Raw genomic sequence first — 57091 nt, 5'->3', positions numbered from 1 at the left:
GCCTCAAGCATGGGCGCCGGACCGGCACCCCCGAACATCAGCATCGAATTGATTTCGGGCGGCAACACCGCAAAGTTCGCCATGGCATCTTCCTGTCTGGTCCGTCGACTCCGCCTAGGTGGAGCCGAACAGTCTGAATGTTTCGTCAGAACCGTACAGTCAATCATCACAGCAAGTGAGGTTTTCTTCAGAAATTTTGGAAATCTCTTCGACCGCGGGTCCGATCTCCACATCGCGGGGCACTGGGTGTTCGTCAAGCGCTGCCAGATCCGATTGCTCACCGAGCACAAACCCGCCGGTCGACGATGCACGCGAACCTGCGCGCGACTCGTGGGGTGTGCCTGTCGTCCCGCCCAGGCACCCGACTAATCGAGCGACCAGGCACCCCAGCGCCACCGGCGGGAAATCCGCAGCGCCGACCCCGAACGCGCGCGGCATTCAGTCCGTCGCAATAGTTGCCCTCATGGTGAAGCTAACCGCAAGTGTTGCACCGGATTTCCGTGCGGTTAGGCTTCCTTGGTGGCTGATCATCCGTCGTCGTATCTGGTGCTGGCGTCCCAGCGCAGCGGCAGCACGCTGCTGGTGGAATCGCTGCGCGCCACCGGCGTGGCCGGCGAGCCCCAGGAGTTCTTTCAGTACCTGCCTACCACCAGCCAGTCCCCGCAGCCGCGCGAGTGGTTCGCCGGAGTAGAGGATGAGTCCATCCTCAAACTGCTGGATCCGCTGGACGAGGGCAAGCCGGACCTGGCGCCCGCCGAGATCTGGCGCGACTACATCCGCACCGTCGGCCGGACACCCAACGGGGTGTGGGGCGGCAAGCTGATGTGGAATCAGACGCCGCTGCTGCTGGACCGGGTGACCGGCCTCAAGGAACGGTCAGGTGAGGGGCTGCTGGCCGCGATCCGCGATGTGGTGGGCGAGGACCCGCTGCTGATCCACATCCACCGGCCGGATGTGGTGTCACAGGCCGTGTCGTTCTGGCGGGCAGTCCAGACGCGAGTGTGGCGCGGCAGGCCCGACCCGGTGCGCGATGCACGTGCCACCTACCACGCCGGTGCGATCGCTCACGTGGTCAAGATGCTGCAAGACCAGGAGACGGGGTGGCGGGCCTGGTTCGCCGAAGAGAACGTCGAACCGATCGAGGTTTCCTATCCCGTGCTGTGGCGCAACCTGACTGAGGTGGTCGGCGACATCCTCGAGCGCTTGGGCCTGGACCGGCGACTGGCACCTGAACCGGTGCTGCAGCGCCAAGCCGACCAGCGCTCTGACGAGTGGGTGGATCGCTACCGTGAGGACGCCGAAAGACAGGGTCTGCCAACATGATTCGAGCAAGACACGCGACAGGACAAGGCAAGGAGCGGCTGCTATGGTGCTAGCGCCTGACACGACCCACGTCGACGAACTCCGCCTGCTGGAAGCCGAAGCGGTACACATCATCCGGGAGGTCGTCGCCGAGCTGGAGCGGCCGGTGCTGCTGTTCTCGGCCGGCAAAGACTCGATCGTGCTGCTTCGCCTGGCGGAAAAGGCATTTCGGCCGCTGGCACTGCCTTTCCCGGTGATGCACGTCGACACCGGGCACAATTTTCCCGAGGTGATCGAGTTCCGGGACCGCCGCGTCACCGGCGAAGGACACAAGCTGATCGTCGCCTCGGTGCAGGAGTCGATCGACAAGGGCCGCGTGCCCGACCCTGGACCGAGCGCTTCCCGTAACCGCGCCCAGACCCGCACACTGCTCGACGCCCTCGAAGAAGGTGGTTTCGACGCGGCTTTCGGCGGGGCCCGTCGCGACGAGGAACGCGCGCGCGCCAAGGAACGGATCCTCAGCTTCCGCGACGAGTTCGGGCAGTGGGATCCCCGGGCGCAGCGCCCAGAGCCGTGGAGCCTGTACAACGGCCGGATCAAGAAGGGCGAACAAGTCCGGGTGTTCCCGCTGAGCAACTGGACCGAGCTCGACGTCTGGCGCTACATCGAGCTGGAAAACCTTGAGATACCATCGATTTACTACGCCCACGAACGTGAGGTATTCGAACGCGACGGCATCCTGTTAGCGGTGTCGGAGTACGCCAGTCCGCAAAACGGGGAGACCGCCGCGGTGGAGTGGGTCCGGTATCGCACCGTCGGCGACCTGACCATCACCGGGGCGGTGCGTTCCGAGGCCACCGACATCACCCGGGTCATCAGCGAGATCTCGGCGGCGACGGTGTCCGAGCGCGGGGAAACCCGTGCCGACGACCGGACGTCCGCCGCGGCCATGGAAGACCGCAAGCGAGAGGGTTACTTCTGATGACCGACGGAAGGACCGGAAGATGAGGGGCGCAGGTACCGGAAGATGACCACCACCGAAGAGGCCGGAAATGTGTCGTCCGGCAAGGGCTTGACGCGACAGCTGCTGCGCATCGCCACGGCGGGATCGGTGGACGACGGCAAGAGCACCCTGATCGGCCGGTTGCTGCACGACACCGACAGCCTGCCGCTGGACCACTTGGAGGCCGTCACCGACGAGGAGGGCATCGCCGACCTTGCGGCCCTGTCCGACGGGCTGCGCGCCGAACGCGAACAGGGCATCACCATCGACGTCGCCTACCGCTTCTTCTCCACCGAGAACCGCAGCTACATCCTCGCCGACACCCCCGGCCACGAGCGTTACACCCGCAACATGTTCACCGGCGCCTCCAATGCGCACGTGGCCATCCTGCTCGTCGATGCGCGCGCCGGTGTACTACGCCAGACCCGCAGGCACGCGCGGATCGCAAAACTGTTGGGAATCAATCACTTTGTGGCAGCGGTCAATAAGATCGACCTCATCGACTTCGATGAGGGCGGCTTCACCAAGGTGGAAGAGGAACTGGGCCACGTCGCCGCGCGACTGGGCGACGTCGACCTGACCGTGATCCCATTGGCCGCCAAGCTCGGGGACAACGTCGTGCACCGTTCCGACCGCACCCCCTGGTATGGCGGGCCGACACTACTGGAGTATCTGGAGAACGTGGAACTCGTCGCCCCGCAGGCGCAGGCCTCGTGGCTGCGACTGCCGGTGCAGTGGGTCTCGCGGCCCACCGCACAAGCGCGCCGCCGGTACACCGGGCGTCTCGCGGCGGGCACGCTGAGCGTCGGCGATCCGGTGATCTCGTTGCCGGCCGGTACCCGCTCCACGGTGACCGCGCTGGACACCCTCGACGCGCAACGAACGACAGCCGTTGCGCCGCTTTCTGTTTCCATCGAGCTCGCCGACGACATCGACGTGGGTCGCGGTGACGTGCTCATCAGCGGTGCCGACGACGCGGTTGCACCGGTGCTGGCCCGTGAACTCGACGCCATCGTGTGCTGGTTCATCGATTCCCCGTTGCGCGCGGGTGACCGGCTCGCCCTCAAGCAGACCACCAAGAGCGTGCGGGCGACCGTGCAGGAGTTGCACTCGCGGCTGGACCCGGAGACCCTGGACGAGCTGGACGGTCCAGTCGAGCTGGTGCTCAACGACATCGGTACCGTGACGCTGCGCACCAGCTCGGTGGTCATCGCCGACCCCTACGACGAGAACCGGGACAGCGGCGCCTTCATCCTCATCGACGAGTCCACCAACGACACCGTCGGCGCCGGAACCATCGTCGAGGCACGGGAAGTCAAGCCGGGCTCCCACCAGCGCACCGATATCCGTTGGCATCCGTCCGCTCTGGACCGCAAGCACCGCTGGAACGCCACCGGGCAGCCGGGCGCAACGATCTGGTTCACCGGCCTGCCGGCATCCGGCAAGTCCACGGTCGCGGTGGCGGTGGAGCGTGCGCTCGTCGAATCGGGCCGTGTCGCGTACCTGCTCGACGGCGACAACCTGCGCCACGGCCTCTCCGACGACCTCGGCTTCTCCCCCGGCGACCGCGCCGAAAACATCAGGCGGGTGGGACATTTGACGCGGCTGCTCGCCGACGCGGGTGTCGTGGCGCTGGCCTCCCTGGTGTCGCCGCTCAGGTCCGACCGCGAAACGGCGCGCGCCCTCAGCGCGGCCGCCAAACTCCCGTTCCTTGAAGTACACGTCGCCACCTCGCTGTCGGAATGCGAAAAGCGGGATCCCAAGGGGCTTTACGCGCGGGCCCGCAGTGGCGAGCTCAAAGGCCTGACCGGAGTCGACGCGCCGTACGAGCCGCCGGACAACCCGGACCTCGTGCTGGACACCACCAACGCCGACATCGACGAGCTGGCGGCGCAGGTCATCAACCTGCTCAACGAGGTGAGCCCCCGGCCACCGCGCTGAGCGGCATCAGCCGGCCGGCGCCCCGCCACTGCCCCCCGCCTATCCTCGCCGAGCAGACGCGAAATCGCACAACAGCCGTGGAAATCATGCGAGTTTGCGACTGCTCGCGGCGAAGGGTGAGGGGTTCGCGGCGAAGGGGTGAGGGGTTAGGCCAGGCGCTGGACGGCGGCGGCGATGCGCTCGTCGGTGGCGGTCAGCGCCACGCGGACGTGTTTCGCACCGCCGGGGCCATAGAACTCACCGGGTGCCACCAGGATGCCGCGTTCGGCCAGCCAACCGACGGTGTCCCGGCAGTCCTGACCACGGCTGGCCCACAGATACAGACCGGCCTCGGAATGGTCCACCGAAAAACCCGCGGCCCGTAACGCCGGCAGCAGGATCGCGCGCCGCCGCGCATACCGCTCCCGCTGCACCTTCTCGTGCTCGTCGTCGTCCAGGGCGGCCACCATGGCGGCCTGCACGGACGTCGGCACGATCATGCCGGCGTGCTTGCGTACGGCCAGCAGTTCGGCGACCACTTCGGCGTCACCGGCGACGAACCCGGCCCGATAGCCGGCCAGCGACGAACTCTTCGACAGCGAGTGCACCGCCAGCAGGCCGGTGTGGTCGCCGTCACACACGGAGGGATGCAGTACCGAAAGCGGCTTATTGGCAGGCTCCCAGGCCAACCCCAGATAGCACTCGTCGGAGGCCACCAGCACGCCCCGCTCCCGCGCCCAGCCCACCACCTTGCGCAGGTGGTCGATGCCCAGCACCCGGCCCGTCGGGTTGCTGGGCGAATTCAGGTACAGAAGCGCTGGGGACTGCGGACCCAGCTGCGTCAAAGAATCCGCCCGCTGCACGTGCGCCCCGGCCAGCCGCGCGCCCACGTCGTAGGTGGGATAGGCCAATTCCGGCACCACCACCACATCACCCGCCCCGATCCCGAGCAGGGACGGCAACCAGGCGATCAGCTCCTTGGTGCCGATGACCGGCAGGACCGCCGCTTCGGTCAGGCCGGTGACGTCGAATCGGCGGTTCAGAGCCGCCACCGCGGACTCCCGCAACCGCGCGGTCCCCGCGGTAGCCGGATAACCCGGCGCCGAACTCGCCGCGGCCAGCGCCTCGCGAATCAGCGGCGCGACCGGGTCCACCGGGGTGCCGACGGACAGGTCGACGATGCCGTCCGGATGCGCCGCCGCCGCGGCTTTTGCCGCGACCAGAGTGTCCCAGGGAAACTCCGGCAGCGACGCCGACACACGGCGTAGCTGTCGCGCGCTCAGTCGTCCTCGCCTTGCGGCGGCATGTCCTTGACCACCTGCGGGTCGTTCTCGGTCAGGCCGACCTTCGCCGCACCGCCCGGTGAGCCCAACTCGACGAAGAAGTCCGCGTTGATCTGGGTGTACTGGCTCCACTGGTCGGGCACGTCGTCTTCGTAGTAGATCGCTTCGACGGGACAGACGGGTTCACAGGCTCCGCAGTCGACGCATTCGTCGGGGTGGATATACAGCATCCGGGCACCCTCGTAAATACAGTCGACCGGGCACTCTTCGATGCACGCCTTGTCTTTGATGTCGATACAGGGCTGGGCGATCGTGTACGTCACGGACGTCTCCTCAACATGTCCTCATGTACGGGCTCGATGTGGGCTGCTGCTCTCGTCACCGCAGGGGACTCCCGGGTGAGCGTTCGGTTACTGATACTAAACGTCGCACATACAACTCCGGCAATTGGCACGCCTGTCATCAGCCCGGCCCCTATGAAACCGGTTGCATAGTACCGCCCGCCGCAACTAAGGTGCCGGGGTGGCGCTGCCCCACGCGATCCTGGTTTCGCTGTGCGAACAAGCCGGTTCGGGCTATGAATTGGCCCGCCGCTTCGACCGCTCGATCGGCTATTTCTGGAGCGCCACTCATCAGCAGATCTACCGGACGTTGCGCGCGATGCAGACCAAGGGCTGGGTGGGCGCGGCGACCGTGGCCCAGCAGGGGCGCCCCGACAAGAAGGTCTACACGGTCTCGGAAAGCGGACGCGAAGAGTTGGCGCGCTGGATCGCCGCGCCGCTGCGCTCGTCCCGCCCGGGCCGCGGAAGCGCACTGAGCGACAGCGGTACCCGCGAGCTCGCGGTCAAACTGCGGGGCGCCGTGTACGGCGACGTGGCCGCGTTGAGCGCCCAGGTCGGTGCGTTGCGTGCCGAGCGCGCGGAGTCCCTGAACACCTACCGCGCCGTGCAGCAGCGCGCCTTTCCGGACCCGTCCGTGCTACGCGGTGCCGCGTTGCACCAATACCTGGTGCTGCGTGGCGGTATTCGCGCCGAGGAGAGCACCATCGACTGGCTCGATGAGGTGGCTCGGGCGCTGCAGCAGAGGAAGCCCTGATGTCGTACCCGAACTTGTTGTCCCCGTTGGACCTTGGCTTCACCACGCTGCGCAACCGGGTAGTGATGGGTTCCATGCACACCGGGCTGGAGGACCGTGCCCGAGACATCGACCGGCTCGCCGAGTACTTCGCCGAACGGGCCCGCGGCGGCGTCGGACTCATCATCACCGGCGGCTACGCGCCCAACCGCACCGGATGGCTGCTGCCGTTCGCTTCGCAACTGGTCACCTCGACCGAAGCCCGGCGCCACCGCCGAATCACCGCCGCCGTGCACGACGAGGGGGCCAAGATTCTGCTGCAGATCCTGCACGCCGGACGTTACGCCTACCATCCGCTTTCGGTGAGCGCGTCATCAATCAAGGCGCCCATCAACCCCTTTCGCCCCCGGGCTCTGAGCGGCCGCGGCGTCGAATCGACCATCGCGGACTTCGTCCGGTGCGCGCGGCTGGCCGCCGACGCCGGATACGACGGCGTCGAGATCATGGGCAGCGAAGGCTATCTGGTCAATCAGTTCCTGGCACCGCGCACCAACAAGCGCACCGACTCGTGGGGCGGCACCCCGGCCAACCGGCGCCGTTTCCCGGTCCAGATCGTGCGACGCACCCGCGCCGCGGTCGGGCCCGACTTCATCATCTGCTATCGGATGTCGATGGCCGACTACGTCGAGGACGGCCAAAGCTGGGACGAAACCTTGGCCCTGGCAACCGAAGTGCAGGCCGCCGGAGCCACCCTCATCAACTCCGGCTTCGGCTGGCATGAGGCACGCATTCCTACCATCGTCACCTCGGTGCCCAACAGTGCCTTCGTCGACGTCAGCGGCGCCTTGGCCGAGCACGTCAGCATTCCGGTGGTGGCATCAAACCGGATCAACATGCCGCAGGCCGCCGAACAGATCTTGGCCGCGAGCCGGGTGCAGCTGATCTCGATGGCTCGGCCGTTGTTGAGCGACCCGGACTGGGTGCTCAAGGCGGCCTCTGACCGCGCGAACGAGATCAACACCTGCATCGCCTGTAATCAGGCCTGCCTGGACCACGCCTTCGCCAAGAAGAAGGTGTCCTGTCTGCTCAATCCGCGCGCCGGACACGAGACGAAGCTGGTGTTGTCGCCGACGCGCCGGGCCCGCACGGTTGCCGTGGTCGGAGCCGGCCCGGCCGGACTGGCGGCAGCGGTCAGCGCAGCGCAGCGGGGACACCAAGTCACGCTGTTCGAGGCCAACGAATTCATCGGCGGCCAGTTCGACCTGGCCCGCCGTATCCCGGGGAAAGAGGAATTCAACGAGACCATCCGGTACTTCACCACAATGCTGGACAAACACGGCGTCGACGTCCGGCTCGGCACCCGGGTCGGCGCCGGCGATCTGACCGGCTATGAACACATCGTGCTGGCCACCGGCGTGGTGCCGCGCCGGCCCGCCATCGCCGGTGCAGACCACCCGAAGGTGCTGACCTACGCCGAGGCGATCACCGGGATAAGGGACGTAGGCAGATCGGTGGCGGTCGTCGGCGCCGGGGGCATCGGGTTCGACGTCAGCGAGTTGCTGGTCACGGAGCAGTCACCCACCCTCAACGTGCAGCACTGGAAAGCGGAGTGGGGAGTGGCCGACCCCTACGAGGTCCGCCAGGCGCGCGGAGCCCTTACCACTCCCCTGGCCGCCTCGCCGGCACGCGAGGTCTACCTGTTGCAGCGCAGCGCGGGCCCGCAGGGCAGGCGGCTGGGCAAGACCAGCGGGTGGGTACACCGGGCCTCGCTCAAAGCCAAGGGCGTGCGCCAGCTCTCGGGGGTGAATTACGAGCGAATCACCGACGACGGCCTGCACATCAGCTTCGGCAAGCAGCGGCACAGTCCACGAGTCCTTGCGGTGGACAACGTCGTGCTGTGCGCCGGCCAGAAATCGGTGCGTGACCTCGAGGACGAGTTGCGGCAGATCGGGATCGGCGCGCACGTCATCGGCGGCGCGGCGCTCGCCGCCGAGCTGGATGCCAAACGCGCCATCAGACAGGGCACCGAACTGGCGGCCCGGCTTTGACCGGTGCCGGGCCGTCGATTTCGCCCACCGCGAAACAGTGGTTTACCACCCGCTGACCTGGGAATAGTTACGTCCGCACAGAGTAGTGCGATAACAATTTGCGTAGGAGCAAGTCCAGGGGGCCTGGTAGCCTTGACCGGAGACGGCAACCGCTGGGCAGATGTCGTCGCCGTTGAAGCTAGCGGTGCAATAGTTGGGGAAGGTATCCACAATATGAGGCTGTCGTTTATCGGAATGGGTGTCGCCGCCGGCGCTGTCGCCATGTCATTGGGTCTGGGAGCCGGAGTCGCCTCGGCAGATCCGTACGACGGGGTCGTCAACACGACCTGCAGCTACCCGCAGGTGATCGCCGCGCTCAACGCGACCAACCCGGGTGCCGCGGCGCAGCTCAACTCGTCGCCGATCGCTCTGAGCTACCTGCAGCGGTTCCTGGCTTCACCGCCGCCGGCGCGGGCGCAGATGGCCGCCCAGCTGCAGGCCATGCCAGGGGCTTCGCAGTACATCGGCGTCGTTGAGACCGTCGCCAACGTCTGCAACAACTACTGAGTTCCGGCCCGCGAGCGTAACGCCGCGGCGCCGCTCCAAACGGAGTAGCGCCGGCGTTGCGCTCGCGGTTTTATGCGGCTTCAGGCAGCCAGCGGCGCGTAGGTCGTGGTGCGCTGTCGCGCCGGCCGGCCGATACCCTCGGCAATGGCAACCAGGTCCGCGACCGATTTGGCCGACCCGTGTTCCGAGCCGGCCATCCGGGAAATCGTCTCCTCCATCAGCGTGCCACCCAAGTCGTTGGCGCCGCCGTTGAGCATCACCTGAGTGCGCTGCACGCCGAGCTTCACCCAACTGGTCTGAATGTGCGAGATGCGGCCGTGCAACATGATCCGAGCCAGAGCATGCACGGCGCGGTTGTCGCGGAGCGTGGGCCCCGGCCGTGCGGCGCCGGCCAGGTACAGCGGCGAATTCTGATGGACGAAGGGCAGCGGCACGAACTCGGTGAAGCCGCCGGTGCGGTCCTGGATCCCGCGCAGCACATTGAGGTGCCCGACCCAGTGCTTCGGGTTGTCGACGTGGCCGTACATCATCGTCGAGGATGACCGCAGACCGACCTCATGCGCGGTGGTCACGATCTCGACCCACAGCGACGTCGGCAACTTGCCCTTGGTGAGCACCCAGCGCACCTCGTCGTCCAATATCTCCGCGGCGGTGCCCGGTATGGTGTCCAATCCGGCTTCCCGCAACGCGGTCAACCATTCGCGGATGCTCAGCCCGCTCTTGGTGACGCCGTTGGCGATCTCCATCGGAGAAAACGCGTGCACGTGCATCGACGGCACCCGGGCCTTCACCGCGCGCACCAGATCGGCATAACCGGTGACCGGCAACTCGGGGTCGATCCCGCCCTGCATGCAGATCTCGGTGGCACCGGCAACATGGGCCTCCCAGGCGCGGTCGGCCACCTCCTGCGCCGACAGCGAGTAGGCGTCGGCGTCGCCCTTGCGCTGTGCAAAAGCGCAGAACCGGCAGCCGGTGTAGCAGATGTTGGTGAAGTTGATGTTGCGGTTCACCACATAGGTCACGTCGTCGCCGACCACCTCGCGGCGCAACGAATCAGCCAGTGCGACAACCGCTTCCAACGCGGGCCCGTCCGCCGTGGCCAGCGCCAGGTATTCGTCGTCGGTGCAGCCGCCGGGATCGTTCTCGGCTGACCGCAATGCCGCAAGCACATCTGTGTCGATACGTTCGGCGGGACGGGCTGCGAGCTCTTGGACGTGCGAGCGGATGGATTCCCAGTCGCCGAAGGCGCTCTCGAGGTCGCTGCGCGCCTCGCTGTTGCGACCTTCGGTGTCGATCGCGGCGTTCAGATCCACCCGGCCCGAGGACGCCAGCTCGTCGGGCTCCTGCCACGGGATACCCACCGGGTTGACGTCACGCGCGAACCCGGTGTCCGGATCGGCAAGTGCGACAACGTGTCCCCGCACCCTCGGATCGATCCAGGCCGCGCCGGCCAGCACGTACCTGGGCTGCGCGGTCAACCGCTGCACCAGGTCGAAGCCCGCCTCCGCGGTGACGGTGGCCAGGTCGGCCAACGCCGGCCAGGGTCGCTCCGGGTTGACGTGGTCGGGCGTCAGCGGCGAGACCCCGCCCCAGTCGTCGACACCTGCGGCGAGCAGCGCCAGACATTCGTCGCGGGACACCAGGTTGGGCGGCGCCTGGATGCGCATACCCGGACCCAGCACCAGCCGGGCCACCGCGACCGTCGCCAGGTAGTCCTCGATGCCGGCGTCGGGCACGGCGGCCATCGCCGTGTGTTCCTTGGCCCGGAAGTTCTGCACGATCACTTCTTGGATGTGGCCGAACTCTCTGTGCGACTTGCGAATCGCGTGCAGCGTATCGGCTCGCTCGATCAGCGTCTCCCCGATACCCACCAACAGCCCGGTGGTGAACGGAATGGACAGCCGGCCGGCGTCGGTCAAAGCCCGCAATCGCACCGCCGGGTCTTTGTCGGGACTCCCGTAGTGCGCCAGCCCTTTGGTTTCGAACAGCCGTCGCGACGTCGTCTCCAGCATCATGCCCATCGAAGGCGCCACCGGCTTGAGGCGGGACATCTCCGACCAGGTCATGACCCCGGGGTTCAGATGCGGCAGCAACCCGGTTTCTTCCAGCACCCGGATCGACATGGCCCGCACGTAGGACAGGGTGGAGTCGTAGCCGCGCTCCTCGAGCCATTCGCGGGCGTCGGCCCAGCGATCCTCGGGCCGATCACCGAGGGTGAATAGCGCTTCCTTGCAACCGAGTTCGGCACCGCGGCGTGCGACGTCCAGGATTTCGTCGGGCTCCAGGTACATGCCCATCCCCTGGGCGCGCAGCTTGCCCGGAACGGTGACGAACGTGCAGTAATGGCAGTTGTCCCGGCACAGGTGGGTGACCGGCAGGAAGACCTTGCGCGAGTAGCTGATCGGCAACCGGCCGTTCGGTCCGCGCCGACCGGCCGATTCCAAGCCCGCGTCCCGGACACGCGCCGCGCTGGCACACAGATCGGTCAGATCGTCACCGCGTGCCGACATCGCGACGGCGGCCTCATCGATGTTCAGGACCACCCCGTCCCGGGCCCGGCGCAGCACTCGACGCAGCGCCGAGCCACTGACTTTGGGTGGCACGACGGGATTGGGCAAAACCATCGGCTCCGGTAGCCCCGGTGTTACTGGCACGTTGGTGTAACTTCCCCGCTCTCTGATTTCATCCGCATTTCCCACTCCCTGAGAACGTTCCACGCCGTGAGAAACTGGGCAGCCCCGGTCCCACATCGCAACAGTAGCGGCAGACGGCGGCCCGCACGCGACTGACCGGCACGCCCGATCAGCGGCCTATTTGGTCAAGTACCGCAATTGCAGACGCCGATCGCGATACGATCCGAGTCTGTCCAACGAGTCGGAAGCGGACCGGATTTAGCCGCACCTGGTATCAAATAGGGGTGAATGGGATGTCGTTTCTGCATGCGGCGCCGGAGGCGCTGAAGGCGGCCGCATCCGACCTCGCCGGTATCGGCTCGGAGATCAGCTCAGCCAACGCCGCCGCCTCGCTGCCCACCACCGGGGTGGTCGCGGCCGCAGCCGATCAGGTATCCGCGCAGGTCGCAGCACTGTTCTCGGCGCATGCCCAGGGCTACCAGCAGCTCAGTGCCCAGGTCTCGGAGTTTCACGAGAAGTTCGTTCAATCGTTGGGCGGCAGCGCGGCTGCCTACGCCAACGCCGAGAGCGGCGCGGCACGGACTCTTCTCGACGCGGTCAACGCGCCGGCGGGGCAACTGCTGGGTCAGCCGCTGACCGGGCCGGGGGCATCCGGATTGGCCGCAGCCGCCACCAGGGTTGCAACGCAGGTGCAAAGCGCGTTCCAGGGCGTCGGTGTCGGCAACCTGCTGGGCGCCTTGGGGTTGACGCCGACCGGCGGAATTGGCAGTGCGGCCGCCACCAGCGCGCTCCTGGGCCCATTGGCCGCCCAGGCGGCACCGGCGGCGGTGATACCCGTGTCGTGGGCCACCGCCATCGAGAATTTCTACAACGTCGTCGAACCGTACGTGCAATACGGCTTCAACCTGGCCTCCTACTTCGCCGGTTGGGTGCCTTACGTCGGCATTCTGGCGCCGCAGATCAACATCTTCTATTACCTTTTCGAGCCGATGGTCCAAGCCGCCCTGTTCAACTCGCTGGACTGGTTGGCCGGAACGATCACTTTCAGTCAAGGCCTGAACAACTTCTGGTCCGCCACGTCGGCGTCGATCAACCAATTCCTGGTGAACGAGTACAACTGGTTCCGCAGCTTCCTCCCGCCGCTGCCGCCGTGGCCGCCACTGCCCTGACCGGCGCTCAACGGTTGGCGCGGAGTCGCCACAGCACCCACACCGGCGGTGCGACGCCCAGCACGATCAGCAGCAGCGCCGCGTACGCCATTACGCCGTGGCCACCCAGGACGATGTCTCCGCCGGGACCGCCCAGGCTGGCGACGGCCACCGTGAGCAGCCAGGTCCACAACGGCAAGGCGGCCACTCTGGACGAGGTGGTCCACCGGCTCGCGGCCCATACCAGGGCGGCGTTGACCGATCCGCTGATCAAGGCGCTGATCGGGAAGGGAATCGAGCCGATATAAGAGGGCAGAAGCAACGCCCCGCCCACCGCGGAGAGCACTCCGTCGACCGCCAGCAGCGCGAGAACGACAAAACGTATCGCCGGATCCGTGGCGCCGGTCTCCTCCCGCGAGACGGCGCGTGACTGGGTGTCGGTCAGGTTGGGACGCTGTCGATCTGTGAGAGGACCGAACCGATTACCCACTGCAGGTTGTCGAGTCGGTCCTGCCAGTGCTGGAGGTTGGGGTCCAGGTCGGGGTCCATGCGAATTCCTTCCTCTTCCTTTCGAGGCGGCCTGTCTGAAAAGACTAGTTGTCCGAACCGGTGATGCCCAGCCCGGCAAGCAGATCCGTTTCCCACCCGCGTTCGTCCCGATCTCCCGCCGAGCCCGCGACCAGAACGTAGTGCTCTTGCGAGAGGATCGGCAGTGCAAGGTTATTCGACAACGCGCAGGCACGCCCGGTCGCACCGACGGTGAGTTGCGTGGCATGCGCGGCAAGTGCGGCGACCTTGGCCGCGTGCGCGTCCGCGCCGGCCTCGATGACCGCGCTGATGTCGTCCTCAGGGTAGGTGAAGGGAATCTGTTCCGGTGGCAGTGTCCACTCGGGTCGCAGATCTTCGGCGGCCAGTCCGCGCACGCCTGCCAACATCGCATCCCGGGCCAGGACGGTCCAGTAGAACTTCGGCACCGGCCACGGGTCGCCCGAATAGTCCGCGGGGCGGCCGGCGGCGGCCACCGCCGCGGTAGTGACCTCGTGTGCGCGGATGTGATCCGGGTGGCCGTAACCGCCGTTGGGGTCGTAGGTCACCACCACGTGTGGGCGCAACTCCCGGATCAGGGCAACGAGGGCGCCGACGACCTCCCGTTCGTCGGCGTCGATGAATCGGCGCGTGCTTCGCGGCTCGGTGCCGGCCATGCCGGAGTCGCGCCAACGCCCTGCCCCGCCAAGGTAAATGGGGCCGCCGACGCCCAACGCGTTTAGGGCCCGGCTGAGTTCAGCGATGCGGTAGCCGCCGAGTTGATCCGCGTGATCGACGGCAAGTAGGGCCCAGCGGTCACCGACGACCTCCCCCTCCTCGCCCAGGGTGCAGGTGACGACGTGGACCTGCGCGCCGCGGGCGGTGTAGTGCGCGATCGTGGCGCCGTTGGCCAGGCTTTCGTCGTCGGGATGCGCATGCACGAACAGCAGCCGCGGCGTCTCAGGCATGGTCGAACCCTACCGCTGCCGGCTCGGCGGGAAAAAGCCGTCATCAGGCACTGATAGGAACGGCAACGGCTACTATCGACGAATGTCGCAGCAGATCCAGCGCGCCGGCGGAAGCCGTCGGCGTGGCGAAGTACTCGAGCGCGCGCTCTACTCGGCGACTCTGGCGGAGCTGGCATCGGTCGGATACGGCGGTCTGACCATGGAAGGCATTGCGGCGCGCGCGCATACCGGCAAGGCCGCGTTGTACCGGCGTTGGGCCAGCAAGCACGACCTGGTGCACGCCGCCATGACGCACAACCTGCCACCGCTGCCCGAGCCGCGCCCGGGCCGGTCGCCGCGCGAGAACCTGCTTGCGGTGTTCACGGCTCATCGCGATGTGCTGGCCGGAAAGACCGATTTCCCCGGCCTTGAGATCATCAGTCAGCTGATACACGAGCCCGAGCTACGGGCGATCTTCGTCCAAGCGGTGGTCTTTCCACGTATGCAGATCGTCGAGTCGATTCTGAAAACGGCGGTTCACGAAGGCGATATCGACCCGGCCAGGATCACCCCGATGACGGCTCGCATCGGACCGGCCCTGATCAACCAGCATTTCATGCTTACCGGCACACCGCCGAGCCGCCGGGAGCTGGCTCTCATCGTGGATACCGTCATACCCCCGAAAATAGCTGCAGTGCAGACCAATTGACGCCGGTTCGGCGCCGGGCTGCTCAGCGACCGGTGACCAGTCCGACTATATCCGCGCCGGCCATCAGGCTCTGACCGAAAATCCCCGGCAGGCCCCCGATTTGGCCACCGTTGAAGCTCTGAGCCGCGCTACCCAGCAACAGCCCTTCGGTGAAGTCTGCCGGCACCGACGCTCCGGTGAACAGGTTGAGCGTCTGTTCAGCGGTGCCGACCAACAGGTTTCCGACATTGAAGCTACGGTTCAACGCGCCGTTGAGCGCGCTGTCGGTCTGAAAAACCTGCTGCTCCCAGGCGACCTCGTTGGCCAGCAGCGCCTGGTTGAACGCCAACTCATTGGCCACCAGATTCGAATTGAAAGCGATCTGCGCCTGCTCGAGCTGCCGCAGGAAAGTGCCGGGTGAGCTCAGCAACGACTGTGCCGGTGCAGGAAGGAGACTCACCAGCGCCTGCCCGGGCGCACTGCCCAGCGCCAGGCCGGCGAGGTCGGCGCCCACCACCAGACTCTGGTCGAAAGCGCCCAGCGGGCCCCCGATTGCGCCGCTGTTGAAGGCCTGGGCCCCACTGCCCAACAGCAGACTTGACGTAAAGGTCGGCGGCACCTGCACGCCGACCAACGTGTTCAAAGCCTGCTCGCCGGTACCGACCAACAGGTTCATCGCGTTGAAGCCGCGGTTGACCGCACCGTTGAGAGCGCTGTCGGTGCCGAATACCGTTCGCTCCAACGCAATCTCGCTGTCAACCAACGCACGATTGAACGCCAACTCATTGGCCAGCAAATTCGAATTGAAGGCAATCTGGGCCTGCTCCAACTGCTGCATCGGAGATGACGCGGCGGCAGTAACCGCCTGCAGCGGCGACACATTGGCCGCTTCGGCGCCGGAGTAGGCGGCGGCCGCCGCGCGTATCGTGTGTACGAACTGATCGTGGAACCGTGCCGCTTGGGCATTGAGGCTCTGAAACGCTTGACCGTGTGCGCCGAACAGTCCTGCGATAGCGGCGGATACCTCGTCGGCGCCGGCCGGCAACACCGACGTCGTCGCCGCCGCGGCCGACGTGCCTGCAGCTCCGATCGCCGAGCCGATGCCGGCCAGATCCGTTGCCGCAGAAGCCAAGTAATCCGGCGCCAGCGCCAAATAAGACATGACCGTTCCCCCCAGTCCTACCACGACGGCCCGCCCCGGCCGATCGTGACGGTATTCAGATGACCGGATCGTAACCAAGCAACAGCGGCCGTGCCGTCGGTTTTTATAAATTGGATTAGATAAATTATGGGCGCCGCTCGGATGACTTCGGACCGACAAGCCGATCGGCCCGCCACCGCAGCGGTGACGGGCCAATCAGGGGATGTACTCGGCTCAGGAGCTAGCCACCGCCGCCCCCACCGCCGACCGTGCCGCCGATAGTGCCGCCGACAGTGCCGGTGCCGCTGAGCGCGGCGGTCAAAGTCGCGTTGAGCTGGGCAAGCAGGCTGGGCAGCCCGCCGGTGAGGGCTACCTGAACGGGAAAGCCCAGGTTGCTCAATACTGCGGCATCGAACAAGAACTTCTGCTCGAGGGCCCCCAACAGGCCGCCGGCGGTGACGCCGCCGAAGACATCGCCCGGGGCGCTGACCAGCAGGCTCCCGGTCAGATCTGCGGCGGGGGCGCCGAGTACGGCATTGATGACTCCCTGCGGCGTGCCTACCAACAGCAGGTTCAAACCGTTGAAGGCGTTGTTCACCGCACCGTTGAGGGCACCGCCGGTGCCGAACGTGGCGAGTTGCCAGGCCTGCTGGCTGGCGACCAGGTTGGCGTTGAAGGCCAACTGGCCGTCGACCATTGCCTGCAAGGCGGTTGGGGTCAGGCCCAGTTGCGTCAACAACGATGTGTCGAGCCCCGGCACACCACCCACCGCGGCGTTGAGCGCCAGCAACTGGTGCGCGACACCGGTCAGGCCACCGCCGGCCGGGAAGCCGCCGACAGCGAGCTCGGGTCTGAAGAGCAGGCTGCTGGTCAAGCCGGCCGACGCCGGTGCGCCGACAACCACATTGACCAACTGCTCCCCGGTACCCACCAGCAGGTTGGTGGCGTTGATGGCGTATCCGGCCGGACCTGTCAGTGCCGCAGGGCCCAGCAGTGCGCTGACCACTGCCCGCTCGTTGGCGACCAGAGCCTGGTTGAAGGCGATCTCATTGGCGACCAGCCCACTCAACAGACCGCTCTGCAGTTCTTCGAAGCCCGCCACCCCGACCGTCGGAAGCGCCGCCACCCCGTTGATCAGCGCGGTAAGCCCTGCGGTATCGCCGTTGAAGGCACCCGTCAGGGCGGCGCTGACCTGACCGCCGAGCGCCGGCAGGGCGACATCCAAATCGGCCAGCCCGGCGCTGAGGTTGCCGGCCAGGGTGGCACCGGCCTGCGTCAACGCCGCGAAGTTGGGGATCGCGAAGTTGGGGATCGCGAAGTTGGGGATCGTGAAGTTGGGGATCGCGAAGTTCGGCGACAACACCCCGTTCAACACGGTGCTGAGCTGAGCGCCCACGGCGGGGAACCCGCCGGTGATATTGGCAACCAGCGCAGGCAGATTCAGCCCGACTCCGCCGGTCAACCCGGACAGCGCGGCGTTGACGTTGGCTGCCAAGTTGGCGCCCAGGGCCGGGAAACTGGGCAGTCCCAGACTGCCGGACAGGGCACCGTTCAATGCGGTACCGAGCTGAGCACCCAGGCTGGGGAACCCGCCCGTGATATCGGCAACCAGCGCAGGCAGATTCGCGGTGAACCCGCCCGTCAAGGCAGGCAGGGTCACGTCGAATCCGCCGGGCAGCGTGGCCAGGGCCGCGTTGATCTCGGCTGCCAACGACCCGCCCGTCTGAGCCAGGCCGGTCAGGCTTGAACTCAAGCTGGTTGCCAGCATGCCGCCGGTCTGAGCCAACCCCGCGAGGCCGGCATTGACGTTGGCGGCTAAGGCATTTCCGGCCTGCAGGAAGCCGGACAGCTCAGGCAGCGCACCGCCGAGACTGCCTGACAGGGCACCGTTGAGCTGGGCACCCAGGCCGGTGAGTCCACCACTGATCGCGCCCGACAGCCCGGTCAGTCCGGCGTTGGCGTCCAGCGCGCTGTTGATGACCAGACTGGAGCTGAAGTTCGACGGAACCTGTGCTCCCAGAAGCAGATTGACGGCTTGCTGACCCCCGCCCACAAACGAGTTGGCGAAGTTGAATCCGGCGTCCGCAGCGTTGGACAGGGCGTTGCCGCTGCCGAAGACGGCCTGGCGCAGCGCGACCTCGGCGCCCACCAGGGACTGGTTGAACGCCAGCTCGGCATTGACCACGTTGGCCGTGAAGCCGGCCCACGCCTGACCGAGCCCCTCGATCGACAGTGCCGGGGCGGCCAACCCGTTGACCAATGCCTGCGCGACATTCGCCTCCGCCGCGGCATAGGCGCCGGCACCTGCGGTCACGGCCTGCACGAAGCGTTCGTAGGAAGCCGCTACCTGGGCGCTGACCTGCTGATAACCCGCCGCGTTCTCGGAGAACAGTGCGGCGATCTGCACCGACACTTCGTCGGCGGCCGCGGCCACCACGCCCGTGGTGGATGCCGCAGCGGCCGCATTGGCGGCGCCGAGCGCCGAACCGATACCGGACAAATTGGCGGCGAACCCCGACATTATTTGTGGCTCGACAAAGAGATATGACATGGACCGACCCCTCACCGCAATGATTGCTGGCTTACCCCGGCCCGATCAGGTGCCCTCTACCCCCGACCGAAGCGTATCGCGGGGGTTGACCGGAGCGTGCGATTTCTAAACGTAGATTTTCGTAACAATTTGTCGCGGGCTCAATTGGTGGGCCCGCACGACGCCGCGCGGAATGCGCCCGGTTTGGATTGCCGGCCGAAATGATCGGTCTAGCAACGATTTCAGGCTATTGCCCGGTCTTGAGCCACTGACCGGCGTCGCCGACGATGCCGACCGGCACGGCTCCGGTCAGGCTGACGTTCTGCACGCTGGGACCCGCCGCGACGATCGTGGTGTCCTGCAAAATGGGCAGCACCGTCGACATGTTCCACAGCCGGGGCTCCACCGCGGCGATCACGTCATTGATGTTCTTGGATCCGTTGAGGGCGGCGTCGATGTTGGACTGGACGCTGCGGTCGCAGATCCCGGTGAGGTTCGACGGCGCTTTCACCAGGGCGCCCGGTTCGGGCGGACGGCTGGGGCTGGTCGGGGGCGACGTCGTGTCCGGTGCTGCCTGTTGCGTGGCCGGGGTGGTTGTCGACGACGCTTTCGCCGGCGCGTTGGGAGCCGGTACCTCGGTCGCCTCCAAGGCCGGGCAACCGAACCGGGACGCCAACGACGTGGCCAGGTTCCCACCGGCCTGATGCCAGCCCACCAGGGCGTCCACTTGGTGGTTGTTCAACGCGTCCCGATACAACGTCACCGGGTCCAGCGCCAGCACGCTCGCGGCAATGCCGACATTGCGCAATTGGTCGGCGGCCGTGTTGGCCACGGCCACCGATGTCGGATCGTTGACGGCCACCCCGATCACCAATGAGAACTGTTTGCCGTCCTTGCTGATCCGGCCGCGGATGACTTCCGGCGGTCCGGTGCTCACCGGCGCCGTCGTCGAACTGGGCGCCGGCGAAACCGCGGCGCTGGTTTCGATCTGGAAGCCGGCCGCCTCGAACAGCCCCAGGGCCGCCGCCGTGCTCATGGCCGGCGGTGCGGTCGGCACATAGCCGGGGTCGCTGGGCGAACGGACCTGCGCCTGGGCCAGCGTGACGGTGTTGTCGCTGCCGGCGCCTACGGCTGCCAGCAGGTCGACGTCGACCAACCCCAGGATCGCGCGGCGCACCTGCGCGTCGGCCAGCTTGGGCTCGTTCGCCCGCAGCGTCAGCTGCATCACCCGCGGCGTCACAATACGGGCGGTCCGCACGTCCGGGATGGCCGACAGCTGAGCGAACGCGGCCGACCCGCCGTGCACCTGGGCCACCTGCGTGTCGCCATTGCGCACCGAGTCGGCCAATGCGGCCGGGGCCCCCGCCCGCCGGAACTGGATGAGCGCCGGCTTGGCGGGCGGTCCCCAGTAGCGGTCGTTGCGGGCGATCAGGATCTCGTCGCGCTGCGGGTCGATGTTCTCCACCCGGAACTGCCCGCCGGTAACCGGCAACGCGCGGGCCAGCCCCGAGGAGAACCCGCCCGGCACGTCTTTGACAATGTGCGCCGGCAGCAGGTTGCTGAACAACTCCCGCCACGCGGGGTAGGGCTGCGCAAAGGTGACGACGGCCTGCTTGCCGCCCTCGAGCGACTGGACCGAGGTGATCAGGTCGTATCCCGCCGGGTCCACCACGCCGGGCTGGCTGACCATCTGCCGCCACAGATACCAGAAGTCGTCAGCGGCGATCGGGGCGTTGTCGGTCCACCCCGCCTCCGGCCGGATCTTGTAGGTCACCGTGAACGGGTTTTCACTGGTGACATCGGCGGAAACCAACAGCGTCGGGTCCATCTCCCAGCGCGACCCGGTCGACGAAGTGGGGTCAGGCACCGGACGGAACGCACTGGGCAGCACCAGGGCGCTGATCGCCGCGTTCACCGGGGACAAGTCGGACAGCAGGTGCGGGTTGAACCCGGCGCCGATCGAGTCGATACCCATGATGATCTGGGTAGGGTGCTGCGGCGGCGGCGGAGTGTTGTGCGGGGTGTCGGTGCTCTGCGGTGCCGGCGGCGGGCTCACCGTGCAGCCCGAGAGCACCAGGCCGATCGCCGCCACCAGCACGCCGACCGCCACCAGGACGTGGCGGGCTCGGTGCAGCACGCCCATCAGGGTATCGAGGCGCACGTGGCCTACCCGCGAGCCTTGGCGCGGGAGCGGCTGCGGGCTCGCGACGTGGCGTCGAGTTCGACCTTGCGGACCCGCACGATCTCCGGGGTCACCTCGACGCATTCGTCCTGCGCGCAGAACTCCATGGCTTGTTCGAGGTCGAGCTCGAGCGGCTTGGCCAGTGTCTCGATGACGTCCGCGGTCGAGGACCGCATGTTGGTGAGCTTCTTCTCGCGGGTGACGTTGACGTCGAGGTCCTCGGCACGCGGATTTATCCCGACGACCATGCCCTCGTAGGTGTCCTGGCCGGGCTCGACGAAGAACTGGCCCCGATCGGCGAGCTGGATCAGCGCGAACGGGGTGATGACCCCTGCGCGGTCCGACACCAGTGATCCGGTGTGGCGGGCCCGGATCTCGCCTGCCCACGGCCGGTAGCCCTCGAACACCGCGTTGGCGATGCCGGTGCCGCGCGTCAAGGTGAGGAAGTCGGTACGGAATCCGATCAGGCCACGGCTGGGCACGACGAAGTCCATCCGCACCCAGCCGGCGGCGTGATTGGTCATCTCCTCCATGCGGCCCTTGCGGGCGGCCATCAACTGCGTGATCGCGCCGACGAATTCCTCCGGGCAGTCGATCGTCATCGCCTCGAACGGCTCATGCAGCTTGCCGTCGATCGTCCTGGTCACTACCTGCGGCTTACCGACCGTGAGCTCGAAGCCCTCCCGCCGCATCGTCTCCACCAGCACGGCCAGGGCAAGCTCGCCGCGGCCCTGCACCTCCCACGCGTCCGGCCGGCCGATGTCGACGACCCGGATCGAGACGTTGCCCACCAACTCGGTGTCCAACCGGTTGCGGACCATGCGCGCGGTCAGCTTGTGGCCGGACACCTTGCCGGCCAGCGGCGAGGTGTTGGTGCCGACGGTCACCGAGATGGCCGGCTCGTCAACGGTGATGCGCGGCAGCGCATGGGCGTGGTCGGGATCGGCCAGGGTGTCGCCGATCATGATCTCGGGAAGACCGGCCACGGCCACGATGTCCCCGGCCGCCGCCTCCTCGGTCGGTCGGCGTTCGACACCTTCGGTGGCCAGCAACTCGGTGATCTTGGCGTTGGTGATGACGGGCAAGCCGTCCACCTCGCGCATCCACGCCACCTGCTGGCCTTTGCGCAGCTTGCCGTTGTAGATGCGGATCAGCGCGAGCCGGCCCAGGAAGGCCGACGCGTCGAGGTTGGTGACCAGCGCCTGCAACGGCGCCTCCGGATCACCGGACGGTGCCGGGATGTGCTCCATCAACACCTCGAACAGCGGGTCGAGGTTGTCGCCGGCCGGAATCTCGCCGTCGGCGGGTTGCTCGGTGCTGGCGATACCGGCCCGCCCGGAGGCATACAGCGTCGGCAGACCCAACGCGTGCTCAGCGGCCTTGGCGGCTTCGTCGTCGAGATCGGATGCGACGTCGAGCAACAGATCGTGGCTGGCCTCGACGACCTCGGCGATGCGGGCATCGGGGCGGTCGGTCTTGTTGACGACGAGGATCACCGGCAGGTGCGCGGTCAGCGCCTTTCGCAGCACAAACCGGGTCTGCGGCAACGGGCCCTCGGAAGCGTCGACCAGCAGCAGCACTCCGTCGACCATGGACAGGCCGCGTTCCACCTCGCCGCCGAAGTCGGCGTGCCCCGGGGTGTCGATGACATTAATTACGGTGACGGACCCGTCGGCGTGGTGGCGGTGCACGGCGGTGTTCTTGGCCAGGATGGTGATGCCTTTTTCCTTTTCCAGGTCGCCGCTGTCCATGATGCGTTCCTGGGTGTCGTCACCGCGGTGCGTCAGGGCGCCCGACTGCCGCAGCATCGCGTCGACCAGGGTTGTCTTACCGTGGTCGACGTGGGCGACGATGGCGACGTTGCGGAATGGCACGTCGGTGATTGTGGCAGCGGGGGTCCTCAATAGCGAACTGGCGACGAACTGACCAGCTCATCGGGCTGTGCAGCGCAGCGCCTGAGCCAGGTCGGGAAGCCAGGCCCGGTCAGCCGGCACCCAATCGACGTCGTCGAGTTCGTCCGCCGTCAGCCAGCGCAGCGCCTGATGATCGCGCGGGTCCGGGTCGCCGTGTGTCAGATGGACGCGATAGGCCCGCAGCGTCGTCGCGTCGTTCAGCGCGATGTCGTCACCCAGGCGCTCGCCCACGTCGACCACGATCGCCAGCTCCTCGGCGAGCTCGCGGGCCAGCGCGGCGGCCTCGGTTTCACCCGGGCCGACCTTTCCGCCCGGCAGCTCCCAGCGGCCGGCCAGGTCGGGCGGCCGGAGACGTTGCGCCACCAGCACCGCGCCCGCTCTGAGGACGGCGCCCGCAACGACGATCTGGGTCGGCATGGCCGTGACGGTATACCGTCGAATCATGGCCGTTCTCAACGATGAGCAAGTAGATGCCGCACTGCCCGAACTCGACGGCTGGGAACGCGTCGACGGCGCGTTACGCCGCTCGGTGAAATTCCCGGCGTTTCTGGCCGGTATCGACGCCGTACGCCGGGTGGGCGAGCAGGCGGAAGCCAAAGATCATCACCCGGACATCGATATCCGTTGGCGCACGGTTACTTTCGTGCTGGTGACGCATTCCGAGGGCGGCATCACCCAGAAAGACCTCGATATGGCGCGCGACATCGACGGCATTGTCGGAGCGGCTTCGCCGCGGTAATCAGGTCGCGAAACGTCTGTTACCGGCGTGGCGGCCGATTACTCTCCGCACCCGATCGAATTTCGTCCGCGATTCCGTCGGCAACATCATCTGGTTCCGCAGCCACGGTCGCCTGTTCCGTCGCGAATAGCGCGTCGCTGCAGAGCGACCCAACCCAGCGTCGCCACCGCCGCCACCACGTAGACCAGCCCGGCCCAGGCCAGGTACCACGGCCTGCTGATCACCCAGATGGTCGGCTGCGCGAAGCTCAGCAGCCACGGCACGCCGATCAGGGTAAGCACCAGCCAGCCCCAACCAAGCAGCTTCGCCCCGCGCCGCTGCCGCAGCGGCCCGTGAATCAGCCAGATCATCAAAGGGACCAACCACACCCAGTGGTGCGTCCAGGAAATCGGTGAGAGCAGCAGGCCGAACAGTTCGACCACCAACAGCCTGCCCAGCGCATCGGAGCTGTCCAGTGCCCTCCAGGCCAGCACGGCAACCGCGGCCGTGCCGATGATGGCGGCAAGTACCAGCGGCCCGTAGCCGGCATCGTGACCGAGTATCCGGGAGACGGCTCCTCGCCATGACTGGTTGAACGAGGTGGCGACGGGCCCGACCCGGCGCGCGTCGCCGAGCAGGTCGGTGAAGTAGTAACGCGCCTGGTCTCCCACGACGAACAGCGAAACCCCGATGGTGATCAGGAATACCGACAGCGAGAACAGCGCCGCCGACCAGCGGCGCGCGCCGAGCAGGTAGATGCCGGCCACGGCCGGGGTCAGCTTGACGCCGGCCGCCAGGCCCACCAGCACCCCCGAGAGCCACCAGCGGGTGGTGTAAACCGCCCACAGCACGGCCAGCACCAGGAACACGTTGATCTGTCCGTAGTCGAAGTTGCTGCGCAGCGGCTCGATCCAAATCGCGGCCGCGGTCCACCACGCGGCGGCGGACCGGTTCGCGGCCACCCCGATCAATCGTTGGCTGACGCGCACCACGCCGTACAACGCGGCGACGATCGCGACCTGCCACAGGCAGGCGAGGACCCCGAATGGCACGAAGTGCAGCGGGTAGAAGACCACTGCAGCAAATGGTGGATAGGTGAACGGCAGCGGGAAGTCCGGCGTCTGGTCGGCGTAGACGAAGCTGTAGAGGGTCCCCGGATGGTCCAGTGCCGCGGCTCCACCGACGTATACGTGCAGGTCGACGAAGTTCGCGCCGTGCGGCGCCAGGTAGGTCCAGCCGAATCGCGCGGCGATGCTCAAGATCAACACCGGCAGTGCCCAGGCGTGCACAACGGCGGTTGGCCGCCGGGTGGTGTCTGCCGCCGCGGCGGCCGAAGTGGTGTCTATCGGCCCGACTCTACCGAGGGCGTCGGCGACCAATCCGCGCGTCGCGGCCTTTCATAACGGTGGGAACACGATTCCCAGGTCGCCGGTCACCGCTGCCGCTCGTATCGATAACGATCGCATAAATGCCACACGTGTCACTTGAGTCACTTCTGCACCAGGATAGCTTCGGTTGCGGGACCAGTCATCGAACAATCAGGGAGAGTCATGCCAACCATCTGGACTTTCGTCCGAGCCGCCGCCGTTCTGGTCGGCTCGTCCGCCGCACTATTGACCGGCGGCATCGCCCACGCCGACCCGGCGCCCGCTCCGGCGCAACCCAACATTCCGCAGCAGCTGATCGCCTCGGCCGCGAATGCCCCGCAGATTCTGCAGAACCTGGCAACGGCCCTCGGCGCCACACCGCCGGCGCCCCAGGGTGTGCTCCGGGCACCGGACCCGGCTCCTGCCGCTCCGGGAGGATTGAACCTGCCTTCGGTGGTGCCCGGCGCGACCGCACCGGCCCCCGCCACCGCGCCTGCGGCGGTTCCGTCGATCCCGGGTGTGAACACGCCGCTGCCGGGCCTGACCGCCCCCGCGGCTCCGGCCGCACCCGCACCCGCCTCGGTCCCGTCGATCCCCGGTGTGAACGCACCGCTGCCGGGGCTGGCCGCCCCCGCGGCTCCGGCCGCACCCGCACCCGCCTCGGTCCCGTCGATCCCCGGCGTGAACGCACCGCTGCCGGGCCTCACCGCCCCGGCCGCTCCGGCGGCACCCGCTCCGGCATCGCTGCCGATTCCGGGCGTGAACACGCCGATCCCGGGACTCACCGCACCGGCGGCACCCGCGGTGCCCGCAACACCGGCGGCGTCCCTGCCCGGTCTGGCAACGGCGATTCCTGGGCTGGCCCAGGCCGCCCTGCCGGCGCTGACCTCAGGAATCCCGGGGCTGGGTGCCGGCGCACCGGCACCGAGCGGTCCGCAGACACTGCTGGCTGCGCTGCCCTGAGTCCAGTAGTCACCGACGGCTGACCTCTACCACCAACTGACCGGGAGAAACACCGTGGCAAGCACTTGGAGTCTGTCCAAAGGTTTGGCCGCAGTCGTCGTCACTTCGGCTGCCGCGTTCGGGCTTTGTCCGAGCGCGGCAGCCGACCCGGCGACGCCGCCGCCCAACCCCGCCCAACAGCTGCCTGGGCTGCCGGCGTTGACCGAGCTGAGTCCGATAATTCAGCAGGCAGCCAGTAATCCGGCGCAGGCGACGCAGCTGCTGATGGCGGCGGCGCAGGCGTTCACGCACAACCCGGCCGCATCCGGCGAGGCCAAGAACGTCGCCGCGTCGGTGAACCAGTTCGTCGCCGACCCGAACGGGACGCCCCATCTGAGCGCACCGACGCCGGCGGCCGGCGCCACCCCGCCTGATGCGGCGCCAGTGCCGCACGTTCCACCGGCCGGTATCGAACCCGGCATGCTTGCCCATCTGCCGACTGGCATCGACCCCAACCACGCGGCGGGTCCCGCACCCGATGCACCCCCGGCGGTGGTCAGTCCCCGGCCGGTGGCCCCGCCGCCGCCCGGACCGGAGCCCGCGCCTCGTGCCCTACCGGCCCCGGCGCCGGCTGCTGCACCGGCACCGGCGGCGCTGCCGGCTCCGGCCCCCGCGCCGGCTCCTGCCCCTGCGCCCGCGCCCGCCCCCGCGCCCGCGCCCGCCGCGGCTCCGGCGGCGGCACCTTCGTTCGGTCCGGATGCCCCGCCCACTCAGGACTTCATGTACCCCTCGATCGGTACCAACTGCCTCGGGGACGGCACGAATGCGCTGGCAACCGCGCTTTCGGTGGCCGGACCGGCCGCCATCCCGACGCCGGGACCCGGACCGGGACAGACCGCCTACGTGTTCACCGCTGTCGGCACCCCCGGGCCCGCGGATGTACAGCGCCTCCCGTTGAACGTCACGTGGGTCAACCTCACCACCGGCAAGTCGGGCAGTGCCACGCTCAAGCCGCGCACCGACATCAACGGCGCAGGCCCGACCACGCTGACCGCGATCGTGGACACGGGTTCGGGGAGCATCATGTCGACGATCTTCGGGCAAGTCACCACCAAAGAACGTCAGTGCCAGTTCATGCCCACCATCGGCTCGACGGTGGTGCCCTGACGATCTCGCTGTGAGCCGCGAGTGCGCGCAGATGTACGCCGGCTATGGCGTGGCGGTGTACAAATGCGCACCTTCGCGGCACGCCGCGCTAATACGCCATGAACAAGATGGCGTCCCGGTCGTAGTCCAGACCCGGGTGAACGCTGGCGAGGTGAGCCTGAGTCAGTTCGACCAACTCGTCCTCGTCCTTGCCGACGATGGCTTCGCCGCACGGACACGTTATGTGTGTCTTCACGTTGCCGCCTTTCCTTTGGCTGCCTTTGCTGCTGCCTTCATCTGCTTTTTATACGACCGCACCCGCCCCAGCGACTCCGCGTCGACGATATCCGCGACGGAGATGTGCGTGCCCGCCTTGCCGAACTCCCCGGCGGCGGCCCGCCAGCCCGTGGGCGTCACGCCGTACTGCTTGCCGAGCAGGGCCAGAAAGATCTGAGCCTTCTGCTCGCCGAACCCCGGCAGCGCCTTGAGTCGCTTCAGCAATTCTTTGCCGTCGGGTTCTCCGGCCGTCCACAACGCGGCGGCGTCGCCGTCGTACCGGTCGACGATGATCTGCGCGAGCGTTTGGATGCGTTTGGCCATGGATCCCGGAAAGCGGTGAATCGCAGGCTTTTCCGAGCAGAGTGCGGCGAACTTGTCCGGGTCGTACTCGGCAATCCGGGCCGGATCGAGGCCACCCATCCGATCGGCGATCTTCTGGGGACCGACGAAAGCCGTCTCCATGGGGACCTGCTGATCCAGCAGCATCCCTACCAGCAGTGCGAAGGGATTGGAATCCAGCAGTGCGTCGGCGGCCGGATCTTGAACAAGCTGAAGTTTCGGCACTCAGTCAGTCTAGAACGGTCCGGCCGGTCCGCCGCCGGAGCACCGGGCCACGGGCCAATCCGGTTCGGCGGCAGTGCATTCGGATCAGCTAACCGCTCTTGCGACGGAATTCCCGGCGATTGCCCGCGGCGCCATGTGCCCGCGGCTGCTTGCCGCCGCCGTCCTTGTGGTCGGATCCGCCCGCGGACTTGGCCATCTTGCGCTCGAGGGCTTCGCGGAACTTGCGCTTGTTATCGGGTTCGGACGATTCCGGGGGCTTCGTTTCGGCCATGACGGCAGCCTATCTGGTGAGCGCGCGGGCCGGTACGCATTTATCACCGCCGCCCGGGCGGCATCCCGTACACATGCGAGATCGGCATCGTCAATAGCACCCGCCGATCGGTGACCATCGCTTCGCGGTACTCGTCCCAGTCGGGATGTTCACCAGCAATGTTGCGGTACAACGTAATCAGTGCCTCGACTGTGTCGTCGTCGGGCGCGGCGGCCGGCGGAGTCAATTCCGCGACGCCTTCGGCGACCGCGTAGGACCATCCGTCGTCGGCGTCGACCAACAGCGACGCGCGCGGGTCCCGGCGCAGGTTGCGGGTCTTGGCTCGCGGCTCGGTGATCGAGACCTGGAGCAGCAGTGTCCGGGCGTCGAAGTGGTACTGCACGTTCGACAACTGCGGCCGGCCGTCGCGTTTGATGGTGGCCAGCACCCCGATCGCGTTGCAACTGATCACGGCCAACAGCTTGTCGTCGAACACGTGGCGTCCCATGCACGAAAGCCTACGTCGCGTTGCGCCATTCTCGGCCGGGCTGGTGGAATCGGTGCATGACGAAGTACGCGGCCTTCCTGCGCGGCGTCAATGTCGGCGGCGTCAACCTCAAGATGGCCGAGGTGGCCGATGCCCTGACCGACGCGGGATTCCAGAACGTGCGCACCATCCTGGCCAGCGGCAACGTCCGGCTGGAATCGTCAGCCAGGGTCGCGACGGTGCGCAGGAAAGCCGAAGCCGCACTGCGCGACCGGTTCGGCTACGACGCATGGGTGCTCCCCTATGACCTCGATACGCTGCGCGCCATCGACGACGGGTACCCCTTCGAGCGTGAGATCGACGACCATCAGTCCTACGTCACCTTCGTGGCCGACCCTGATGTGCTCGACGAGTTGGCCCGGCTGACCCCCGGCCCCCACGAGAAGATCCAGCGCGGCGAGGGGGTCATCTACTGGCAGGTGCCCAAGGGCAGCACCCTGGACAGCACGATCGGAAAGACGATGGGAAACAAGCGGTACAAGTCGTCGACCACGTCCCGCAACCTGCGCACCCTGGCGAAGGTGCTCACATGAGCGACCGGACGCACCGGGTCGCTCTCACCGGCGTCTCGGAGACGGCACTGCTGACGCTGCACGCCCGGGCCACCGAGGCGCGACGGGACGGTGACGCGCTGATCGACGACCCGATGGCCGTGACTCTGGTCGACTCCATCGATTTCGACTTCGCCAAGTTCGGTCCTACCCGCCAGGACATCGCCCTGCGGGCGCGGGCATTCGACGACGCCGCGATGACCTATCTGACTACGCACCCCACAGCCACCGTGGTGGCGCTGGCGGAGGGTCTGCAAACCAGCTTCTGGCGCCTGCAGGCAGCCCTTCCAGAGAGTGAGTTTCGTTGGCTGACAGTCGATCTGCCGCCGATCATCGAAATACGGACGCGGCTGCTGCCACCGTCACCACGGATCTCGGTGCTCGCCCAATCGGCGTTGGACTACAGCTGGATGGACTCTGTGGATGCCGCCGACGGAGTGTTCATCACCGCCGAAGGTCTGCTGATGTATCTGCAACCCGAGCAGTCACTGGGGCTGATCGGCGAGTGCGCGAAGCGTTTCCCGGGCGGTCAGCTGCTCTTCGACCTGCCGCCGCGCTGGTTCAGCAGGTGCAGCCGGCTGGGCATCCGCACCTCGCTTCGCTACAAGGTGCCGACGATGCCGTTCAGCCTGTCGGTGGCCGAAGCCGCCGATCTGGCCCGGACGGTGCCGGGCATCAACGCCGTGCACGACCTGCACTTGCCCAAGGGCCGCGGGCTCATCTTCAACAGCGCATTGTCGGCGATGTACCGCGTTCCGCTGTTCGATCCGCTGCGCCCGAACCTGACCCTGCTGGATTTCTAGTCGTCCGGCACGTTGGTGAGATAGCGCATCGCGTCGGACTTGGTGAGCCCCAGCGCCCTTGCGACTTCGACATACTCTTTGGCCGCGGCTGCCATCGCGGCATCGGTGGGGTCGAAGCGGGAGATGAAAGTGCCGAAGCGACCCCGCGTTTCGACGATCGCCGCGGATTCGAGCTCGCGGTAGGCGCGGGCTACCGTGTTCGCGGCCACCCCCAGCTGACCCGCCAAGTCGCGCACCGTCGGCAGCCGGGTGCCCGGCGGCAGCGAGCCGGCCCGGACACCGTCGATCACCCCGGTCCTGAGCTGGTCGAACAACGGCTTACCCGCCTTGACGTCGACCTTCAACAAATCGCGCAACTCCACTCATCCAGTATTGCCCACTCGCGGCTATCTTTGTGGGATGCGAGTGACGGTGCTTAGCGGCGCGGGAATCTCAGCCGAAAGCGGCGTCCCGACGTTTCGTGACGACAAGAACGGATTGTGGGCCCGTTTCGACCCGTACGAGCTGTCCAGCGTGCAGGGCTGGGAGCGCAATCCCGAACGCGTCTGGGGCTGGTACCTGTGGCGTCACTACCTGGTCGCCGACGTCCAACCCAACGAGGGGCACCGGGCCATCGCCCGGTGGCAGCAGCACCCCGACGTCACCGCCGTCACCGTCGTCACCCAGAACGTCGACGATCTGCACGAGCGGGCGGGCAGCACCCCGGTACACCATCTCCACGGCAGTCTCTTCGAATTCCGTTGCGCCCGTTGCAATGTCGCCTACACTGAGCCGCTGCCGGTGATGACCGAAGCCGCCATCGAAGTGGACCCACCGGTATGTCGCTGCGGCGGCCTGATCCGGCCCGACATCGTGTGGTTCGGCGAATCACTGCCCCAGGGGCCGTGGCAGAGTGCGCTGGAAGCGACGGAGAACGCCGACGTCGTGGTGGTGGTCGGCACCTCGTCGATCGTCTACCCGGCGGCCGGACTGCCCGAGCTGGCGCTGGCCCGCGGCACCGCGGTGATCGAAGTCAACCCCGAAGCCACGCCGCTGTCGCAATACGCCACGCTCTGCGTGCGCGAGTCGGCCAGCCAGGCACTGCCAGGGCTGCTGGAGCGGTTGCCGGCGCTGTTCAGCTGAACGCGCGACGGCGAGCCTGCCCGAACGGCGCTAAATGTCTCCAGATCGGTGACCTCACCGCAGTCTCGGTGACATGAGTGCAGTCTCGCGCGGCACGACGAACCGTGCACAGTTCGCCGGCTGTCCACAGTGCTGCAGGCCGGGGGCCGGATCGGCTCTCGCGCCGCTGAACAGGCGACGATCCTGCCACCATGACGAGCATTCCGTTTATCGGCAGTGAGGCGGTAGCCAATGGTCAGGTGCGCCGGCATCAGCTGCGCTCCCGATTTCGCTGCGAACTACCTAACGTCTACGTCCCGCGAGACGAGGTACTCACTTTGCGCCAGCGGGCCGTCGCGGCTTGGCTGTGGTCGCACCGTCAGGGCGTCATCGCCGGCTTAACCGCGTCTGCCTGGCACGGATCGAGATGGGTCGACCAGCATCTGCCCGTTGAACTGATTTGGTCGAACGCGAGGCCACCACGTGGAGTCCGCACCTACGACATGCAACTTCGGCCTGAGGAGCAGGGCCTGTTCGCCGGCCTACCGGTCACCACGCCACAGCGCACCGCCTATGACATCGGCCGCCGCAAGCCACTGGGCTCGGCGGTCGCCCACCTGGAGGCTCTCATGCGCGCGACCGCTGTCACCGTCGACGAGGTGCGTGCCGTAGCCGAGCGGGATCGGGGCGCACGCGGCCTCAGGCAGCTGGAATCGGCGCTCGAACTCGTCGACGTCGGCTCACAATCGCCGAGAGAGACGGCATTGCGGCTATTGCTGGTGCGCGCGGGCCTACCACTCCCCACCACCCAGATCCCGGTTACCGCACAGGGGGGCCAGGTGTACTACCTCGACATGGGCTGGGAGGACCTCATGGTCGCAGCGGAATACGACGGCCAACACCATCGCGTCGACCGCTGGCAGTACATGAGGGACAACCGTCGGCGCGAGACGCTGGAACGGCTCGGCTGGATCGTCATCCGGGTCACCGTGACGGATCATTCCGACGACATCATTGCCAGAGTTCGCGATGCGCTGGACTATCGAGCGTCGACTCTGCGCTGACGGCGGCCAGACTGCACACAGGTCGCGCCCGCCAGGCCGGACGACGCCCTCACCGCAGTCTCGGCGGAACGGCGGGTCAGGGCCGGTGCGCGCGGCCCAGCGCCAACTCGGACACCGGCAGCGGCGCCCAGGCCGGCAACGTCCACTCCCGCCGGGCCGTGTGCACTTCAAACCCGGCGTCGGTGATCGCGCGCTCGGTGTCGCGGTGTGTGTGGCAGTTGCCGAACACTCTGGGCCAGAAGACCGCATCGACAAACCGCTGATACCGGCCGCGGGCGCCGGCACTGGCAATGTGCTCGAGGTATCGCAACTCCCCGCCCGGCCGCAGCAGTGAATGCAGCCGTCGCAACACACCGACCTGATCGTGCACCGAGCACAGCACCAGCGAGCAGACCACCGCGTCGAACGGTTCCGCATCACCGATCTCCTCAGCGGTCTCGGTGGTCACCACCACCGGAATCGGAGCCGCAGCGGCCGCTTCCCTGGCCCTTTCCGCCAACCGCGGTTCGGGCTCGATCGCGACGACGCGCGAGACGGCATCCGGGTAGTAGGCGAAATTCGTCCCGATGCCCGCGCCTACTTCGAGCACCCGCCCCGAAAGTCCGGCCAGATTCTCCCGACGAAGCACGCGGATCAACTCCGTCTCGTGCGCGGCCACGACGGGCCATATCCGGGCGAAGAACGGGTTCTCGACCTTGCCGGGCGTCATACCTGTGCCTCCTGTGCGTTGCGCTGCTCGAGCACCCAGTCCACCAATCGCCCGGGCGTCGCGTCCCCGCCGACGAGCCCGGCCACCATGTGACCGCACAGCACAGCCGCCAACACACGTTCGGCGAATGCGTCGACATCGCCGAACGGCAGATGCGGCTTGGCGATCAATATGGCCGCCACGCCGTGCGCGGCCGTCCACAGCTCCAGGGCGATCATGGTCGGATTGTCGGTCCGGTAAACACCCTCGTCCATCAACTTCTGCACGGAGGCGCGCATGTGCTTGAACGCCGAACTGTCCAGTGCCATATCGACATTGCTTCCCGAGCGCCACTCGCCCATGGTGGCGAGCCGGTACAACTCGGGGGTCTGCAGGGCAAACCGCACATAAGCCATGCCCTGGGCCCGTAGCACCTCGACGGTGCCCGTCGGCCCGATGGCGGCCCGGTCCATCGCCTCGTCGAGGCGGGCCAGATAGCGTGCGCACACCGCGTCCAGCAACGCATCCTTGTCTTCGAAATGCAGGTAGATCGACGGGGAGGTCACCCCGACGCGTTGGGCCACCGATCGGATCGACACGGCCCGGGCCTGGCCGGTCTCGAGTAGCAATTCTGTTGCAGCATCAAGGATTTCGTGGCGCAACCGGTCACCCGATCCGCGCGGGGCACGCTGACGACGCAGTCCGCGCACCGTCACGTCAACCACGGCGGGTCACCGATGTGTGGACGTCCCGTCCGTTGCGCTGGGCCGGCATCGTGGTGGTGTCGGCTTCACTCGGCAGCCGGGGACCGGCCACCCCGGTCGGCTCCCCGGGAGCGCCGCCCTCGCTGATGCCGAACCGCTCGTGCACCCATACCAGCGGCTTGGGCGCCCACCAGTTCCACCGGCCCATCACGTGCATGAACGCCGGGACCAGAACCATCCGCACCAGGGTTGCGTCGGCGATCACGGCAAGAGTCAGGCCCAGCCCGAACATCCGCATGAACGACACGTGCGCGGCGATGAGTGCCGCAAATGACATCGACATGACCAGCGCCGCGGCGGTGATCACCCGGCCGGTGCGAGCCACCCCGAGCGCGACACTTTCGTCGTTGGCGGCGTGCGCCTGGGCCGGAGTCGGTTTGGCCGGCCGGGCCGCACCGGACGCCAGCCAGTACTCGCGTATCCGGGAGACGAGGAACACCTCGTAGTCCATGGACAATCCGAAGGCGATACAGAACAACAGCACCGGCATGTTGGCCACCAGCGTCCCGCTCGGAGTGGTGCCCAGCGCGCCGAAGTGGCCGTCCTGGAATATCCAGACCAACGCGCCGAACGCCGCGCTCAACGAGAGCATGTTCAGCACCAGAGCCTTCAACGGCAACACCACGCTGCCGGTCAGCAAGAACAGCAGGATGAAGGTGACGGCGGCCATCAGCCCCAACACCAGGGGCAGCCGGTGCGTCACCGCGTCGACACTGTCTCGATTTACCTGTGCCACGCCGGCCATCTCTACGGCGCGTCCACCCGGGCCGGCCACCTGGTGCAGCCGCTTGAGCTGATCGTCGGAGGCCTGCGAGAACAGCGGCGCGGTACTGCTGACCGTCAGAAAAGCGCTGCCGTCGGTCATGCCGGTGGCGCCCACCGGCGGTCCGGACGCCTTGCCGCCGATGAACGTTCCGGTCGGGGCGGACACCGCCGACACGTCGGACACCTGCGACAGCGCGGCGGCGTACCCGCTGAGGTCGTCCGGTGTGAGGCCACGGGCATCGGGAATGACGATCGGCACGGCGGTGGCCGAGTCGCGGGCGAAGTTGTCCCGCAACTGATCTCCCACCTGATGGGAGGAGGCCGAGGGCGGCAGCACCCGGTCGTCCGGGAAGCCCCACTTCACCGACAGGAACGGCAGCCCGAGCAGCAGTAGCAGCGCGACGACGGCCGAGCCGACCGGCAGCCAGTGGCGCATGACGAACTTGCTCGACCGGTACCAGAACAGCTGCTCGACCGGCTTGTGCACCGGTTGCGGGCGCCGTAATGCCCGGCGCACCAGCCGTCGCACGTCGAACGAATCGATCCGCGAACCCATCAGCACGATGGCGGCCGGAGTGACCACGATCGACGCGATCGCGACGAAGGCCACCGTCGCCACACCGGCATAGGCGAAGGACTTGAGGAAGTACATAGGGAAGGCCACCGTCGCGGCCATCGACAACGCCACGGTGACCGCCGAGAACAACACGGTGCGGCCGGAGGTGACCATGGTGCGGATCAGCGCCTGGTCACGGTCACCGCCCTCGGCCAACTCGTCGCGGTAGCGGCTGACGATCAGCAGCGTGTAGTCGATGGCCAGCGCCAAACCCAGGGCGGTGCTCAGGTTGAGCGCGAAGATCGAAACCTCGGTGGTGAACGTGACAAGCCGCAGCACCGACATCGACCCGACCACGGCCAGCGCCCCGAGCGCCATCGGTAGCGCCGCAGTCAGCAATCCGCCGAACACCCACACCAGAACCAGGAAGCTGAACGGGATAGCGATCATCTCCATGACCAACAGGTCGGCCTGGTTCTGCTTGTTGATCTGGGCGTACTCCATGGCGGAGCCGCCCGCCGCGACGGTGACGCCGTCGTGGTCGTGGACGAACTTGTCGGCCAGGGTTTGGGCGTTCTTCTGCGCGTCGTTCTCCCCGCCCTTGAGGTTGACCACGATCAACCCGGACTTGCCGTCCTTGCTGATCAGGTCGGCGGCGGCGGCCGGCGGTGCGGTCCACGGTGACGTGACGTTGTATACCAGCGGCGACTTCTTGAGTTGTTCGACGAGGTCGTCCCCCGCCGTGCGGGCCTGCTCGCTGTTGGCGCCGCCCGGTGCAGTGACCAGGATCAGCATCTGCTGGCCGCTCTGCCCGAACTTTTCGGCCAGCACCGTTATCGCCCGCGCCGACTCGGAGTGGGGATCTTGAAAGCCGCCGGGCGAGAGGCTGTTGGCAACCGGGATGCCGAAGATCGCGGCGGCGAGGAACACCAACAAGGCGATTCCAATGATTCGTCGCGGGGCGGCGATGGCCAGTCGAGCGATCCCCTGCAACATGTTGTGTCCCTCCGGCCGCCGGCGCGCGCCGTCCCGCGGGCCACACGCCATATCCGCGATAACTTAGCAACGCTAAGTTACAGGTGTCAAACAAGACCCAGCGGTGATACGAGTGCAGGTGAGGGATGGTTCAACCGGGCGCGAAAGGGGTAACCCTGCGCCCCGCGGCGAAACCTACCCACGGGTAAGAATTGCCATCATTTTCCGAACCGTGACTCACCGATTCCTTAATGCAGGCTCCTACGCTCAGTGTCATGTGGATCGACGACTCGAGTGCCGACGTCATCAAGGCTGACTTCGAAGCTCTCTACCACGGCGACATGCTGGTGGAAGGTGAGACTTCGGAGCAGTTCGAAGACTGGCAACCCCTGCCGACAGCAAGCTGAGGTAACACCATGGGCGTAATTGCGCGATTATTGATGGCCGAACCCACCGTCTCCCGATGGTTTCGTCGATAGCCACCTAGTGGTTCCGATGTAAGCCCCCCGCTGATGCGGGGGGCTTCTTCGGTTTCTGGGGACGCTTCATGGGTATGACGCTCTCCGGCCAGGCGTCGACAGCAGCGCCATTCCGTGGCCGCGCTGACCGAACCGCCTGTCATGGCATTCCTGGATTTGTCTGCTTTTGGCATCAAAAAACCGGATTCCTCACACTTGGAGCTTGCTAGGATTCCGCGCCGGGGGGGCCGCTGAGGAGGTCCGGATGTCGTCGCTGACCGTAGTTTCTGATCGATTGGCGATCGCCGCGGCGAATCTGGGTGACATCGGGTCGAGTGTTGATGCCGGTAATGCTGTTGCGGCCGGTCGGACGACCGCGGTGTTGGCGGCGGGGGGCGATGAGATTTCGGCGGCTATCGCGGAGTTGTTTTCCGGGTATGGCCGCCAGTATCAGGCGATCGGTGCGCAGGTGGCGGTGTTCCATCAGCAGTTCGTGCAGGCGCTCAGCGGCAGCGCGAGCTGGTATGCGACGGCCGAGGCTGCCAATGTCTCGCCCTTGCAGAGTGTTGAGCAGGCCATCGTGGGTGTCATCAACGCCCCTACGCAGACGCTGCTGGGCCGGCCCCTGATCGGCAACGGGGCTAATGCGACCACCCCGGGCGGTAACGGGGGTGATGGGGGCTTGCTGTTCGGCAACGGGGGGTCGGGAGCGGCCGGGGCCCCGGGGCAGGCGGGCGGCAGCGGCGGTAACGCCGGGCTGTGGGGTGTTGGCGGTGCCGGGGGTGCCGGGGGTGCCGGGGCCAACGGGGGGGCCGGGGGCAACGGCGGGTGGCTGACTGGTGCCGGTGGGGTGGGCGGTGCCGGCGGAATCGGCGGCGGCAGCGGGGGTATGGGCGGCAACGCCGGCATGTGGGGCACCGGTGGAGCGGGTGGGGTCGGCGGCACGGGTAATGCCGGTACGGCCGGGACCACTCCCGGGACGGCGGGGGCCGACGGGTTGTCCGGGGTCGGTGGTGGTGATGGTGGGAGCGGTTCGGCTGGCTCCTCGGGTGGCACCGGCGGAGTGGGCGGTAACGGCGGCCGCGGTGGGTGGTTGCTGGGTGACGGGGGCGCCGGAGGCGCCGGCGGGGTGGGCGGTGCCGGCGGTGCCGGGGCCGGCGGTGGTGCGGGCGGGCTGGGCGGCAACGGTTTGAGCAGCGGACAGGCCGGTGGGGGTGGCGGCGCCGGAGGTGACGGCGGCAGCGGCGGTGACGGCGGGAGCGGTGGCGCGGGGGGTGTCGGCGGTAAGGGTGGTCTGCTCGGTGCCACGGGCGCTGGGGGTGACGGTGGCAGCGGCGGTGCCGGCGGATTCGGCGGGACACCCGGCAACGGTGGTGGCGGCGGTGCCGGCGCCACTGGTCCGGTGGCCGGTCAGGGTGGAGCCGGCGGACAGGGCGGCAATCCCGGCGCGGGCGGCACCGGCGGCACCGGGGGTGCGGCCGGCGGTGCGGGTGGTCACACCGGGGCCAGCGGCGCTTCGCCCGGTAACAACGGCCGCGGCTTCGGCGGTGATGGCGGCGCCGGTGGCCGTGGCGGGAACGCGACCTCGGTCGGCGGCGCTGGTGGCGCCGGCGGCGACGGCGGCGATGCAGGACGCGTCGGCAACGGCGGCGCCGGCGGTGGCGGCGGTGCCGGCAACGGCGGCGGGCCGGGCACCTCGAGCCAGGTGCCCGGAGATTCCGGCGGCACCGGGGGCAGCGGCGGTGCCGGTGGCGGCGGCGGCCGGGGCGGCAACGGCGGGACTGCTGCCGGCAACGGTGGGGCCGGCGGGGCGGGCGGTGTCGGTGGCCGCGGCGGGATCGGCGGCAACGGCGCCAGTGGTGAGACGGCCACCGCACCGGGCGCCAATGGTCAGGCCGGCGGCGACGGCGGGACCGGGGGCGCCGGCGGCGCCGGGGGCAACGGCGGCGCCGGGGGCAGCGCGCTGGCCGCGTCCGGTTCAAACGGCGCCCGCGGCGCAGGGGGCGACGGCGGAGCCGGCGGTGCGGGGGGCTCACCCGGTGACGGCGGCAATGGAGCAGGCGGGGACATCGGCGTCAACAACGGCAGAGGCGGCAACGGCGGTGACGGCGGCAACGCCGGCGCCGGCGGCGCCGGCGGCATCGGCGGCACCGGATCGACCACCGGCGCTACCGGCAAGTCTGGTCTGAGCACCGCCAACGGCGGTGACGGCGGCAGTGGCGGCAACGGGGCCAACGGAACCGTCGGCACCACAGCACAGGCCCCGGGCCAGTCCGGAGGAACAGGCGGCGACGCGGGTGCCGGCGGAACAGGCGGCCGCGGCGGCCACGGCGGCACCGATGCCGGAGACGGCGGCGCCGGCGGCAAGGGCGGCGCCGGTGGCCGCGGCGGAGCCGGAGGCAGCGGCAGCAACGGCGACATGGGCCAAAGCCCCGGCACCCACGGCCAAGCGGGCGGCGACGGCGGCGGCGGCGGCAACGGTGGTGCCGGCGGCGCGGGTGGCGTCGGTGGCGCCGCGCTGGCCGCATCAGGTCAGCAAGGACTGCGCGGCGCCGGCGGCAACGGCGGCAACGGCGGAACCGGCGGCACCCCCGGTGATGGCGGCAACGGCGCCACCGGCGACGTCAACGTCAATGCCGGCGCCGGCGGGGCCGGCGGCAACGGGGGCAACGCCGGCGTCGGCGGCAACGGCGGGGCCGGCGGCACCGGCTCGACCCCAGGCGCGGCCGGTCTCAGCGGGCTCAGCACCGCTAACGGCGGCAACGGCGGCAACGGCGGCAACGGCGCCGACGGGGGTGACGGCGCGACTCCCTCGGCTTCCGGCACCTCTGGCGGCGCCGGACAAAAAGGCGGCAACGGGGGCGCCGGGGGTGCCGGCGGGCGCGCCGGCACCGACGCTGGAGACGGCGGATCAGGCGGCAGGGGCGGCAACGGCGGCCGCGGCGGAGCCGGCGGCAACGGCACCTCAGGTGCCACCGCCCAGACACTCGGAACCGCCGGTCAAGAGGGCGGCGACGGCGGCACCGGCGGCGCCGGCGGGACAGGCGGCAACGGCGGGGCAGGCGGCACGGCAGTGTCCCCCACCGGGCACAACGGCACCCGAGGCGCCGGCGGCACCGGCGGCAACGGCGGCAACGGCGGAACCCCCGGCGACGGCGGCAATGGCGCGAACGGCCAGACGGGCCTCAACAACGGCGCCGGCGGCGCCGGCGGCAATGGTGGCAACGCCGGCGCGGGCGGCACCGGCGGGGCCGGCGGCAGCGGTTCCACCATCGGCGCCGACGGGCTGAACGGAACCAGCAACGCCAACGGCGGCAACGGCGGCAGTGGCGGCGACGGGGCGAACGGAACTGCAGGCGACTCGCCCAGCCTCACCGGTCAGAACGGCGGCGCCGGCAGTGACGGCGGCGCCGGCGGGGTCGGAGGCAGCGGCGGCAACGGCGGCACCACTGGCGGCAACGGCGGTACCGGCGGTAACGGCGGCAAGGGCGGAAACGGCGGTGTCGGAGGGAACGGATCTCGCGGCGCCGACGCCACTGCACCCGGCGCTGACGGCCAAGCGGGCGGCACCGGCGGCACCGGTGGCAACGGTGGAAACGGCGGCAACGGCGGCACCGGCGGCACCGCGCTCTCGCCCTCCGGCCACAACGGATTGCGCGGCAACGGCGGCAATGGCGGCAACGGAGCCGGCGGCGGCGCCCCCGGCGGCGGCGGCAACGGTGCCGCCGGCGCTACCGGCGTCAGCGGCGGTGACGGCGGCAACGGCGGTGACGGCGGTAACGCGGGGGCGCATGGACGAGGAGGCAGCGGCGGCACCGGTCTGGTCAACGGAGCTGACGGCGCTGACGGCAGCGCGTCTCATCAAGGAGGCAATGGCGGCAACGGGGGCGGCGGCGGCGCCGGCACCGGAAACGGCCCCGGAGACGTCGGTGGCACCGGCGGCAACGGCGGTAACGGCGGCGTCGGCAGTGCGGGACCCAGCGGCGCCAACGGCGGCGCCGGCGGCTCAGGCGGTCGGGGCGGCGACAACCTCACCGGGATCGGCGGCGGCGGCGGAAACGGCGGCAACGGCGGCTCGGGCGGCACCGGCTTCGGCGGCACCGACGGGAATGGGGGTGTCGGTGGTCGTGGCGGCGACGGCGGTGACGGAGCCATCGGTCAGAGCTACTCGGGCGGCACCGGAGGCAACGGCGGCAGCGGCGGCAGCAGCGGTACGGCCAGCATCAACAGCTCCGGTTTCGCCGGAGCCGGTGGTGACGGCGGCAACGGCGGTAGCAGCGGCAACGGTGGCAACGGCGGCAGCGGCGGCATCGGCTACGGCCACGCAACCGGTGCCAACGGGGGCAACGGCGGAAACGGCGGAAACGGCAATGGCGTCTTTACCGGATCTGTGGGCGGCAAGGGCGGAGTCGGTGGCGACGGCGGGGACGGCTTCGCAGGTGCCGGCACTGGCGGCGAGGGCGGCGACGGCGGGGCCGGAGCCGGCGGCCTGAACAATCAGAGGGGTGCCGACGGCGGGGCGGCCGGCAACGGTGGCAAGGGTGGCAACGCGCAGAATGGACCGGCCGGTGGTGGCGGTGCGGGCGGCGTCGGTGGAGCCGGCGGACCAAGTGACGGCGATTCTGACCCCATAGGCGGCCAAGGTGGCAGGGGCGGCGACGGCGGTAGCGGCGGCCAGGCCAATGGCACGGGCTACGACGGCGGCAACGGTGGTCAGGGTGGTGCCGGCGGTGTCGGCGGCGATGTAAGCAGCCGGTTGTATGGCGGGGGTGGTGACGGCGGCAACGGCGGCAACGGCGGCAACGGCGGCCTCGGCGTCGCCGGGCGCGGCGGCAATGGCGGCAACGGCGGACACGGCGCCAACAGCGGCAATTACCTTGACAGCAACTTCGGTAGCGGCGGCAGCGGCGGAAATGGCGGCAACGGCGGCAACGGCGCGGACACCGGGGGCTCTGCAGGCCAGCAGGGCAGCGCTCCCAGCTTCGTCGATGGCACGGGCGGTGCCGGTGGGAACGGCGGAGCCGGCGGCAACGGCCCGTAGGCCGGTCGGCGCCGGCCAGTGTGTCAGCCGGATGTCAACGCGGCGCCATCGGGATGGCGCCGTCCAGGCGGATCACCTCGCCGTTGAGCATCGGGTTCTCGATGATGTGCACGGCCGGCGCGCCGTACTCGTCGGGGTCACCCAGCCGCGCCGGCTGGGGCACCTGCTTGCCCAGTGACTTCTGCGCCTCCTCGGGCAGCAAACCCAGCAACGGGGTCTTGAACAACCCCGGCGCGATGGTCACCACGCGGATGAGCTCGCGCGAGAGGTCCCGCGTGATCGGTAGCGTCATGCCCACCACACCACCTTTGGACGCCGATTAGGCGGCCTGGCCGATCCGGCCGTCGAACGCGGCGACCGACGCGGTGTTGATGCTCACGCCCCGCTCTGGACTTGTTTCGGGACCGAGCGGTTCTGTCCCGGCAATCCGCTCGGCGGCCAGCCGCAGCACATTGAAGGTGCCGATCAGGTTGACTCGACGACCTTCCTGAACCCTTCCAGCGGGAACGGGCCCTCCTTGGACAGCGTCTTGATGGCGTTGCCGATGCCAGTTTTCCCCATCATCCCAACCGACTCGCTGGTTGGGTCCATACCGCCAGAAACAGCCGGGACTCGCCCGAGAAACGACCTGTCGCAGGACCGCCGGCTATGTCAAGCCGTTGAGGCCGTTCTCGCCGATCAGCTGCCCGCCGGTGCCGCCGGTGCCAGGGGTCCCCTTGGCCGCGGCTTGGCCGCCGTTGCCACCGTTGCCGCCGTTGCCGAACAGCACGGCGTTGCCGCCGGTACCGCCGTTGCCACCGGTCGTTGCGGCGGCGCCGCCGGCGCCGCCATTGCCGCCGTTGCCAGTCGCCCCGGCCTTACCGCCGTTGCCTCCGGCGCCACCGGTGGAACCGGCGATTTGGCTGCCGGTACCGCCGGCTCCTCCGGAGCCGCCGGAGCCGTACAAGAAGCCGGCGTTGCCGCCGATCCCGCCTTTACCGCCGTTGCCGGCGACTGCGCCTTGTCCGCCGTGCCCACCGTTACCGCCGGCTCCGCCGGAGCCGAAGACCACGCCCCCGGTGCCGCCGGCACCGCCCGCCCCGCCGTTGGCGCCGCCGGTGCCCCCGGCCCCGCCGGCACCGCCGGAGGGACCGATGGCGAGCAAGCCGGCGTTGCCGCCGGCACCCCCGGCGCCGCCGGTCGTCCCGCCACCAAACCCCGCACCACCGGTGCCGCCGGTGCCGCCGGCGCCGAACAGCCCGCCGGTCCCGCCGGCCCCACCGGCGCCGCCGCCGGAGGCAGCGGTGGACCCGGGCCCACCGGCACCGCCGGTGCCGCCTTCTCCGAACAACCCGCCGGTCCCGCCGGCCCCACCGGCCCCGCCGGTGCCGCCAAGCCCGCCGGGTCCACCGACCCCGCCGTTGGCCAACAGCCCGCCGGTTCCGCCGGCGCCGCCGGCGCCGCCGGTGGCCGCGGCGCCAGCACCAGAGCCGGCCATGCCGCCGGTCCCGGCCGCGCCCATGAGGAAGCCGGCGTTGCCGCCGGCCCCGCCGGCCCCGCCGTTGCTGATCGCGACGGTTGCAAGCCCGCCGCTGCCGCCGGTGCCTCCGGAGCCGAACAGCAAGGCGGACCCGCCGGCCCCGCCAGACCCGGCGGCGCCACCACCGGCCGTGGAGTTGCCGCCGGCCCCCCCGGTGCCGCCGGTGCCGAACAAGATCCCGCCGGCCCCGCCGGCCCCGCCGGGCGCGCCGTTGGCCGCGCCGGCTGCACCGGACCCGCCGTTACCGCCGTTGCCGAACAACCAGCCGCCGGCCCCGCCCTCGGCCCCTGTTCCCGGAGTCCCGTTGGCGCCGTTGCCGATCAACGGCCGCCCGGTCAATGCCTGGGTAGGCCCGTTAATCGCGGCCAGCGCCTGCTGCCGCAGGGCGAGTAATGCGTTGGGGTTGGCGGGAGCGTTGAAGCCGTCTGCACCCAACAGCAGCCCGCCGAAGCCGCCGAGGCCATTGACGCCCAGCACTGTTCCAATGCCACCGCTACCGCCATTGCCACCATTGCCGATCAGCACGCCGGCGCCGCCGGAACCGCCGGCACCGCCGGCCGCCACGCCTGAGCCGCCGCTACCGCCGTTACCGCCGTTGCCGATCAGCCCGGGCGTGCCGCCGGAACCGCCGGCGCCGCCGCTGGTGCCGGCGATGGCGCTGGTGCCGCCGGAACCGCCGGTGCCGCCGGAGCCGAAGAGCAGGCCGGCTTTGCCCCCGGCACCGCCTACGCCCCCGTTGGCCGCGAGGGCGCCGCCGCCGTTGCCGCCGGCCCCACCGGCGCCGCCGGAGCCGAAGAGCGCGCCGCCGTTGCCGCCGGCGCCACCGGTCCCGCCGGCTTGGCCGGCAGCAAGGCCTTGCCCGCCGGGGCCGCCGGCCCCACCGGCGGCCCCAAGGCTGAGCATCCCGGCGTCGCCGCCGGCACCGCCGGCCCCACCGGTTCCGCCCACCCCGCCGCTGCCGCCGGTCCCGCCGGGGCCGAACATCCCGCCGGCGCCGCCTTCCCCGCCGGCCCCGCCGGCGGCGAGAATGCCGAGTCCACCAGCCCCGCCGGTGCCGCCGGCACTGAACGTCCCGCCGGTCCCGCCGGCCCCGCCGGCCCCGCCGGCTCCAGTGAAGCTTTGTCCTCCGGCCCCGCCGGCCCCGCCGCTGGCGAACGGCCCGCCGGCGCCACCGGTCCCACCGGCCCCGCCGGCTCCGGTGGCACCCATCCCGCCGGCTCCGCCGACGCCGGCGCTGCCAAAGAGCATGCCGGCGTTGCCGCCGGCTCCACCGGCCCCCCCGGCCCCGCCGGCGAGGTTTGTGACGGAGCCACCGGCTCCGCCGGCGCCGCCGGCGCCGATTAGCATGGCGGCCCCGCCAGCCCCACCGGCCCCACCGTTCCCGGTGCTGGCGGTCCCGCCGGCCCCACCGGCCCCACCGATGCCGAGGAGTCCAGCCGCCCCGCCGTTACCGCCGGCTCCGCCGTTAATGCCGGCCGCCCCGGACCCGCCAGCTCCGCCGTTGCCGATCAACCAGCCGGCATTCCCGCCGTTGGCTCCGGTGCCCGGGGCGCCGTTGGCGCCGTTGCCTATCAGTGGGCGCCCGGTAGCTGCCAGGACCTGAGCGTTGATCGGGTCGAGCAGCGGCGACAACGCGGCGGCCTCGGCGGCCGCATACGCGCCCCCACCGGCACTCACGGCCTGCACGAACTGAGTGTGAAACGCCGCCGCCTGCGCGCTGAGCGCCTGATAGGCCTGGCCCTGCGCGCCGAACAACCCGGCGATTGCCGCCGAGACCTCATCGGCACCCGCGGCCAATAATGTTGTGGTGTTGGCCGCCGCGGCCGTATTGGCCGCGGCGATCGTGGACTCGAGACTGGCCAAATCCGAAGCTGCCGCCGCAATGAACTCCGGAGCCACGATTACAAACGACATCTGACCACCCCTAAATAGGCCATGACGACCTTGTCATGCCGACCTGGGTAGCCCCCCGTCACCAGCGAATATCGGCGTCCAGAAAGCATAACTCCGCCCAGGACGATATATTTGCTGGTTTCGAAAAGATTTCTGCCCACGTTTTCGCAAATCCGGGGCCAGGACCGCCCTCAGCTTCCCGGCGGCAAGTCGCGGAGAGAGACGTCACGGCTCAGGACGAGACTGGGCTACATCCAGTCGTCAAGCAGCGTTTGCGTGTCAGTCAGCGGTGCGGCCGGACGCGGCTCACCCGGCGGGGTGCGGGAAAACCGGGGGGCGGGCATCGGCTGCAGGGAGCCGTTCACTTCGTAGAAGGTGTCCCGCCCGCTGATATGCGGCTCGCTGAGCACTTCGCCGAAGGCCAGCACCGGCGTCACGCATGCGTCGGAATCGGCGAACACCTTGGCCCAGTGGTCCCGGTCGCGGCTGGCGAACGCCTCCGTCAGCAGCGCCCGCAGTTCGGGCCAACGGGCAACGTCGTTCTGCGGCGGCAGGCTGGCCGGGTCCAGACCCAGGCCCTGGATCATCGCCGCATAGAACTGTGGTTCGATCGCGCCGACCGCGACATACCGCCCGTCGGAGCATTCGTAGGTGTCGTAGTAAGGGGCGCCGCCGTCGAGCATGTTGGTACCCCGCGCGTCGGTCCACATGCCCGAGGCCCGCATCTGCCACATCATCTGCACCAGCATGCTGGATCCGTCGACCATCGCCGCGTCGACCACCTGCCCCTTGCCGGAGGTCTGCCGTTCCCACAGCGCCGACAGGATGCCGAGCAGCAGGAACATCGAGCCGCCGCCGAAGTCGCCCACCAGGTTCAGCGGCGGCACCGGCCGCTCCCCCGCCCGGCCGATCGCGTGCAGGATGCCGTTGAGCGAGATGTAGTTGATGTCGTGGCCGGCCTGCTGGCTGCGCGGCCCGGTCTGACCCCAGCCGGTCATCCGTCCGTAGACCAGCCTCTCATTGACCCTCGCGCAGTCTTCGGGACCCAAGCCCAGCCGCTCGGTGACCCCCGGGCGATACCCCTCGATCAGCACGTCGGCTTTGGCCACGAGCTTGAGCACTTGGTCACGACCCTCGGGCGACTTGAGGTCGGCGGTCACGATGCGCCGGTTGCGGCTCATCGCGTCCTTCACCGGACCGCCGGGACCGGGACGGTCAACGCGCACCACATCGGCACCCAAATCACCCAGGATCATCGCGGCGTGCGGGCCCGGCCCGATCCCCGCCAGTTCGACAACCCGCAATCCACTCAGCGGTCCCGCCATGGGTACACCGACCTTTCGTCCGCTTTGACGCCCTAACAACCGGTTGATCGCATCTTCGCAGGCGCCCCGCACGGCCGCGTATCCCGGGTCGCCACCGTCAGGCCTAATGTGAATCGCATGCCCAAGTCCGAAATCGCCGCTCTCAGCCCCGTCGCGGGCCTTGACGTCGAGCTGACCGGGGGCGTGCTCCGGGTGACCATCAACCGCCCCGACAGCCTCAACTCACTGACCCTGCCGGTCATCACCGGTCTCGCCGATGCCATTGAGGCCGCCGCGACCGACCCGGCGGTCCGGGTGGTGCGACTCGGCGGCGCGGGCCGCGGGTTCAGTTCGGGAGCCGGCATCAGCGCAGAGGACATGTCGGGTGGCGGCGGAGTGCCGCCGGACGACATCATCCTGGAGATCAACCGGCTGATCCGGGCCATCGCTGAGCTGCCGCGCCCCGTGGTTGCCGTCGTGCAGGGACCGGCGGCCGGCGTCGGGGTGTCCATCGCGCTGGCCTGCGACGTCGTATTGGCTTCGGAGAAAGCATTTTTCATGCTCGCCTTCACCAAGATCGGCTTGATGCCCGACGGCGGCGCGTCGGCTCTGGTGGCTGCCGCGGTCGGCCGGATCCGCGCCATGCGGATGGCGCTGCTGCCGGAGCGGTTGACTGCCGCCGAGGCGCTGTCGTGGGGTCTAATCAGTGCGGTTTACCCGCCCGAAGCCTTCGACGTGGAAGTGGACAAAATCATTGCCCGGTTGCTGACCGGCCCCGCGGTGGCGTTCGCGAAAACCAAGAGCGCGATCAATGCGGCAACGCTGACCGAACTCGACCGCACCCTGGTGCGTGAGTTCGAAGGGCAACGCGGTCTGTTGCAGGCGCCCGACTTCAAAGAGGGCACCCGAGCCTTCCAGGAGCGCCGCTCGCCCAATTTCACAGACAACTAAATGATTACCAATCCATTCTCGCGTCTATTCCGAATAATCGATGAACGTAAACGAGCGGGGTGCTGTGACGGCTGAATCGATTCATTGCCTGGTGACCGGAGCAACCGGTTACATCGGCGCGCGTCTGGTGCCGCGCCTGCTGGACGAGGGCCACCGGGTGCGTGCGCTGGCCCGGAACCCGGCCAAGTTGGACGGAGTGCCGTGGCGCCCGAAGGTCGAGGTGGCGCGCGGCGATCTGGGCGATGTCGATTCTCTGATCGAGGCGTTCGACGGGATCGACGTCGTGTACTACCTGGTGCACTCGATGGGCGGCGGGGAGAAAGACTTCGCCGCGGAGGAAGAGCGCGCGGTTCGCAACGTGGTGACGGCGGCCCGGCGCACCGGTGTGCACCGCATCGTGTATCTCAGCGGACTGCATCCCGAGGACAAAGAACTGTCGCCCCACCTGAGCTCGCGGAAGGCGGTAGGCGATCATCTCATCGAGTCCGGGATCGAGACCGTCGCGCTGCAGGCCGGGGTGGTGGTGGGGGCAGGGTCAGCCTCATTCGAGATGATCCGGCACCTGACCGACCGCCTGCCGGTCATGACGACGCCGAAGTGGGTGCACAACAAGATTCAGCCGATCGCCGTGCGCGACGTGCTGTACTACCTCGCCGCGGCGGCAACGGCGCCGGTCCCCTCGTCACGCACCTGGGACATCGGCGGCCCCGACGTGCTGGAGTACGGCGACATGATGCGGATCTACGCCGACGTCGCCCACCTGCACAAGCGCTACCTGATCGTGCTGCCGTTCCTGACACCGGCCATTGCGAGTCTGTGGGTGGGCACCGTGACGCCGATCCCGCCCGGGTTGGCTCGCCCGTTGATCGAGTCACTGGAGTGCGACGCGGTCATGCAGAACAGCGACATCGATTCCATCATCAAGCCTCCCCCGGCCGGGCTGATGGGCTACCGTCGCGCGGTCGCCGTGGCATTGAGCCGCGCGTTCGCCGGCCTGGCCGATCCCACCTGGGACTCGCTGGAATCCGAGCCGGCCGAACTGCTGCCGAGTGACCCGGACTGGGCAGGCGAAATCATCTTCGACGACGTGCAGACCGCGGCCACCTCGGCCACGCCCGAACAGCTGTGGAAGGCAGCGGAAAGCGCCGCGAACGCGGGCCGGTGGTACTCGTTCCCGCTGGCACCGCGACGGCGCAACTCGGCCACCCGCTGGAGCATTGCGGAGAGTGTGCCGGGCAGCAAACTGCGGCTGCGGTCCGAGGCGCGTGCGCCGGGGCAGGCGTGGTTGGAGGTGACGACGGCGTTGGGACCCGACGGCGCGGGCGAGTACACCCAGCGGGCGATCTTCTACCCCCGCGGGATCCCGGGCAGGCTGTACTGGTACCTGTTCCGTCCGCTGCACATGGCGCAACTGAAGGCGCTGGCGCGCCAGGTGGTAGCCGGCCCGTAACTATCTGACGCCGAACATCGGCGGAAGTGCCAGCACCATGATCAGGCCCCAGACGAAGTGGGTCAGCATGGGAGCGAGCACGCCGCCGGTGGCGCGCCGGGACAACGCGTTCACCGTCCCCAGGATTACTCCGGCGAAGCCCAACATCGGGTTTCCGCTGGCCATGGTCGCAGCCACATACAGGACCGTGGAGACCGCGACCGGATGGTGCCGGCCCAGTGCCGTGTAGAGGGCGCCGCGGAAGAACACCTCTTCGGTGACCCCGTTGACGACCGTGATCAGCACGATCAACAGGAACGGCCCCTGATGTGCGTACTGCAGCACGCGGGTGATCCATGCATCTATCGGCTGGATCTCCCGGACGATCAGACCTCCGACCACAAAGATGCCGCCCAGCACCAGACCGATCGTGGTGCCGGTGATGACGGGCCGCTGGTTGCGTCCGCGCCAGCAGATCCCACCCAGGTGCAGGGGGCCGGACGCCAACGCACCGAGCAACCACACCGCCGCCAGCGACAGCGTCAGCCAGTAGAAGCTGGCCTCGCCGGCCCGGGTCCGCAGCGAGACGCCCAGTATTGCGGCGCCGAGTACCAGCGTGATCGCGACGACGATGCGCCGGCGCAGCACGACCCCGGGCGGTTCGTGATGCGGCACGGCGACGTTGACCATCGCGCGGCGAATCTCTTGGAGGGCGGTGGGGCGGTTTTCGGTGGCGGTTTGGGTCATGCCGTGCGGATCCTCGGGGTCAGCGTGAGCAGGATGTCCAGGCTGGTACGCAACGCACCGGCAAGGGGGCCGGGGACGATGTTAACCAGTCGCAAGGTGGGCCGCACGATCGGCGGCGTGATAACCCGCGCGAGTCGCCGGATGCGCAACGCATCGCCACCGGCCCAGACCGGATCGGTGTCGGCGAGGTGGTGCGGGTCGGCGAGGGCACTGACCGGCCGGGGCGGGTGGTCGGTATGGCCGGACAGGGCCAGGGAGATCGACTCGTCTATGCCCAGCAACCCGCCCAGGGGATCGGGCACCTTGCCCTGTAAGCCGCTGCCGGAAGCCCGCATCGGATGGTCCAGCGACGCCACCAGGTCCCCGGCCAGACTGCTCGGCACCGGCAGCGCAATCGCCGCGAACAGCGACGCCATCGACGTGTCGATGCCCGGGACGCGGCACGCGGCGTGCCAACGGCCGGAAATGCGCGCGTATCTCTTCAGAAGATCACGGTATGACGTGGTCTCTGGGCCACTGATGTCATACGCACCGGCCGGAACCAGATCCGGGTCGGACGCGGCCACCAGGTAGTGCAGTACGTCGCGGATCGAGATCGGGTCCAGCGGATTGTGCATCCAGCTCGGCATCGGCATCACCGGGAACCGGTCGCCCACGTAACGCAGGATTTCGAACGACGTCGAACCGGCTCCGATGATCAGCGCCGCACCCAGCCACACCAGCTCCGGCCCGTCCGCCACCGTCAGGGCCTCGGCCACCTCGGCCCGGCTGCTCAGGTGTTCGGACAGCGCCTCGTCCTCGGGTACGAACCCGCCCAGGTAGACGATCCGGCGTACGCCGGCATCGCGGGCCGCGGTGGCGACGTTGGCGGCAGCAGCATTGTCGGATTCGCGGAAATTGGCCTGGCCGATCCCGTGCACCAGGTAATACGCCACGTCGACGGGGCCGGCCGTGTCGAATGCGGCGCGCGCCGAGGCCGGGTCCGATGCGTCCAGTTTCACCGGCGTAACCTGCTCTGACCAGCCAAAGCGATTCAGGCCAACCGGGTTTCGGCTGGCGGCCACTACCTCGTGATCATCCGCCAGCAGGGCCGTGACCAGGCGTGAGCCCACATAGCCAGTGGCGCCCGTCACCAAAATCCGCATAACTCCAACCTAACTGTCGACGTCGTGGACGTCGGTAGGGCCGAAATGCCCCCCGCGGCAGTGAAACTGTCCCCAGTTAGGTACCCAACCCTGAGCGGGGCAAATCGACGCAGGTCACCCCGGTGTGAACCAGTGCGGCGGCAGCACCGTCACTGCCTACATGAGCACCAGAGCAGGGGGGACCTCGGCACGTTCGGCTGCACAAGCACCGGGCTCCCGGCACACCAGTCCATCTGTGGCGGGAGTTGCCGTACAGTTCCCCGAGCATCTCAACAGCCAGGAAGACACGGTCGCGGCGCTGACCGACTTCGCCGGCCCGCAATTCCGGCGCTTCGCGCGAAGCAGCGGTGTCGAGTCTCGCCACACCGCGCTGCCACTGTCGCGCTATGCCGATCTGAGCGGCTTCAGCGAGGCCAACGACGCGTTCATCGGGGTGGCTCTCGACCTGGCCGAACAGGCGTTCTGCGCGGCGCTGGACGGCGCCGGGATCGCTCCGTCGGAAGTCGACATCGTCTTCTCGACGACCGTCACCGGCCTCGCGGTCCCCACCCTTGAAGCGCGCCTGGCCAGGCGGGTGGGGTTACGCCAAGACGTCAAACGGGTCCCGCTGTTCGGCCTGGGCTGCGTGGCGGGCGCGGCCGGCGTGGCCCGCATGCACGACTACCTACGGGCATTTCCGGATCAGGTGGGAGTATTGCTGGCTGTCGAATTATGTTCCCTGACGATTCAGCGCGAAGATAACTCCGTGGCCAACCTGGTGGCATCGAGCCTTTTCGGCGACGGCGCGGCCGCCGTGGTCGCCACCGGCGCCCACCGCTCCACCGTGGGCCCGCGGGTGCTGGCGACCCGAAGCCGCATCTACCCCGACACCGAAGAGGTGATGGGCTGGAAGATCGGCAGTGACGGGTTTCGAATCGTCCTGTCGGCAGATGTGGCGACCGTTGCAGAGAAGTATCTGGGCGAGGACGTCCGCACCTTCCTCACCGATCATGGGTTGACGCCGCAAGACGTATCCGCCTGGGTTTGCCATCCGGGCGGACCCCGGGTGATCGAGGCGGTCGAGAAAGGGCTGGGACTACCCGGCGATGCACTGGACCACACCCGAGAATCTTTGCGCCGCAACGGGAATCTGTCGTCAGTCTCGGTACTGGATGTGCTTGCGGCGAACATCGCCGATCCCCCGCCGCCCGGTGCCATCGGGCTGATGATCGCGATGGGACCGGCGTTCTGCTCGGAGTTGGTGCTGCTCCAATGGTAGGACCGTACTACGTCTTGATCCTGGCGGTGGCGCTGGAACGCCTGGCCGAATTGGCAGTGTCGAGGCGCAACGCAAAATGGTCATTTGCTCAGGGCGGCAAGGAGTTCGGCCGGTCTCACTATGTCGTCATGGTCGTACTGCACACGGCCCTGCTAGTCGGTTGCCTGGTGGAGCCGTGGGCGCTGCACCGACCGTTCCTGCCGTGGCTGGGCTGGCCGATGGTGGTATTGCTGGCGTTGTGCCAGGGTCTGCGCTGGTGGTGCATCACCTCTCTGGGCAAGCGGTGGAATACCCGGGTGATCGTGCTGCCCCACGAACCGTTGGTGCAGCGCGGTCCCTACCGCTTCATGCATCACCCGAATTACGTTGCGGTGGTGGCCGAAGGTGTCGCGCTGCCCATGGTGCACACCGCTTGGCTGACCGCGGTCATCTTCACCGTGGCCAATGCCGTCTTGTTGACGGTCCGCTTGCGCGTCGAGAATTCGGTGTTGGGCTACGCATGACGGATTACGACGCCGACCTGCTGGTGGTCGGAGGTGGCCCCGGCGGCCTGGCCACTGCCTTACAAGCACGCAGACAAGGACTTTCGGTAATCGTGGCCGAGCCCCGGGAAGGCCCCATCGACAAGGCGTGCGGCGAAGGCCTGATGCCCGGCGGACTCGCCGAATTGACCTCGCTCGGCGTCGATCCGGCCGGCATGCCGTTTCGCGGAATCGCCTATGCCAGTGAGCATCGTCGTGCCGAAGCGTTGTTTCGCACCGGTCCCGGCCGGGGGGTGCGGCGCACCACGCTGCACGCGGCGCTGGAGGCGCGGGCCAAAGAACAAGAAACCGAATGGATCCGCACGAAGGTGACCACCGTCGAGCAGGATGCGCACGGCGTGTCCGCGGCCGGTGTCCGGACCAGGTGGCTGGTGGGCGCCGACGGGTTGCATTCGGCGGTGCGCCGGGCGGTCGGGATCGCCGCGAGCGCCGGCACGCCGCGCCGGCACGGCCTGCGCTGGCATTACCGCGTGCCGGCCTGGTCGGAGTTCGTCGAAGTGCATTGGTCGCGCTGGGGCGAGGCGTACGTGACGCCGGTGGAACCGGACCTCGTGGGCGTGGCCATCCTGTCCCGCGGGCGTCCCCAGATCGACTGGTTTCCCGGGCTGGCAAAGCATTTGGCCGGCGCAGACCGCGGGCGGGCGCGTGGTTGCGGGCCGCTGCGGCAGGTGGTTTCCCGACGCGTGGCCGGTCGGGTGCTGTTGGTCGGCGACGCCGCCGGCTACGAAGACGCGCTGACCGGCGAAGGCATCAGCCTGGCCGTCAAGCAGGCCGCCGTTGCGGTCCGCGCACTGGTGGACGACGTACCGCAGTCCTACGAGCATGAATGGCATCGGGTGACGCGCGATTACCGGCTTCTCACCCGAGGTCTGGTGCTGGCCAGCACCCCGCGCCCGGTGCGCCGTGTCATCGTCCCCGCCTGCACGCTGTTGCCCCCGTTGTTCCAGTGGGGCGTGAACGTGCTGGCCTCCTGACCAGCCCCGCGAGCAGACGCGAAGTCGCACGATTTGATTCCATATCGTGCGACTTCGCGTCTGCTCGCCCAGAGGTCTGGCGGGTCTGGTCAGCGCGCCTTCCAGACCGGCTCCCGTTTCTCCGCGAACGCCAGCGGCCCTTCTCTGGCATCCTCGGACCTGATCAGCGAACGCATCTCACGCATCGTCCGGTCCCAGCCGACTTCCTCTGCGGTGATCACACCCTCGTCGACGCCATAGGCGATGCGCTTGCTGGCCTGCACCGAAAGCGGCGCATTCACGGTCACCCGAGCGGCCAGTGTCAGCGCCGCGTCCAGCACCGAACCCTGGACAACCTGATTGATCAGGCCCCACTCGTAGGCATCCGACGCCGTCAGCGGCTCGCCGGTCAACAGCAGTTCCATCGCGACCTTGTGCGGCAGCTGATCCATGATGCGGAACACGCCGCCGGCGGCGGCGATCAGCCCGCGCTTGACCTCCGGCAGCCCGAACTGGGCGCGCTCGTCGGCCACCACGAGGTCACTTGCCAGCGCGAGTTCGGTGCCGCCGCCCAGTGCGGTCCCGTTGACCGCGGCGATGGTGGGCTTGTCGATGAAGTGGTGGACGTAGCCGGCGAAGCCCCACTCCGGACGATCGGGGTGGTAGATGTTCTCCCGTCGGGAAATCGCCTTGAGGTCGGCACCGGCGCAGAACGACTTGTCGCCCGCGCCGGTGATCACCACCGCCCGCACCTCGTGATCGTGCTGAGCCTCCTCCAGCGCGTTGCCGACCCCGATGCTCACCGCGCCGTTGACCGCATTGCGGGCCTCGGGCCGGTTGATGGTGATGATCATGACATTGCCGCGGCGCTCGACCAGAGCGCCGGGTGCGTCCGTCACAGCAACTCCAGAATGGTCGCGTTCGCCTGCCCACCACCCTCGCACATGGTCTGCAGGCCGTAGCGAATTCCCTTGTCCCGCATGTGGTATAGCAGCGTGGTCATGATGCGGGCACCGGAGCCGCCGAGCGGGTGGCCGAGCGCGATCGCCCCGCCATTGGGGTTCAACTTCTTCTCGTCGGCACCGATGTCTTTGAGCCAGGCCAGCGGAACCGGGGCGAACGCCTCGTTGACCTCGTAGGCGCCGATGTCGCCGATGGACAGCCCGGAACGCTTGAGCACCTTCTGGGTAGCCGGGATGGGCGCGGTCAGCATGATCACCGGGTCGGCCCCGGCCAGGGTTGCGGTGTGCACCTTGGCGATCGGCTTCATGCCCAGTTCCTTGGCCTTCTCGGCCGACATGAATAGCAGCGCAGCCGAACCGTCGGAGATCTGCGAGGAGTTGCCCGCGTGGATCACGCCGTCCTCTTTGAACGCCGGCTTCAGCGACGCCATCTTCTCCATCGGGGTACCGCGGCGGATGCCCTCGTCCTTGAGAATCACGTTGCCGTCGGAGTCTTTGATGCCCACGATCTGGTCATCGAACGCACCGGAATCCTGTGCGGCAGCGGCCTTTTCGTGTGAGTCCAGGGAGAACTGGTCGAGGTCGAGGCGGGAGAAGCCCCACTGCTCGGCGATCATCTCCGCGCCGATGCCCTGGTTGGGAACCCTGCCTTCGTAACGCGACAGAAAGCTCTCCGGGTAGGGCCGCCCACCGTTTGCCAGGGACGCACCCATCGGGGTCCGCGACATGGACTCCACGCCGCCTGCCACCACCACGTCGTAATGACCGGCCACCACTCCGGCCGCGGCGAAATGCACGGACTGCTGGCTCGACCCGCACTGGCGATCGACGGTGACACCGGGCACGGTTTCCGGCCAGCCCGCTGTCAGCAGCGCGGTGCGGCCGATGTCGAGGGCCTGCTCGCCGGCCTGCATCACGCAGCCCCAGATCACGTCATCGACGACCTCTGGGTCGATGCCGGCCTTGGTGACCAAACCGTTGAGGACCTGGGCAGACAGGTCGGCCGGGTGCACCCCGGACAGTCCACCGTTGCGCTTGCCGATAGGGGAACGAACCGCCTCGACGATGACTGCTTCGGCCATGAAGATGTCTCCTTTGACACTAGGTAATTAGCTCGATTATCAACCATCCGGTTGGGAGGGCGCGGGGCGGGGTGGGGCGGGCGAGTTGATCACCACCAGAGTTACGTGACACCTCACGAAGCGGACATGCTGCCAGCGCGCCGTGGACTCTTGCGCCGAACGCATCCGTATGTTCGGAATCTTCTAATGGACCCCGACGTGGGCCGGTGCCAACGTTGTCAGGACCGGACTTGAAGAAGTTGGGGACTCGCGAGCCATCTTTCGAAGATCGCCATGCGACCGAACGACGGTTGGTTGTCGTGCACCGCTAGACGGGAGGTCAGCATGCCGTATCTAACGGTGGTGCCGGAGCTAGTTGCAGCGTCGGCCGCAGATCTGAAACGAATTGGTTCGGCTCTTGGCGCGGCTCAACGAGCCGCGGCGGCCCCGACGATAAATATCCTCACCGCGGCTGAAGACGAGGTTTCAGTTGCGGTCGCGGCGTTGTTCGGCGGCCACGCCCAGGAGTTCCAGGCCGTGAGCGAGCAAGTTGCAGCCTTCCATGGCCAATTCGTGCAGGCAGTGAGGGGCGCGGGAATGGCGTACGGGGTTGCAGAAGCGATCAACTTGCCGCTTCTGACCGGGCAGAACGAACTTCTGGCTTTGCTCAACGCACCCACTCAAGCGACGCTGGGACGTCCGTTGATCGGCGACGGCGCCAACGCTTCGGCGCCCGGGCAATCCGGCGGCGCCGGTGGTTTGCTTTACGGAAACGGCGGCAACGGTGCGCCGGGTGCCAGCCCCGGTACGGCCGGCGGCGCCGGAGGTGCTGCAGGGTTCATCGGAAACGGCGGCGTCGGCGGGGCCGGCGGTCCCGGCGCGCCGGGTGGAGTTGGTGGCGATGGTGGCTGGCTCTGGGGCAATGGCGGGACCGGCGGCGTCGGCGGGGTCAATGGTGGGAACGGTGGCGGCGGCGGCAACGGCAGCTGGTTCTTGGGCACCGGTGGCGTCGGCGGTAGCGGCGGAGCTGCTCTGGCCCCCGGCGTCACAGGCGGCCGGGGCGGCGACGGCGGTCGTGCGGGGCTGTTCGGCCTCGGCGGTGCGGGCGGAACAGGGGGCGCAGGCGTCAATGGCGGGGCGGGCAGCACCGGCGGAAACGGCTCCGACGGTGGTCTCGGCGGCAGCGGCGGAAACGGCGGGGCTGGCGGGCTGATCTGGGGTGACGGCGGCACGGGCGGGACCGGCGGGGCCGGGGGTACCGGCGGTGCGGGCGGCACCGGTGTGACCGGCGCATGGACCTCGACTGATAACGGAGTGGGCGGCAGCGGCGGAGCCGGCGGGAGCGGCGGGTCGGGAGGCAATGGCGGCGCTGGTGGCCTGAGCGGTGGCGGATACCTCGGCGGACTTGGCAGCCACCCTGGCGCTGGCGGAGCCGGCGGCACCGGCGGCGCGGCCGGTATGGGCGGTGATGGGGGCACCGGTGCTGCCGGCACCTTTACCAATAGCAGCACGGGTATCGGAGGAACCGGCGGTAGTGGTGGTCATAGCGGTTTACGCGGAACAGGCGGCACCGGCGGCACCGGCTTGGCCACAGGAGTGAATGGGGCAGCCGGGGCTCCTGCGAGAGCCGGCAACGGCGGTGCGGGAGGGGCCGGGGCCGACGCACTCACACCAGGAGGCTCCGGCGGCAATGGCGGAACCGGCGGCGTAGGCGGAAGCGGTGGCCCGGACGGCATTGGGGGCGCGGGCGGAACCGGCGGAGCGGGTGGTACAGGCGCCGCGGCCGCGCCTGGCGGTACCGGCAGTACTAGCGCCGATGGAGGCGCGGGTGGCGCCGGCGGGGCTGGCGGCACCGGCGGAAGTGG

48 protein-coding genes and 2 pseudogenes (1 of these 50 cut by a window edge) are annotated in these 57091 nt (G+C 68.6%); 23 read left to right on the top strand and 27 right to left on the bottom strand.

The genetic code is table 11. The features are described 5' to 3' along the window. Positions 1-83, bottom strand: partial view of a PPE domain-containing protein gene (locus tag AC5Y7D_RS26065; protein WP_499928659.1) — the beginning only. Its footprint begins 1591 nt before the window's first position; the window shows 83 of its 1674 coding nt (coding positions 1-83); its start codon is at positions 81-83; the stop codon falls past the left edge of the window. Positions 84-519: 436 nt separating this feature from the next. Here AC5Y7D_RS26065 and stf0 point away from each other — a divergent pair, with 436 nt between their 5' ends. Genes stf0 through cysC form a run of 3 tightly spaced genes read left to right on the top strand, consistent with a single transcriptional unit; the run spans position 520 to position 4246 of the window. After that, entirely contained in the window at positions 520-1323 is an 804-nt protein-coding gene (gene stf0 / locus AC5Y7D_RS26060; protein WP_499928658.1) for a trehalose 2-sulfotransferase, read from the top strand. 43 nt (positions 1324-1366) lie between these two features. Further along, complete coding sequence (gene cysD, locus AC5Y7D_RS26055; RefSeq protein WP_499928657.1) at positions 1367-2284, top strand: sulfate adenylyltransferase subunit CysD; 918 nt, start codon at positions 1367-1369, stop codon at positions 2282-2284. 45 nt (positions 2285-2329) lie between these two features. Continuing rightward, positions 2330-4246: an adenylyl-sulfate kinase gene (cysC, locus tag AC5Y7D_RS26050; RefSeq protein ID WP_499928656.1), complete on the top strand. Its 1917-nt coding sequence runs from the start codon at positions 2330-2332 to the stop codon at positions 4244-4246. Positions 4247-4392: 146 nt separating this feature from the next. On the opposite strand, the gene dapC is transcribed toward cysC, so the two are convergent. Both dapC and fdxA read right to left on the bottom strand, forming a co-directional pair. After that, positions 4393-5484, bottom strand: a complete 1092-nt coding sequence (gene dapC / locus AC5Y7D_RS26045; RefSeq protein ID WP_499928655.1) for a succinyldiaminopimelate transaminase — start codon at positions 5482-5484, stop codon at positions 4393-4395. Between the two features lie 20 nt (positions 5485-5504). Beyond that, positions 5505-5831: a ferredoxin gene (fdxA, locus tag AC5Y7D_RS26040; RefSeq protein WP_499928654.1), complete on the bottom strand. Its 327-nt coding sequence runs from the start codon at positions 5829-5831 to the stop codon at positions 5505-5507. A gap of 199 nt (positions 5832-6030) precedes the next feature. On the opposite strand from fdxA, the gene AC5Y7D_RS26035 reads away from it, so the two are divergent. The 3 genes from AC5Y7D_RS26035 (at position 6031) to AC5Y7D_RS26025 (ending at position 9176) form a co-directional block, all read left to right on the top strand. After that, positions 6031-6603 carry a PadR family transcriptional regulator gene (locus AC5Y7D_RS26035; protein ID WP_499928653.1) on the top strand — a complete coding sequence of 191 codons (573 nt, stop codon included), beginning with the start codon at positions 6031-6033 and terminating at the stop codon, positions 6601-6603. After that, the gene (locus AC5Y7D_RS26030) at positions 6603-8630 is read left to right on the top strand and encodes an FAD-dependent oxidoreductase (protein ID WP_499928652.1); all 2028 of its coding nucleotides are present in this window, start codon (positions 6603-6605) and stop codon (positions 8628-8630) included. Before AC5Y7D_RS26035 ends, AC5Y7D_RS26030 begins: the two co-directional genes overlap by 1 nt. Positions 8631-8843: 213 nt before the next feature. Next, positions 8844-9176 carry a hemophore-related protein gene (locus tag AC5Y7D_RS26025; RefSeq protein ID WP_499928651.1) on the top strand — a complete coding sequence of 111 codons (333 nt, stop codon included), beginning with the start codon at positions 8844-8846 and terminating at the stop codon, positions 9174-9176. Between the two features lie 80 nt (positions 9177-9256). Here AC5Y7D_RS26025 and AC5Y7D_RS26020 read toward each other — a convergent pair whose 3' ends face one another. Then, positions 9257-11800 (bottom strand): bifunctional FO biosynthesis protein CofGH, encoded by a 2544-nt coding sequence (locus AC5Y7D_RS26020; protein WP_499928663.1) that lies wholly within the window; start codon positions 11798-11800, stop codon positions 9257-9259. Positions 11801-12102: 302 nt separating this feature from the next. Between AC5Y7D_RS26020 and AC5Y7D_RS26015 the strand changes: the two genes are divergently transcribed. Continuing rightward, positions 12103-12978, top strand: a complete 876-nt coding sequence (locus AC5Y7D_RS26015) for a PE family protein (protein WP_499928650.1) — start codon at positions 12103-12105, stop codon at positions 12976-12978. 7 nt (positions 12979-12985) lie between these two features. Here the strand turns inward: AC5Y7D_RS26015 and AC5Y7D_RS26010 are convergent, their stop codons facing one another. Together AC5Y7D_RS26010 and mshB are read right to left on the bottom strand one after the other, a co-directional pair. Beyond that, entirely contained in the window at positions 12986-13447 is a 462-nt protein-coding gene (locus tag AC5Y7D_RS26010) for a hypothetical protein (RefSeq protein WP_499928649.1), read from the bottom strand. A 103-nt stretch (positions 13448-13550) separates the two neighbouring features. After that, positions 13551-14450 (bottom strand): N-acetyl-1-D-myo-inositol-2-amino-2-deoxy-alpha-D-glucopyranoside deacetylase, encoded by a 900-nt coding sequence (gene mshB, locus AC5Y7D_RS26005; protein ID WP_499928648.1) that lies wholly within the window; start codon positions 14448-14450, stop codon positions 13551-13553. Between the two features lie 82 nt (positions 14451-14532). Here mshB and AC5Y7D_RS26000 point away from each other — a divergent pair, with 82 nt between their 5' ends. After that, positions 14533-15138: a TetR/AcrR family transcriptional regulator gene (locus tag AC5Y7D_RS26000; RefSeq protein WP_499928647.1), complete on the top strand. Its 606-nt coding sequence runs from the start codon at positions 14533-14535 to the stop codon at positions 15136-15138. A gap of 22 nt (positions 15139-15160) precedes the next feature. On the opposite strand, the gene AC5Y7D_RS25995 is transcribed toward AC5Y7D_RS26000, so the two are convergent. The 5 genes from AC5Y7D_RS25995 to AC5Y7D_RS25975 form a co-directional block, all read right to left on the bottom strand. After that, the gene (locus tag AC5Y7D_RS25995; protein ID WP_499928646.1) at positions 15161-16279 is read right to left on the bottom strand and encodes a PE family protein; all 1119 of its coding nucleotides are present in this window, start codon (positions 16277-16279) and stop codon (positions 15161-15163) included. 220 nt (positions 16280-16499) lie between these two features. Then, on the bottom strand, positions 16500-18809 hold the full coding sequence (locus AC5Y7D_RS25990; protein ID WP_499928645.1) for a PE domain-containing protein: 2310 nt from the start codon (positions 18807-18809) through the stop codon (positions 16500-16502). Between the two features lie 226 nt (positions 18810-19035). Beyond that, on the bottom strand, positions 19036-20931 hold the full coding sequence (locus tag AC5Y7D_RS25985) for an ABC transporter family substrate-binding protein (protein ID WP_499928662.1): 1896 nt from the start codon (positions 20929-20931) through the stop codon (positions 19036-19038). A 23-nt stretch (positions 20932-20954) separates the two neighbouring features. Next, on the bottom strand, positions 20955-22844 hold the full coding sequence (typA, locus tag AC5Y7D_RS25980) for a translational GTPase TypA (protein ID WP_499928644.1): 1890 nt from the start codon (positions 22842-22844) through the stop codon (positions 20955-20957). Between the two features lie 57 nt (positions 22845-22901). Then, positions 22902-23300, bottom strand: coding sequence for an NUDIX domain-containing protein (locus tag AC5Y7D_RS25975; protein WP_499928643.1), 399 nt, complete (start codon positions 23298-23300; stop codon positions 22902-22904). Between the two features lie 25 nt (positions 23301-23325). On the opposite strand from AC5Y7D_RS25975, the gene AC5Y7D_RS25970 reads away from it, so the two are divergent. Continuing rightward, the gene (locus AC5Y7D_RS25970) at positions 23326-23622 is read left to right on the top strand and encodes a 4a-hydroxytetrahydrobiopterin dehydratase (protein ID WP_499928642.1); all 297 of its coding nucleotides are present in this window, start codon (positions 23326-23328) and stop codon (positions 23620-23622) included. An 86-nt stretch (positions 23623-23708) separates the two neighbouring features. Here AC5Y7D_RS25970 and AC5Y7D_RS25965 read toward each other — a convergent pair whose 3' ends face one another. Beyond that, entirely contained in the window at positions 23709-24980 is a 1272-nt protein-coding gene (locus AC5Y7D_RS25965) for a mannosyltransferase (RefSeq protein ID WP_499928641.1), read from the bottom strand. Between the two features lie 171 nt (positions 24981-25151). Between AC5Y7D_RS25965 and AC5Y7D_RS25960 the strand changes: the two genes are divergently transcribed. Next, a complete protein-coding gene (locus AC5Y7D_RS25960; RefSeq protein WP_499928640.1) occupies positions 25152-25931 on the top strand; it encodes a hypothetical protein in 780 nt (259 codons plus the stop codon). Next, a pseudogene (locus tag AC5Y7D_RS25955) lies at positions 25918-27077 on the top strand (Rv1157c family protein). The gene AC5Y7D_RS25960 and the pseudogene AC5Y7D_RS25955 overlap by 14 nt, the downstream one beginning before the upstream one ends. Before the next feature lie 88 nt (positions 27078-27165). On the opposite strand, the gene AC5Y7D_RS25950 reads toward AC5Y7D_RS25955, so the two are convergent. The 4 genes from AC5Y7D_RS25950 to AC5Y7D_RS25935 form a co-directional block, all read right to left on the bottom strand. Then, positions 27166-27312 carry a hypothetical protein gene (locus AC5Y7D_RS25950; protein ID WP_063892814.1) on the bottom strand — a complete coding sequence of 49 codons (147 nt, stop codon included), beginning with the start codon at positions 27310-27312 and terminating at the stop codon, positions 27166-27168. Further along, complete coding sequence (locus AC5Y7D_RS25945; RefSeq protein WP_499928639.1) at positions 27309-27899, bottom strand: HhH-GPD-type base excision DNA repair protein; 591 nt, start codon at positions 27897-27899, stop codon at positions 27309-27311. The genes AC5Y7D_RS25950 and AC5Y7D_RS25945 overlap by 4 nt, the downstream gene beginning before the upstream one ends. An 88-nt stretch (positions 27900-27987) precedes the next feature. Continuing rightward, complete coding sequence (locus AC5Y7D_RS25940; RefSeq protein ID WP_499928638.1) at positions 27988-28170, bottom strand: DUF5302 domain-containing protein; 183 nt, start codon at positions 28168-28170, stop codon at positions 27988-27990. Positions 28171-28213: 43 nt separating this feature from the next. Next, complete coding sequence (locus AC5Y7D_RS25935) at positions 28214-28657, bottom strand: PPOX class F420-dependent oxidoreductase (RefSeq protein ID WP_499928637.1); 444 nt, start codon at positions 28655-28657, stop codon at positions 28214-28216. Between the two features lie 56 nt (positions 28658-28713). Here AC5Y7D_RS25935 and AC5Y7D_RS25930 point away from each other — a divergent pair, with 56 nt between their 5' ends. Both AC5Y7D_RS25930 and AC5Y7D_RS25925 read left to right on the top strand, forming a co-directional pair. After that, a complete protein-coding gene (locus AC5Y7D_RS25930) occupies positions 28714-29229 on the top strand; it encodes a DUF1697 domain-containing protein (protein WP_499928636.1) in 516 nt (171 codons plus the stop codon). Beyond that, complete coding sequence (locus tag AC5Y7D_RS25925) at positions 29226-30050, top strand: class I SAM-dependent methyltransferase (RefSeq protein ID WP_499928635.1); 825 nt, start codon at positions 29226-29228, stop codon at positions 30048-30050. Before AC5Y7D_RS25930 ends, AC5Y7D_RS25925 begins: the two co-directional genes overlap by 4 nt. Here AC5Y7D_RS25925 and AC5Y7D_RS25920 read toward each other — a convergent pair. After that, on the bottom strand, positions 30047-30412 hold the full coding sequence (locus AC5Y7D_RS25920) for an Rv1152 family transcriptional regulator (RefSeq protein ID WP_459359803.1): 366 nt from the start codon (positions 30410-30412) through the stop codon (positions 30047-30049). The genes AC5Y7D_RS25925 and AC5Y7D_RS25920 overlap by 4 nt on opposite strands. 37 nt (positions 30413-30449) lie before the next feature. Between AC5Y7D_RS25920 and AC5Y7D_RS25915 the strand changes: the two genes are divergently transcribed. Together AC5Y7D_RS25915 and AC5Y7D_RS25910 are read left to right on the top strand one after the other, a co-directional pair. Then, positions 30450-31172 carry an NAD-dependent deacylase gene (locus tag AC5Y7D_RS25915; RefSeq protein WP_499928634.1) on the top strand — a complete coding sequence of 241 codons (723 nt, stop codon included), beginning with the start codon at positions 30450-30452 and terminating at the stop codon, positions 31170-31172. A gap of 191 nt (positions 31173-31363) precedes the next feature. Next, positions 31364-32215: an endonuclease domain-containing protein gene (locus AC5Y7D_RS25910; protein WP_499928633.1), complete on the top strand. Its 852-nt coding sequence runs from the start codon at positions 31364-31366 to the stop codon at positions 32213-32215. Positions 32216-32291: 76 nt separating this feature from the next. Here the strand turns inward: AC5Y7D_RS25910 and AC5Y7D_RS25905 are convergent, their stop codons facing one another. The 3 genes from AC5Y7D_RS25905 to AC5Y7D_RS25895 are packed head-to-tail and all read right to left on the bottom strand — an operon-like array spanning position 32292 to position 35984. After that, positions 32292-32924 carry a class I SAM-dependent methyltransferase gene (locus AC5Y7D_RS25905; protein WP_499928632.1) on the bottom strand — a complete coding sequence of 211 codons (633 nt, stop codon included), beginning with the start codon at positions 32922-32924 and terminating at the stop codon, positions 32292-32294. Next, positions 32921-33613 carry a TetR/AcrR family transcriptional regulator gene (locus AC5Y7D_RS25900; protein WP_499928661.1) on the bottom strand — a complete coding sequence of 231 codons (693 nt, stop codon included), beginning with the start codon at positions 33611-33613 and terminating at the stop codon, positions 32921-32923. Before AC5Y7D_RS25900 ends, AC5Y7D_RS25905 begins: the two co-directional genes overlap by 4 nt. 7 nt (positions 33614-33620) lie before the next feature. Continuing rightward, on the bottom strand, positions 33621-35984 hold the full coding sequence (locus AC5Y7D_RS25895; protein WP_499928631.1) for an MMPL family transporter: 2364 nt from the start codon (positions 35982-35984) through the stop codon (positions 33621-33623). Positions 35985-36238: 254 nt separating this feature from the next. Here AC5Y7D_RS25895 and AC5Y7D_RS25890 point away from each other — a divergent pair, with 254 nt between their 5' ends. Together AC5Y7D_RS25890 and AC5Y7D_RS25885 are read left to right on the top strand one after the other, a co-directional pair. Continuing rightward, positions 36239-36370, top strand: a complete 132-nt coding sequence (locus AC5Y7D_RS25890; RefSeq protein WP_156166572.1) for a hypothetical protein — start codon at positions 36239-36241, stop codon at positions 36368-36370. A gap of 316 nt (positions 36371-36686) precedes the next feature. Continuing rightward, positions 36687-41462, top strand: a complete 4776-nt coding sequence (locus tag AC5Y7D_RS25885) for a PE family protein (RefSeq protein ID WP_499928630.1) — start codon at positions 36687-36689, stop codon at positions 41460-41462. 34 nt (positions 41463-41496) lie between these two features. Here AC5Y7D_RS25885 and AC5Y7D_RS25880 read toward each other — a convergent pair. The 3 genes and pseudogenes from AC5Y7D_RS25880 to AC5Y7D_RS25870 all read right to left on the bottom strand — a co-directional run. Continuing rightward, positions 41497-42011: pseudogene (locus tag AC5Y7D_RS25880) on the bottom strand (SDR family NAD(P)-dependent oxidoreductase); the annotation flags it as partial. Positions 42012-42108: 97 nt separating this feature from the next. Then, the gene (locus tag AC5Y7D_RS25875) at positions 42109-44895 is read right to left on the bottom strand and encodes a PE family protein (RefSeq protein ID WP_499928629.1); all 2787 of its coding nucleotides are present in this window, start codon (positions 44893-44895) and stop codon (positions 42109-42111) included. 227 nt (positions 44896-45122) lie between these two features. Beyond that, the gene (locus tag AC5Y7D_RS25870; RefSeq protein WP_499928628.1) at positions 45123-46199 is read right to left on the bottom strand and encodes a CaiB/BaiF CoA transferase family protein; all 1077 of its coding nucleotides are present in this window, start codon (positions 46197-46199) and stop codon (positions 45123-45125) included. A 117-nt stretch (positions 46200-46316) separates the two neighbouring features. Here AC5Y7D_RS25870 and AC5Y7D_RS25865 point away from each other — a divergent pair, with 117 nt between their 5' ends. Next, positions 46317-47129: an enoyl-CoA hydratase gene (locus tag AC5Y7D_RS25865; protein ID WP_499928627.1), complete on the top strand. Its 813-nt coding sequence runs from the start codon at positions 46317-46319 to the stop codon at positions 47127-47129. A gap of 40 nt (positions 47130-47169) precedes the next feature. Beyond that, positions 47170-48579, top strand: coding sequence for a DUF2867 domain-containing protein (locus AC5Y7D_RS25860; RefSeq protein ID WP_499928626.1), 1410 nt, complete (start codon positions 47170-47172; stop codon positions 48577-48579). Here the strand turns inward: AC5Y7D_RS25860 and AC5Y7D_RS25855 are convergent, their stop codons facing one another. Both AC5Y7D_RS25855 and AC5Y7D_RS25850 read right to left on the bottom strand, forming a co-directional pair. Then, positions 48580-49305 (bottom strand): CPBP family intramembrane glutamic endopeptidase, encoded by a 726-nt coding sequence (locus AC5Y7D_RS25855; RefSeq protein ID WP_499928625.1) that lies wholly within the window; start codon positions 49303-49305, stop codon positions 48580-48582. Further along, positions 49302-50450, bottom strand: a complete 1149-nt coding sequence (locus AC5Y7D_RS25850) for an NAD(P)H-binding protein (RefSeq protein ID WP_499928624.1) — start codon at positions 50448-50450, stop codon at positions 49302-49304. Before AC5Y7D_RS25850 ends, AC5Y7D_RS25855 begins: the two co-directional genes overlap by 4 nt. Before the next feature lie 160 nt (positions 50451-50610). Between AC5Y7D_RS25850 and AC5Y7D_RS25845 the strand changes: the two genes are divergently transcribed. Genes AC5Y7D_RS25845 through AC5Y7D_RS25835 form a run of 3 tightly spaced genes read left to right on the top strand, consistent with a single transcriptional unit; the run spans position 50611 to position 53224 of the window. Further along, positions 50611-51708: a type III polyketide synthase gene (locus AC5Y7D_RS25845; RefSeq protein ID WP_499928623.1), complete on the top strand. Its 1098-nt coding sequence runs from the start codon at positions 50611-50613 to the stop codon at positions 51706-51708. Continuing rightward, on the top strand, positions 51702-52211 hold the full coding sequence (locus AC5Y7D_RS25840) for an isoprenylcysteine carboxyl methyltransferase family protein (RefSeq protein WP_499928622.1): 510 nt from the start codon (positions 51702-51704) through the stop codon (positions 52209-52211). The genes AC5Y7D_RS25845 and AC5Y7D_RS25840 overlap by 7 nt, the downstream gene beginning before the upstream one ends. After that, positions 52208-53224: an NAD(P)/FAD-dependent oxidoreductase gene (locus AC5Y7D_RS25835; RefSeq protein WP_499928621.1), complete on the top strand. Its 1017-nt coding sequence runs from the start codon at positions 52208-52210 to the stop codon at positions 53222-53224. The genes AC5Y7D_RS25840 and AC5Y7D_RS25835 overlap by 4 nt, the downstream gene beginning before the upstream one ends. A gap of 89 nt (positions 53225-53313) precedes the next feature. Here the strand turns inward: AC5Y7D_RS25835 and AC5Y7D_RS25830 are convergent, their stop codons facing one another. Then, positions 53314-54102, bottom strand: coding sequence for a crotonase/enoyl-CoA hydratase family protein (locus AC5Y7D_RS25830; protein WP_499928620.1), 789 nt, complete (start codon positions 54100-54102; stop codon positions 53314-53316). After that, positions 54099-55247, bottom strand: coding sequence for a thiolase family protein (locus AC5Y7D_RS25825; RefSeq protein WP_499928619.1), 1149 nt, complete (start codon positions 55245-55247; stop codon positions 54099-54101). The genes AC5Y7D_RS25830 and AC5Y7D_RS25825 overlap by 4 nt, the downstream gene beginning before the upstream one ends. A gap of 324 nt (positions 55248-55571) precedes the next feature. Between AC5Y7D_RS25825 and AC5Y7D_RS25820 the strand changes: the two genes are divergently transcribed. After that, a partial coding sequence (locus AC5Y7D_RS25820; RefSeq protein WP_499928618.1) for a PE family protein occupies positions 55572-57091 on the top strand: 1520 nt, incomplete at its 3' end.

Source organism: Mycobacterium sp. NGS49 (assembly GCF_059812565.1).
The sequence above is the reverse complement of the archived record's forward strand: the minus strand, read 5'-3'. Positions and strand labels throughout refer to the sequence as shown.

Bases quoted from the DNA above. Each gene is read 5' to 3' on its own strand.
- cysD (WP_499928657.1), top strand. From the start codon at position 1,367: ATGGTGCTAGCGCCTGACACGACCCACGTCGACGAACTCCGCCTGCTG.
- cysC (WP_499928656.1), top strand. From the start codon at position 2,330: ATGACCACCACCGAAGAGGCCGGAAATGTGTCGTCCGGCAAGGGCTTG.
- AC5Y7D_RS26030 (WP_499928652.1), top strand. From the start codon at position 6,603: ATGTCGTACCCGAACTTGTTGTCCCCGTTGGACCTTGGCTTCACCACG.
- AC5Y7D_RS26025 (WP_499928651.1), top strand. From the start codon at position 8,844: ATGAGGCTGTCGTTTATCGGAATGGGTGTCGCCGCCGGCGCTGTCGCC.
- AC5Y7D_RS26020 (WP_499928663.1), bottom strand. From the start codon at position 11,800: ATGGTTTTGCCCAATCCCGTCGTGCCACCCAAAGTCAGTGGCTCGGCG.
- AC5Y7D_RS26015 (WP_499928650.1), top strand. From the start codon at position 12,103: ATGTCGTTTCTGCATGCGGCGCCGGAGGCGCTGAAGGCGGCCGCATCC.
- mshB (WP_499928648.1), bottom strand. From the start codon at position 14,450: ATGCCTGAGACGCCGCGGCTGCTGTTCGTGCATGCGCATCCCGACGAC.
- AC5Y7D_RS26000 (WP_499928647.1), top strand. From the start codon at position 14,533: ATGTCGCAGCAGATCCAGCGCGCCGGCGGAAGCCGTCGGCGTGGCGAA.
- AC5Y7D_RS25995 (WP_499928646.1), bottom strand. From the start codon at position 16,279: ATGTCTTATTTGGCGCTGGCGCCGGATTACTTGGCTTCTGCGGCAACG.
- AC5Y7D_RS25990 (WP_499928645.1), bottom strand. From the start codon at position 18,809: ATGTCATATCTCTTTGTCGAGCCACAAATAATGTCGGGGTTCGCCGCC.
- AC5Y7D_RS25985 (WP_499928662.1), bottom strand. From the start codon at position 20,931: ATGGGCGTGCTGCACCGAGCCCGCCACGTCCTGGTGGCGGTCGGCGTG.
- AC5Y7D_RS25975 (WP_499928643.1), bottom strand. From the start codon at position 23,300: ATGCCGACCCAGATCGTCGTTGCGGGCGCCGTCCTCAGAGCGGGCGCG.
- AC5Y7D_RS25970 (WP_499928642.1), top strand. From the start codon at position 23,326: ATGGCCGTTCTCAACGATGAGCAAGTAGATGCCGCACTGCCCGAACTC.
- AC5Y7D_RS25960 (WP_499928640.1), top strand. From the start codon at position 25,152: ATGCCAACCATCTGGACTTTCGTCCGAGCCGCCGCCGTTCTGGTCGGC.
- AC5Y7D_RS25940 (WP_499928638.1), bottom strand. From the start codon at position 28,170: ATGGCCGAAACGAAGCCCCCGGAATCGTCCGAACCCGATAACAAGCGC.
- AC5Y7D_RS25935 (WP_499928637.1), bottom strand. From the start codon at position 28,657: ATGGGACGCCACGTGTTCGACGACAAGCTGTTGGCCGTGATCAGTTGC.
- AC5Y7D_RS25930 (WP_499928636.1), top strand. From the start codon at position 28,714: ATGACGAAGTACGCGGCCTTCCTGCGCGGCGTCAATGTCGGCGGCGTC.
- AC5Y7D_RS25925 (WP_499928635.1), top strand. From the start codon at position 29,226: ATGAGCGACCGGACGCACCGGGTCGCTCTCACCGGCGTCTCGGAGACG.
- AC5Y7D_RS25915 (WP_499928634.1), top strand. From the start codon at position 30,450: ATGCGAGTGACGGTGCTTAGCGGCGCGGGAATCTCAGCCGAAAGCGGC.
- AC5Y7D_RS25910 (WP_499928633.1), top strand. From the start codon at position 31,364: ATGACGAGCATTCCGTTTATCGGCAGTGAGGCGGTAGCCAATGGTCAG.
- AC5Y7D_RS25905 (WP_499928632.1), bottom strand. From the start codon at position 32,924: ATGACGCCCGGCAAGGTCGAGAACCCGTTCTTCGCCCGGATATGGCCC.
- AC5Y7D_RS25895 (WP_499928631.1), bottom strand. From the start codon at position 35,984: ATGTTGCAGGGGATCGCTCGACTGGCCATCGCCGCCCCGCGACGAATC.
- AC5Y7D_RS25890 (WP_156166572.1), top strand. From the start codon at position 36,239: ATGTGGATCGACGACTCGAGTGCCGACGTCATCAAGGCTGACTTCGAA.
- AC5Y7D_RS25885 (WP_499928630.1), top strand. From the start codon at position 36,687: ATGTCGTCGCTGACCGTAGTTTCTGATCGATTGGCGATCGCCGCGGCG.
- AC5Y7D_RS25875 (WP_499928629.1), bottom strand. From the start codon at position 44,895: ATGTCGTTTGTAATCGTGGCTCCGGAGTTCATTGCGGCGGCAGCTTCG.
- AC5Y7D_RS25870 (WP_499928628.1), bottom strand. From the start codon at position 46,199: ATGGCGGGACCGCTGAGTGGATTGCGGGTTGTCGAACTGGCGGGGATC.
- AC5Y7D_RS25865 (WP_499928627.1), top strand. From the start codon at position 46,317: ATGCCCAAGTCCGAAATCGCCGCTCTCAGCCCCGTCGCGGGCCTTGAC.
- AC5Y7D_RS25860 (WP_499928626.1), top strand. From the start codon at position 47,170: ATGAACGTAAACGAGCGGGGTGCTGTGACGGCTGAATCGATTCATTGC.
- AC5Y7D_RS25855 (WP_499928625.1), bottom strand. From the start codon at position 49,305: ATGACCCAAACCGCCACCGAAAACCGCCCCACCGCCCTCCAAGAGATT.
- AC5Y7D_RS25850 (WP_499928624.1), bottom strand. From the start codon at position 50,450: ATGCGGATTTTGGTGACGGGCGCCACTGGCTATGTGGGCTCACGCCTG.
- AC5Y7D_RS25845 (WP_499928623.1), top strand. From the start codon at position 50,611: ATGAGCACCAGAGCAGGGGGGACCTCGGCACGTTCGGCTGCACAAGCA.
- AC5Y7D_RS25840 (WP_499928622.1), top strand. From the start codon at position 51,702: ATGGTAGGACCGTACTACGTCTTGATCCTGGCGGTGGCGCTGGAACGC.
- AC5Y7D_RS25835 (WP_499928621.1), top strand. From the start codon at position 52,208: ATGACGGATTACGACGCCGACCTGCTGGTGGTCGGAGGTGGCCCCGGC.
- AC5Y7D_RS25825 (WP_499928619.1), bottom strand. From the start codon at position 55,247: ATGGCCGAAGCAGTCATCGTCGAGGCGGTTCGTTCCCCTATCGGCAAG.